The sequence below is a fragment of the Drouetiella sp. genome (assembly GCF_059504425.1).
In genome coordinates, this window is sequence record NZ_JCACIN010000110.1 from 1 (window position 1) to 57,671 (window position 57,671).

Sequence of the window (57,671 nt, forward strand, 5' to 3'; positions counted from 1 at the left end):
GGGCGTGGGCGTGAGGGAAACTGTGGGAGTCGGCGTGGGGCTGGCGATAGGCTGATTGGCATTGCGGAGCGCGCTAACGATCGCCCAGCTGGCGATTCCGGCAACGACTGCCACTCCCAGCGCCGTCAAGATAATAGCTAAAGGATTATCCCATCCAGAAGAGGGCGTAGAAATAGAGGGGGACGATCGCCGAGAAGCATTCGCTCGAACGGGCGCTTCAGCCGGGGCAGGACGACCGATCGCCATGGTCTGCATATGAGACACATCGGGTGCGGCGGGGGTAGGCACCTGGGAAACTTGAGCCTGAGTGATCACACCTGCCGGATTGACTGCTGGCTCTGTCGCGATTTGGAGGGCTTGAGCTAGGTCAGCAGCAGAGGCATAGCGATCGCTCGGACGATAGCTCAGCATCCGCTCTAGAACTTGGGCAAACCCCGGACTGAGTTTCGTCCAGCGCTGCCAAGTCCAGGTGAGGCTGCGATCGTCATACAGTGCTTGAGGTTCTTGTCCGGTCAGCAGCACCAGCGCTGTTACTGCCAGCGCGTACAGATCGCTGCTGGGATAGGCGCGCCCCGTCTGCATTTGTTCGCTGGGAGCATAGCCAAATTTACCTACGGTGGTTGGTTCGGCAACAGCATCAGGCGACTGAACGCGAGTCGCGATTTCTTTGACCACGCCGAAATCAATTAGCACAGGCAAATTATCGGACTGGCGTAGAATAATATTATCTGGCGCAATGTCGCGATGAATGATGCCTTTACTGTGAATGTGGTGCAAAATCGGCAGAATTTGACGGATGAACTGGAGTGCCTCTGGCTCCGAGAAAGTGCTGCCTTTGGCTTTGCGTTCGTTGAGCAACAGCCGAAACGTCTTGCCCTCAACGTAGTCTTGGACTAAAAAAAGTCGCTGATTATCTTCAAAAGTGGCTCGAAACTGCGGAATCTGCGGGTGTTGAATTTGGTAGAGAATGGCGGCTTCGCGTTGAAACAGCTCTTTTGCCTTCGTCAAAGCGTAGGCGCTGCCCTGAGGCGGAATAAATTCTTTGAGGGCACAGCGTTCGTTATAGCGCCCCTGATCTTCTGCCAGATAAGTGCGACCAAACCCTCCCTGTCCCAGAATACTGAGAACACGGTAGCCCTTCAAGATAGTTCCCAACGGAATTGATGGTTGCATGGCAGAATAATCGACTCTTTCAATCACAGAAACTACACCACAAAAGCTCTCTTAAGAAACTTCACGCTCAGCTCAGGAAATTTCTGAGCCTTCCAAGCCTGTGTTCGTGATTCAACCGAACATCTCATCATAGCAAGGAATAATCTGGGGAAATCACGGTTTTGTGGCAGAGTAAATTCCCTCTCAATCTATGCCGCGAATGCGAAACAGGAGGAATTGAGTCACCTGAGCAGGATTGAAATTATCGTCGCTCACGAGTATCAGGCTACGGCTGCCATCGGGCAAGCGCGACCCGATCGCCATGCCTTCCAAATTATCGAGCGGGATGCCTAAGTCTTGAAGGTTGAGCAGCGATCGTTTATAAATCGGCGCAATTCCAGAAATATCTCCTTTGAGCGTAGGAACGCCTGAGATGTCCGTCGCCACACCCGTAGCAATCTGAAAAAGCTGAGCATTAGACCCGGCAAGCACGCCAAACGATCGCTCCAGACTCAAAAAATGACCAGCTTGATCAAGCGTCAGGAGTTCAGTTAAGCCATTGACGGCGTTCTCGACAGGCTCCAAGAGATAGAGATGCTCGGCAAGCAGCGTCGTCTGATTCTCTCCTACCAGGTAATGCAGAAAGCGAACAGGCTGCGAAGAGTCCGACTCAGGCAAATCCTGCTGAAGGGCAGCCTCAGTTGCCGAAAACACCCGAAACGGTTCCAGCCGCCCCCCTGCCGAGCCGCTGGCGTTAAGAGTCAGAGCTTCAAAGCCTAGATTGTCCTGAATGCCGACAGGCTGACCCTCGATCGTGTCAGGCAAAAACTCTCTGGGAATGGGCAGACGGCTTTGCCACCGCCCGTCTAGATCAAACTCATCAATGAAAGGGGGAATCCCGTTGCGGCTAACCCCTTCGCTAGAGATCAATAGAGTCTGACGCGGCGAGAGAGCAATTCCCTCTGGATCGATCGTGCCAACAGCATAGGGGCGACCGTCTTCTGCTATTAAAGTCGTGGCTTTCTCGATCTCGACGGAGCTAAGGGCGATCGCCTCCCCCGCCGAACTAAAGCTGAGCTTCAGGGTATAAAACCGTGCAGGTGCCCGATCGCTGCGATCGTCTGAGATGGCGTAGAAGCGCTCACGTTGGCGATCGTAGGTCAGACCCGACAAACCACCGACCGGAGCATCCTCGAAGGTAAGCTTCGGCAGCCGATATTCGCCCAGGAAATCGAGAGAAAGATCGAGAAATAGCCGATCTTCTGCTTTGACCTGCGGAATGCTACAGGCGGTCAGAAAAATCAGGGGCGCTAGGAGGGCAATCAGCAGTCGAGAGAATTGAGGCACTACAGTATGGAGTCGCAAAGTTGGCAGGGTAAGCAATAAATATAGAGCGCTTCTGTCTATCTTCTATCGTGATCGGTTGGATAAGGTGCGATCGGGTGAATCAGAGGAAAATCGAGACAGCCCAAAGGAACAACTTCTGCCTGGAGGGTGATTAAGTAAATCAATTAAATCTAGTAGAAATAGAATATCAAATCACGTGGAACTGTATTCTATGAAACTGAATTCTTTTACAAAACGACTGTCAGCTATGGGACGTTGGGTTGCCATGGCGCTATTTTGCCTATCGACAATCACTTCCGCAGGCGCATTTTTGTCAGGTGGAATGGCGATCGCTGCTCCTAGCCTAATTGCGGCCTCAGACCTGGGCGACCAGGTTCAAGACAAAGCCAGACAGGACGCTGGACGAGCTAAGAACTTTATCCGAGACACGGCAGATAAGGTTGAGCAAACTGCGAAGAAGAATGCTAGCCGCGTAGAGGATGCCACAGATGGCGATGGCAGCTTTGTTGAGCGCAAAGCCAAGAGAGATGCAGCGCGGATTGAGCAGAGAGCAGAAGAAGATGCAGCGCGCACTCAGAAAGCAGTAGACAACACAAAGAACGCTGTTGAACGCACGGTTGACAACATCAAAGATGCTTTTAGCAACTAGATTGGTGGCATAAATTCTAAGCCCTGTTTGGCAGACTTCTGCCAAGCAGGGCTTAGAATTTTTATAGCAACCGTCAAGACGTTAGGACGGAGAAGTTTAGGGTGAGGCGCGAAGCTCCTCACCCTAAACTTTTTAAGCAAAATGGCGACAGCTATAAAGGTCAGAAAATTTAGTAGAAGAACTTGAACCTTTTCTTCTGCTTATAGTTTCGAGTTGGAGAAGCCGAAGAGAGGTTTCTGCGCCCTCGAAGTAAAGTCCAAATCGTTGAATTGACGATGCTATCGGGACGAAGGTGGTGCTCTCTCTGAAACGCCTTAATGGCAGCCCTGGTTTTTTCACCAAAGTATCCATCCCGCCGTACCTCATAGCCACAGACACGCAGCAGCCCCTGTAGCTCCATTACGTCTGAACCCACTAGCCCTGGCTGTAGCAGACGGCTTCCGGGCTGTATGCTCGATCGCAATGATGTCCAGGTTTCTGCACCTACAACGCCATCAATTCGTAAGCCGTGCCGCTTTTGATAGAGTTTTACAGCTCTCTCGGTTTTTGAGCCAAAGTCGCCATCTGGTCGTATTCCTGAGGCACCGTGGGCAGAGAGCAGTTCCTGAATTTCCACGACTGCCGCACCCTGATCCCAAGGGTAAACGGTTGGGCAATCGGCAGGGTTAGGGGGACTGGGAGAAGTGCGATCGCCTTCATTCATAGGTCGAGTTTTGCTTGGGTTACTAGGACTCTAGCTCTCTGATGTAAAGGGGTCAAGCTGCGATCGTTACCTCTAGACAATAGGGTTTCGTAACAGACTGTAACTGCTTCCGAACAAGAAGCTTAAGCCGTGTAAAACCCTATGATTCTCATGATACTTTGTGAGCAAAGCAGTTTAGGTAAGCAAGGCAGTCTAACCTAAAAGCCATCTAGCTTAGACCACTCAATCGCCTAGACAACTCAATCTAATTAGGAATTGTCTTATGGTTCATACCCCACCGTCTATTTCTCCTCGTCAGATGAACCTGTTACGCACCGTTACCGCCATGGCTTGGGCAGATGGCGATCTTGCGGCTGAAGAAGTTGAGATTATGCTCGATCGCTTCAGCAATATTTTTGCCAAAGATGCCGCTCAGCAACAGCATCTTCGTCAAGAGCTTCAAAACTACATGAAGCAAAACATCCCTCTTGAAGAAATCACCTCAAAGCTCCATAGCCCTGAGGAAAAAGAGATGGTGTTGCGGTTAGCGTATGAGGTGATTTCTTGTAGTGCCCGATCGCCCCAAGAGGACAATATCAATGCCGATGAAGCTGCGGCATATCAGCAGCTAGTCAGCCTTCTGGGTTTATCAACTGAGAAGGTACAGCAAATCGAATCTGAAGTGCAGTCTTCCTCTGAGGGAAGCCTAGTCGATCGCTTGGCTCAACACCTTGAGGGCTTTCCCCGCTAGATTCTTAGGGACTGCCTCCGGTATCCGGCTAGCGTGCCGCTGCATTCCCGCCCTTAACTTAATCGATTTATTTAGAGAGCAGCCGACCCTGTGCATCCGATCGCCCTTTCAACGCTCTCTCGTATAAGTTTGTTGCATGATTGCGGCTGTAAAAATTGAGATTTGGAAAGCGCGGAATTCATGCGCAAACTTAATCGCACTAGGTTCAACTTCTATAGTCTCAATAGATCCCTTTCAAGTCAGGTTTAGTGGCGATGTAGCCGTCACTAAGCCTAACTTGAAACCTCTGATTTGCAAGAGATCCAACCGCTGTGGAGAAAAATTAAGGGAAGAAATTGCTGTCAGACTTATCGAAGTCGAGTCGCCCATATCCCAAAAACTGACCGTAAGCCTTCTCTCCGGCGGGATATGCCGTCACCCCAAACAGATACACACCATCTGAAAGCGGATTGCGTCGGGGACGCAGCCCAATTGTGACCGTTTTTCCTGCCGATACGGGTGGATCGAAGAGCACCGAAACAGTCTGGCTATCTCGATCGAAGGTTGTAGCGCCTAGCGTGATTGCCTCAGAACGACTGCGAGGAGTCCCTATAAAAGCACGGGTTGCTTCCGTGTTGTAGCGGACTAGCTGATCGAAGCTTGAGCCGTCTTTCTGAGCGATCGTAATCCGTTGTAGAGGCTCACCTGCGTCTTCAGGTACCGTCAGCGTAAAGTAATAAGTGGCGCTTGATGCAGTGGTGCGTCGCTCAGTCGTCATGGCATTGACAAGCGTCGGCGGATGATCAAAATATACTTCTCCCCGCAACTCAACCGCCTGTCCTGCCTGCATCAGAAATGGAGTGAAGGCACCCATAGCTAAACCGACTGCAGCTAGAAGCGATCGAGACATAAACCGCATGGATGAAGCCCAAACTTAGGATACTCCTATGGTAACAAAGGGGTATGGCAGCGCGGGAGCACCTTTCGAGAGACACTGCTGAGCAGTGCCTCCCCAAGAAACAACATCTTGAGTAATCTCATCACTGAGTCTCAGTAGATCGTAAATGCTCGTTAATTCTCTAAAAAGTTAACTTTTTAGAGTTTTGGGTTGCGCGTAGCGCAACCCAAAACCCTGTTTGAGATCTACTGAGTCTAGTAGCTGATTTGAAGCGTCACAGAGGCTTGCACTTCCTGCTCACCGCCTACCACAGGGGTAGGGGCAGCGCTGTCCGCCATCGCCATCGTTCTCTGCTCTCTAGCAAAGATCGGCGTGGGTGGCGTTGCTCCATTCACCTGTACACTCACAATTTCCTTGCGCTGTAGCCCCAGAGCGCTCAACGCTGCCTCCGCCTGCTCTTGGGCATCTTGAGTTGCCTCACGAATTGCCTGCTTCTGAGCCGTGGAAACTGCGCTGTCTTCAGCCACAAAGCTGACGCTATCAATCCGCGTTGCCCCTGCCTTTACTGCATCATCCAGTAGGGTGCCTGCGCGATCGGTTGGCAGACGAAAGCTGACGGAATTGGTGGCGGTATAACCTCTCAGCTTTTGCTGTCCGTCGCTATAGTCATAGGCAGGGCTGAGGTAAATGCCCGTGGTCTGAAGCTTATCCACATTGCGCGATCGCAGTAGCTCCACCACGGCAGAGGAGCGTTGTGCCGCCTCCTGCTGGGCTTCTTCTGCGGTTTTGCCCTGCACCTCAACGCCAAGCTGCACCTGAGACAAGGTCGTAGGAATCGACTCTGTACCCATACCTGTCACCGTCAATGTTCTCAACATGCGCTCAGCCTCTGCAAACGCGGGATTCGTCATAGATAAACTCAATACGCCCATGAGGAGCGGTAGCATACACGCTTTTTTAATCGAAAAACCAGAACGAACAGTCAGTGATTTCATTAGAACACTTCTCACAAGAATCATGTTTCTAATGTGCCATTGCCGACTACAATGATGAGTCCAGTTACACTTTTAGTTACAACTAATTACCCTTCTTTAAATCTATCTGTTTGAGTTGAACTTCTTCCAAACAGATTTTGCTGCATACGGCTTGACCTACGCTTAACCCATGCCCCTCCCTCGCAAACAGTTTGGACAACATTGGCTCCGTAGCGATACGGCACTGGCGCAGATCGTGGGTGCGGCAAAGCTAGAAAAAAGCGATCGCCTCCTCGAAATTGGCCCCGGCACGGGTATTTTGACGCGCCAGCTTTTGACGCGCACGCAGTCGGTTGTGGCGGTGGAAATCGATCGCGATTTGTGTAAAAGTTTGGCGCAAAAGCTAGGCAAGACTCCCAATTTTTTGCTGCTAGAAGGCGATTTTCTGTCGCTAGATCTGCCTCCCATATTGGCAGGCTTTCCCAATTTCCAGCATCCCAATAAAGTAGTTGCAAACATTCCTTACAACATCACTGGCCCGATTCTAGAAAAGCTGTTAGGAACGATCGCCCAACCCAATCCCGCTCCCCTCGACAGCATCGTGCTGCTCTTGCAAAAAGAAGTTGCCGATCGCCTCTGTGCTAAGCCCAGCTCTAGAGCCTTTGGGGCGCTTACGGTGCGCGTGCAGTACCTTGCCGACTGTGAGCGGATCTGCACTGTTCCTGCTAGCGCATTCTATCCGCCTCCTAAAGTTGATTCAGCCGTGATTCGGATTCTGCCTCGATCGCCTCAGCCTTTGGCGAACAATCCGCGACAGCTCGACAAGCTGGTAAAACTGGGTTTTGCGACCAAGCGTAAGATGCTGCGAAATAACTTGCAGAGCGTTGTAGACCGCGATCGCCTGAATGAATTGCTCGAATCTCTCGATCTCAATCCACAATCTCGCGCTGAAGATCTTAGCGTTGCCCATTGGGTGGCATTGAGTAATAAGCTGGAGTAGGCTCAATCCAGCTATCAGCCATCCAGACTATCAGCCATGCGCGCCTATTCTTTGATTGCCCCCGCGAAAATCAATCTCTATCTGGAAATTATTGGCGATCGTCCTGACGGCTATCATGAGCTGGCGATGATCTTGCAGAGCGTGGCGTTGAGCGATCGCGTTGATCTGCGTGCCAATGGTACCGATCGCATTCGCGTGTTCTGCGATAACCCGCAGGTGCCCATAGACGAAAGCAATCTGGCTTATCGGGCGGCAGATCTGATGGCGCAGCAATTTCCTAAGCTCTTTGAAAAGCTGGGCGGCGTAGATATCATGCTCGAAAAAAAAATTCCCATGGGAGCCGGACTGGCGGGTGGCTCAGCCAATGCGGCCGCTGTGCTAGTCGGGCTAGATTTGATGTGGAATTTGGGGCTGACCCACTCAGAGCTTCAGGCATTGGCGGCTCGACTCGGCTCAGATATCCCCTTCTGTATTTCGGGTGGAACGGCGATCGCCACAGGCCGAGGCGAACAGCTTGCGCCCCTGCCCAGCCCTGATCATCTCCATGTCGTGTTAGCAAAATATCGCAGTATAGCTGTTGCAACACCCTGGGCATACAAAGCCTATCGGCAGCAGTTTGGCAGTTCCTACATTTCAGATCCAGCAGAGCAAACAGGGCGCAGACAGCAGATGCATTCGGGCGAAATGGTGGGGGCGATCGGTCAACGGGATAGCAAACGCATTGGGCAGTTGTTGCATAACGACCTAGAGAAAGTTGTCTTACCTGCCTATCCCAAGGTAGCTCAACTGCGGCAAGCGTTAGAGCAGATGGAAACTTTGGGTGTGATGATGTCCGGCTCTGGCTCAACGGTATTTGCTCTAGTGGAGACTCAAGCTCAGGCAAAACAAGTTTATCAGCGACTCTCCGCTGCAATTCCTGACAATGATCTGAGTATTTGGACAACGCATCTAACGGCAGGTGGAATTCAAGTATCGCCTTGAAATTGCACCTTTAGATGAAGGAATGCTATACTGGGAAAGGCATAGCTAAGTAGCCTTAACTCTTGCGGGTGTAGTTTAGTGGTAAAACTTTAGCCTTCCAAGCTAATAATGGGGGTTCGATTCCGCCCACCCGCTTAGTATTTGTACAGTATTATTTCTGCCAATTAGCGCCTTCAGCGTTTCTTTCACTTTGGTAAGAACCTTAGTGATTGTATCTATGGTGGCTTGTGTTAAGTGCGATCGGTCGTAGGCTTGGTTTAGGTCAAGATCAGTGCCTATACCTGTAATCACAAAGATCACAGGTATAGGTACTGACTAAAATGAGAAATTAGAGTTTTCGTTTTAATAGGACTTATGCATCCGCCCCTCAGAATTGGGGGACTCTGAACTCCGGCTCCCCCAGAATTGGGGATTTGGGGGGCGGATTTCGCTTCAATCTGCGTAAATCCTACTCAAGAAGAAGCCAGTAGGGCAGCCTTCCTGTAACAAGATATGCAAGAGCGCTTTGCTGCTAGCGATCGCCCCTAATTCCAGTTCAATCTTCAAGTTTTTGGGGCTGAGGACTTTAGTCTAAGTTCAACCTCCAGCGCCAGATGCCTGGACAAGCTGGCAGGTCGTGCAGACCCCAAAAAATTCTAGGGTGTGGTAGAAGATCTTAAACTCGTAAGATTGATTCAGTTGATGTTCGAGTTCATGAACAGGACATTGATCAATGGGTGTAGAAGCGCCACACTGAAGGCAGGTCAGGTGATGACGATCTTGTTGAACCGTGCTGTAGAGGGATTCGCCGTTGCCCAGCGTACGGACTTGTACCACGCCTTCAAGCTTCAGGGCTTCTAGCGATCGATATACCGTTGCCAACCCCATGTTTTCACTGCGGTTTCGCAGATCCATGTAGATATCTTGGGCAGAAATTGCCCGGTTTAAAGACTTGAGCAAGCTCAAAATCCGCTCTTGACTGCGAGTTCGCTGGGTTCTCATAAGAAATTTCGCTACGTCAACCTGATCCCATCTTACTTTTAACTCACACTTAACTAGAGAAGCTATGGCAAAGCAGGAAGACCCACTGACTGGAGAAGCGCTGATTAAGGAAGTCTGTCGGCGGATTCGGGTGGCTCGGAGCTATTGGGATGCTCACAACAATGCCGCCTGCCGGGGAGAACGCGATCGCGCCTTAGCGCTTTACAATACCCTGACGAAAGAACAAAAAGAGCAGATTCCAGAAGCCCTGCGAGTGTGGTTGCGCTACCGAAGCGAAAAATATTTTGGGGCAGATCGAACGCCACCTGGGTCGAATCGGAAACAGCCCAAGCAAAAACGGCTTAAGCAGAAATAGCGGCTCAGTTCATGAGCTTTCCTGTGAGAGATTTAATTGGCGATCGCCGAGTCTTACAGCAACTTAATAAGCAGTATTACCTAATGTAGAGCATTAAGTAATTGAGTTAGGACGAGTTATTTTTGAGAGCCTCGCGGAGCGAGGCTCTCAAAAAATAACTCATTGGATCTAAGCGCGTGGCGCTATATGATGTGCATCTTCCTATAGATTTTTAGGCTGCTTAGGTTGTCGGCTGATTGGGGCAGTCATTTAAGATGAATGCTGAGGAAAGAGTCACAGTGAAGATAGAAGCCTTCGCTACGGGCAGTAAAAAATTGATAGGCGATCGCTTGCGAACTTAGTCCAATTCTTCTTTAGATAGTTTTATGCACATCCATACTCTTGAACAATGGCAACACTCTCATAATTTTTCTGCCGATCAGAATCAGGCAGAAAAAAATACCAAAATAGTGCTTTTGCTCACAGCAGTGACAATGATTACTGAGATTGTAGCTGGTACAACCTTTGGTTCGCTGGCTCTGCTTGCTGACGGTTGGCATATGGCAACACATGTTGGAGCCTTTGGTATTGCAGTGTTTGCCTATCAATACGCCCGAAGACATGCAAACAACCCCAGATATACCTTTGGTACAGGTAAAGTCAGTGTGCTGGGGGGTTTTACTAGCGCGATTGTACTTGCAGTAGTGGCTCTTGCCATAGCAGTTGAGTCATCTGTCCGTCTTCTTGAGCCTCAATCTATCCAGTTCAATGAGGCAATCTATATTGCGGTTATTGGATTAATAGTAAATCTTGCCAGTGCTTTTTTGTTGCAAGAGCATCATGATCATTCCCATAACCATCACGGTCATTCCCATGACTATCCCCATCATGATCACAATCTCCGTGCTGCCTACATTCACGTTCTAGCAGATGCCTTAACTTCGGTTTTTGCAATAGTTGCCCTACTCGGAGGGAAGTTTTTAGGCTGGGTTTGGATGGATGCAGTAATGGGTTTAATTGGGGCCTTAGTGATTGCAAGATGGTCTTATGGACTGGTTCGTGAAACTGGTTCCATCTTGCTGGACGGAGCAGTTGATAAAGAAACAAAGCTGGCGATCGTAAATGCGGTTGAACAAGATGCTGACAATCGTGTTACCGATTTGCACGTTTGGAACCTTAGCGAAAATCATCTAGCAGCCACAGTTTCCCTTGTTACTCATTATCCTCAGAAGCCAGAATATTATAAAAGCTTACTTAATCACATTCCATTACTCTCTCATGTGCTTGTCGAAGTCCATCACTGCCATGATGAACCCTGCGTAGAGCTACACACAGCCTGACAGCTCAAATTGCTCTAGGCATAGCTGTGAACCTAGCAGTGAATGTGAGCGATCGCTGCATAAAAATCCGCTTGCACACTAACCGTTTAGAGGTAATCAGTTAATTCCAAGAGGTTATTTGTGACGGGTAAAGCGGGTCGCTACTCCTATTTAGCTGCCTTCGCTAAGAGCTGCGGACAGGAACGCCTCCTAGCCTAGGATGAATTCCGGTTCCCCGCTGAATATCCTTTAGGCAATTGAGACCACCTCAAACTACGATCGCTCCGTCTGAAATGCTTTGCACAAGGGCTATTTCCCTAGATCAAATTACGACATAACGCTTAATACCTTAGTTGAGAAGTTAAGGAGTGGGGGCGATCCTCTCAACCCGCAATGCTGATGAGGTGATTAGCCTCATGCATCGTCTCTTCAGTTTCTATGGAAACTTGCCTAATGTAAGAGGTTGATTTGGTACAAGGTTAAATCCTTGAGCAAAGCTTGTAGTAGCCGGGAGATTTTGGATTTTTAACTCTTGCTCTAGAATTTTTTGTGGCTTCTTCTTGCCACTGATATCACCGTAAACGGCAAATTTGCTTATGGATAAAGATAAGACCCAATCAGAGGGAGCGATAAAGGATAGATACTTTGTTTGGCTCTCTCCTGGCTTCAGTACAAATGGACGAGGCAAATCCTTTAAGCTAGGTTCAGTAAACGGTATTTCATACGACATACCTGCTAGTGGAATATGCTTAAAAAATTCTTCAAGTCCTTCCCCGTCCGAAATAGCATAAAAGATTGGCTCATTTTCGTATGCTGACTTTGATACTTTAAGATAGAGAGAATCGACAACTCCAATTTGAGCGCCAATGTTTGCGATTGTTATGGGTAGAATGAGGAAATCTTGTCTGTCTGCAACATAAAGATAGATGGCAAAGCGAGGTGCTACAGCAATAAATTTCGCTCCTCTCAAGCTATTCCAATAACCAGATATAAAGAGAGATATTGCAGATATAACTAATGAAATTGCATAAAAGAAATCTCGAATTTCTAATTTCATTGGTGAATTTAAGTCCACTGACAATCCTCGATAAAGACTAAGTCTTCTACTCAACAGTATAATTAGCTTCACCGTAGATAAAAATTAACCACTAGAACTACCCAATACATCATTTAGCTTCTCTAAGAGTTCAAGCGATAGTAAAGCCTCTAGGTTTACTAGCACACACCGAAGGGCTTAAGCGGTTTTGGATAGGGCAATTATGCACTATGAGCTAGCCCATCACGTCAAAATTGTGCCACCCATAAGACGCTGATACCGATACTCCAACTCCGATCGCAGTAGTGCCCAGCGCTCCAAAGTGGCATCGATGGCAATCAGCTTTTCTGCGGCTTCTCGTGCCACCTCCAGCACATCCTGATCGTTGACCAAACTCGCCAGCGCAAAGTCGGGTAAGCCCGATTGGCGGGTGCCCAGCACTTCACCAGGGCCGCGAAACCGCATATCCATTTCGGAGATAAAAAAGCCGTCCTGCGACTGCTCTAATACCTTTAGCCGCTGCTTCGCCGTTTCTGATTTTGAGCTACTCATGAGCAGACAAAAAGCCTGATCTCCGCCGCGTCCTACCCGCCCCCGCAACTGGTGGAGCTGCGATAGACCGAAGCGATCGGCGTGTTCGATCAGCATGACCGAAGCATTCGGAACATCAACCCCGACCTCCACGACTGTTGTAGACACCAAGATCTGAGTTTGGTTATCCCGAAACTGGCTAATGGACTCGTCCTTCTCTGCCGAACTCATGCGCCCATGCAGCAACCCCACCCTAAACTCCGGGAAAACGCCCTCTTGTAGGTGTTGAAATTCTTCGATCGCTGACTTCAGATCCAGCTTTTCCGATTCCTCCACCAGCGGCAGCACCACATACACTTGACGACCCTGAGCAATTTCTCGGCGAATCAGATCATAAGCATGAGCGCGATCGCCCCCCGACAGCACTGTCGTTTGAATCGGCTTGCGTCCCGGCGGCAGCTCGTCAATTTGACTCACCTCTAGATCGCCATGCATCGTTAGCGCTAGAGTGCGGGGAATGGGAGTCGCCGTCATCGTCAGCACATGGGGATAGTCGCCTTTCTGCTGGAGGCGGGCGCGCTGCTGCACCCCAAACCGATGCTGCTCATCAATCACCACCAGCCCCAGCTTTTGAAACTGCACCGGGTCTTCGATCAGCGCATGGGTGCCCACTAGCAGCGGCAGTTCGCCTGTTGCCAGCTGGGCGTGAATCTGCCGTCGCTTGGCAACCTTGGTAGAACCTGTCAGCAGCTCAACAGGCAGATGCAGCAGATTGAACCAACCCACCAATTTGCGGTAGTGCTGCTCAGACAGGACTTCAGTGGGAGCCATCAGCGCCGCCTGGAAGCCTGACTGAATTGCCGCCAGGATGGCAACGACCGCCACAACAGTTTTTCCTGACCCGACATCGCCTTGCACCAGCCGATTCATCGGGGTAGGAGTCTGGATGTCATTGAGGATATCGTTGATTACCCGCTGCTGGGCATTGGTCATCTTAAAGGGCAGCACCCGATAAAACTCTTCGATCAGTTCGCCTGTGGCAGCCAGCTTGGCGGTGGTTTGCTGCTGGCGCTGAGTCATGCGGCGTTTTAGCAAGCCGAGCTGTAGGTAAAAGAATTCATCGAATACCAGCCGTCGTCGGGCTGCCGCTAAAGCCTCAGCATGGGGAGGGAAATGGATGTGGGCGATCGCCTCCTGTAAGCCAATTAGCTCATACTTGGTGCGCAGACCATCCGGCAATGGCTCCTGAAGCTGCGACACGGCAGGCAACGCCTCCACTACTGCCTTGCGCACCACGTCAGCGCCTACCCCATCGGTAAGGGGATAAACAGGCACCACGCGACCGACCTGCATGGAGTCGATCGAGGCTCCCGAATGATCTAACACCTCAATTTGCGGATTGTCTAGCGTCATGCCAAACTTGCTCTGCTTGACTAAGCCCGATGCGGCGATCGTTGCACCCATGGGATACAGACGCTTTTGCTGCTCCTGCCAACCGCGATTTTGATACCGACTTCCAGCAAAAAAACGGCTCAGCTTCATCTGTCCGCTAGAGTCACGCACCACCAGCTCAAAAATGGTGAGTTTGGTATTACGCGGGCTGCTGTAGCAGGTGCATTTTTTCACTGTGACCACTAGCGTCACCGTCTCTCCTGGCTCCAGCTCCCGAATTTTTACCTGACGGGCGTAGTCAATATGGTCGCGCGGATAGTAGTACAGCACGTCGCGTACGGTATTTAGCCCTAGCTTTGCCAGCCGCTCGGCATTCTTCACCCCTACTCCTGGCAGATAGGTGACTGCCTGATCGAGCTTGACGGGCGCTCTGCTTTTTGGCTCCACCAAAGGCTTTGTCCGAGGAACTTTTTTCTGAGCCGCCTTAGCGACGGTAGTTGATGGTTGAACAGAAGAGTAGCGGATGCCGGATTGTTCAGCCGTTTCTGAATCCGGTGTCGATCGCTCCTCCAACTGCTTACGGGTCTGGTAAATAAAGCGGCGGGTTTCGGCAACCAAGTGCTGCCGTTGGGCAAAGCTGAGTTCTGTATAGCGCGTGAACTCCTGGGAAATTTCCTGCGATCGCTGTCGTTCATTCTGAGTCAGCTCTGTGGGCGGCTGTGCCAGACTAAAGCTGAGGAATTCGCTGAACCGATACTGGCTGCCCACCAAATCATTGAAGCCGCGATCGGCTTCGACAGAGAGGGCTTTTTGCAGGCGTAGCCAGTCCATAAGAAAGGAAGAGAAAGGGCAAGATCCAGCGCTAGCGATTAGTTAAATAATAGTTGGCGGGCAGATGAGTGGACGAGAGTTTCCTATCCACCCATCCACCCATCTACCCATCTACCCATAGGCATCAATCCGTCAGTTAATAATTGCCAAACCGCTAGTCTTCATACCAGCTCGATCGCCATGCGGATTCGGCTTGAGCGATCGCCTTTTCTTTTTGCCGCTTCTGATATTCTCGCCCCAGCTTGTTGAGCTGTGCTACCAGAGTACGGACTTTCGATCGCCATAGCGCAACGGTAGTGTCGCTAAACTCAATTTCTGACAGATGCAGACGAATAGTCGTGATTTGAGTCATTGCCGAGTCTTCTGAGTCGCTCTCGATCAGCAAACTAATCAGATTAGGTGAACCGACAGGCGTTTCAGAGATGACATCCGCCCTAGATGCAATTTCTAAGATGGGAGCCGGGAGTTGGCTAGGGAGAATTTTGCTTTGTTGCAGCAAACGGTTGGCAGCATGAGAGAGATTTTGCAGGTGCTCAACGATGTCTTGTTCTAGCTGCTCCTGCCAATCTGCCAGGGCTATGGGAGTAATGGGCTGAGTGGGCGATCGCTCTAATAGCTCATCTAAGCTGACCCGACGCACATCAGGTTTCGCCTCGCCAGGTTCAGCTTCATCAGGTTCAGCCTCGTCAAGTTCAGCCTCATCAGGTTCAGTCTCGTCAAGTTCAGCTGCGTCAAGTTCAGCTTCGTCAAGTTCAACGAGCAAGAATCCAGCCTCATCAGGCTCACTCTCTGACTCGTTGCTAAGCTCATAACTCAGTTTATGATCAGATTCATCTAACTCTAGAGCTGCCTGAAGCTGATTGGTAAGCTGGGCTTGAGTCCGCTTAGCCAGCTGCCGTAGCGATCGCTGAAGCTCTTGCCGCTGATGGAGTGAAAGCTGCAAAAACTGCTCTGGATAACCATGGGTGCAGATGTGGTAGCTTGCCAAGACGAGCTGCTGCCGCACGGTTTTGCCCAGAGCCGCTAGATAGGGCGTATAGGTATCGTGGAACTCTTGAGCGATCGTCCGTACCGCCTGATCGAGTTTGGCGATCTCTTGCTCAATTTGCTCAACGGGTCTAACCATTCGATCTAGGATATGGGTTTGCAAAAATTAGATAGGAAGTTAATTCAGATTCCAGGATAGCGAGTTCAGCCACAAAAGTTGATTAGCAGCAAAATTGGGATGGAAAATTGCCATAAAAAATGAGTAATGAGTAGGCGATCGAGCAATGCTCAGACCTTACGACCCATTACCCAGATATCCCAAAATTGCTTCAACGACTGAGCTAACTAACTAAGGAGCCATCAGCTATTTTTTGGACTTCTTAGATTTCTTATCAGACTTCTCAGCTTTGGCTTCCTCAGCAGGCGCCTCAACTTCTACAGGCGCTTCAGCTACGAGCGCTTCTGCCACAGGTGCTTCAGCTACAGCCGCTGCTTCCTTCACCGCAGTTTGAGCTGCCACTTCTGCTGCAAAATCTTCCTCTTGCTTCTCAATGCCTTCGCCCATAACAAAGCGGACAAAGCGTCGCACCTGGATGTTTTCACCCAAACTTGCTACCTTTTGCTTCACCAGTTCGGCAACCGTGATGCTCTGATCTTTGATGTATTGCTGATCGAGCAGAGACAGCTCCTTAAGGCGCTTATCAATCCGACCTTCCACAATCTTCTCGCGGATGTTGACGGGCTTATTGGACAAATCGTCTTTGCCCATCTCAATCTCTTTTTCCTTAATCACCACGTCTGGAGGAATGTCTTCGACTTTGACATATTCCACGTTGGGGCAGGCAGCAATCTGCATGGCAATATCTCTCACCAAGACCTGAAAAGCCTCGTTTCGGGCAACAAAGTCAGTCTGACAGTTGATTTCTACCAACACGCCAACCCGTCCACCCGTGTGAATGTAGCTGCCTACTAAGCCTTCGGCTGTCACTTTTCCGGCTTTCTTACCTGCCGAAGTGATGCCCTTTTGGCGTAGCCATTCCATTGCCTTTTCTACATCGCTGTCGGATTCTGCAAGGGCTTTCTTGCAGTCCATCATTCCTGCGCCAGTCTTATCGCGCAACTCCTTCACAAGCTTTGCCGATATTTCCGCCATTGCTTTAGTCCTGTGTCTCTAGGTTTGAGGTCTGAATCTTTGAGGTCTGAATCTAGGATATAGGGATATGGATCAACCGCGAGGGATGAAGCCCACAATTAGGCGTTTCACCCCTCACCAGACTCGATCGCCTTACTATTTGTCTGTCCCTTCTTCGTCAGGCGGGAAATCAGCTTCATCGAAGACATAATCTTCGTCTGCAACTTCATAATCGTCAAACTCTTCCTCGGCTTCTAGCTCACCATGACGACCTTCGTAGATCGCGTCTGCTAGCCGTCCGACAATCAGCTTGATCGATCGAATCGCATCATCGTTAGCTGGAATTGGAATATCTACGGTGTCAGGATCGCAGTTGGTATCTAACAGAGAAACGATCGGCACATTTAGCTTTTGGCATTCCTGCACGGCGTTGTATTCTCGACGCTGATCCACAATCACTACGATATCGGGCACTTTGCGCATCCCTTTGAGACCGCCCAGATACTTTTGCAGCTTTTCCAGCTCACGGCGCAGCACTGCCGCTTCTTTCTTGGGCAGCAAGTCCAGTGCACCTGTTTCTTGACGACGCTCTAGATCCTTGAGGCGATCGACGCGAGTTTTGATCGTCACCCAGTTGGTGAGCATTCCGCCCAACCAGCGCTGGTTGACATAGTAAGAGCCACAACGTAGCGCCTCTTGGGCAATGATGCCTGCCGCCTGCCGCTTTGTGCCGACAAACAGGACGCGCTTGCCCTGTTCGGAAGCCTTGCGCAGGTAGTTGTAGGCTGCATCCATGAGCTGGGCAGTCTGCACCAAGTCAATGATGTGAACCCCGTTCCGGGATGTGTAGATGTAGGGGGACATCTTGGGGTTCCATCGGCGGGTTTGGTGCCCAAAGTGAACACCAGACTCCAATAATTGAGCCAAAGTAACAACGGGCATGAATTTACTCCTTTTTCGGGTTTATCCTCCATCCAGGTGCATTTCTGGCAGAGCATATGCCTTGCTGAAACACCCGAAATCCTGAATGTGTGATTTTAGACAGCTTAACTAGGATAGCATGGCAGAAATTTTTCGTTAGAGGCAGGGGCTGAAAGTGTGTCTTAAGGAACTGGAAAAAGATTCAGCAAAAATGAGGACGATCGCCTCTATATAAATAAAACTTTACAAAATCTCATGAAAATTAAACTTAAACCACAATTCTAAAGAAAAAATTAAGACCGCTGTGAATCGGCCTAAGCCTTGCTACTCTGAACACATATATAAAGAGGTCAAGCTAATTAAAGACCTCGACTCATAAAAACTGTAAATATTTTGTGGAGCGTCAATTCTCATTTTTGAGGGTTGGCGCTTTACTATTTGGTGTCTAAACTTGCTATTCTCAAGCAGCTCTTTTCAAGCGTACCCATGGCTCAAACGATCGTCATCAAAATTGGTACTTCTAGCCTGACCCAACCCGAAACGGGGTTTTTGGCGCTGGCGACGATCGCTCAGCTTGTAGAAACCCTTAGCCAGCTTCGCCAGCAGGGGCATCAGGTCATTCTAGTTTCCTCTGGAGCCGTGGGCGTAGGCTGCGCAAGGCTGGGTCTTACCGAGCGTCCGCGCACGATTTCGATGAAGCAGGCGGTGGCGGCAGTGGGGCAGGGGCGGCTGATGCGAGTCTATGACGATCTGTTTAGCGTGTTAGGTCAGCCGATCGCCCAGGTGTTGCTGACCCGCAGCGATCTGGTACAGCGCAGCCGCTATGTCAATGCCTACCGCACGTTTCGGCAATTGCTGAAGCTGGGGGTAATTCCGATTGTGAATGAAAACGACACGCTGGCGATCGAAGAACTGAAGTTTGGCGATAACGATACGCTGTCGGCAATGGTTGCTAGCTTGGTGGAGGCGGACTGGCTGTTTTTGCTAACCGATGTCGATCGCCTCTACTCCGCCGATCCGCGCCATAATCCAGATGCTCAGCCGATCTTAACGGTAGATAGCATCGATCATCTGGAGGCAGAAGTAGGCGATCGGGGCAGCACCTGGGGCACGGGCGGCATGGTGACAAAAATTGCGGCTGCCCGGATTGCGACTACGGCTGGAATTCGCACAGTGATTACGGAAGGGCGATCGCCCCAAAACATTGAGAAAATTTTGCAGGGCGAATCTTTAGGCACGCAGTTTGAGCCGCAGCCGCGCCCGTTCAATGCCCGCAAGCGCTGGATTGCCCATGGTTTAGTTCCGGCAGGCAAGCTTTACCTTGATCCGGGAGCCGTCAAAGCACTCTGTCAATCGGGCAGATCGCTGCTTGCCGCCGGAATTAAGGAAATCGAAGGCGAGTTTCAAACCCAAGATGCAGTGCAGCTCTGCGATCTGGCGGGTCAGGAGATCGCCCGTGGCATCGTTAACTACGGCAGTGGAGAACTGCAACAGATCTTGGGGCATCACTCAGATGAGATTTTCAAGATTTTAGGATACGCAGGCGAAGAAACGGTAGTTCACCGTGACAATTTAGTGCTGAGTTGCTAAAGGCTCTCAATAGTCTCGCCCTTTGATCTGCGCCAATTCTTCTGCGGCTAATACCTCATCCTCCGAGTAATAGCCTGAAGCTTTTTTAGCTTCGATCTCCACTTGTGCATCGGCAGGAACCAGCTCTGGCGGAATGGCGATCCGCTGCACCACCTCAATTCCGGCATGGGTGATGGCGTTGTATTTCATGTTGCTCATGGAGACAAGGCGATCGATCCGCGTAATTCCTAGCCAGTGCAGCATGTCCGGCATCAGCTCTTGAAAGCGCATGTCCTGAACTCCGGCAACGCACTCGGTACGGGTAAAATAGGCATCGGCGCGATCGCCTCCCTCCTGACGTTTGCGGGCGTTGTAGACCAAGAACTTTGTCACTTCACCCAAAGCCCGACCCTCTTTGCGACAATAGACAATCACGCCTGCGCCACCTTCTTGTGCTGTCTGAATACAAACCTCGATACCGTGAACGAGATAAGGACGACAGGTGCAGATATCAGAGCCGAATACATCCGAGCCATTGCATTCGTCATGCACCCGTACCGCCAAAGGTTTCGTGGGATCGACGATCGCTTTCTCATCGCCAATAATATAAATGGTTGAACCGCCGATCGGTGGCAGGAACACATGAAGATCGGGTCGCGTCACCAGTTCGGGGAACATACCGCCTGTTTGCTGAAACAGAACGCGCCGCAAATCTGTTTCCTCGATGTTTAACCGTTTAGCAATGCCAGGAAGATACCAAACGGGATCGATCGCCGCCTTCGTCACCAACAAATTGCCATCTGACTTCAGCAGCTTGCCGTCCACCGTGATGCGACCTTGGGCGACAGCCTCTTTTAGCTCTGGGAGGTTGATGTGGGCTTTGGTGATGGCGATGGTCGGCAGAATGTCGTATCCCTCTGACTCATAGTCTGTGAAAACATTGCCAGCAAAAGCCCCAAACGGATCGAGTGAGACAATTTTATCCGGATCGCTCCAGCTTGGGTAAGGCCCAATCTGCACAGGGGGCGATGTATTGGTGAGATCGGCTTTGTGGGTGGGATCAAGATCGCCGCTTGCTACCGCCAGGGCACGATAGACACCATACGATCCGGCATGGGTGCCTATGACGTTCCGATGTTGCAGATTGCGGATTGAGCCAATGATGGGGCCGCGATCGCTCGGATTTTCTGCACCCCAATGGATAGGAACGGCTTTGCCCCGATGCTGATGGGAAGTGAGGATAATATGCTTGGGTTTAGCTGCTTTAGAATTGCCCTGAGTTGAATTTTCTGAGGCTAAATTTTCTGAGGCTAAATTTTCTGGGATTAAATTGCCTGTAGCCAAATTGCCTTGAGTCAAATTGCTTTCAATCAAGTTATCTTCAGTCATGGTTCAGTAGTTACACCCGTAAAGCGATGGAGCGATCGACTTCGTGAGCCGACTATAGGCTTTCATGAGTCTCAATATTCTCATTAGTCTAAGCTTCTTCAGTCGGTTCTGGTTAGCCTCTACCAGCTCAACTGCAAGCCTTGATCAATTAAATACTGCTGGAGGTTTGGCATAAGCTTTTTTGAAATAATATCTGCGGCAGACATTTCTTCGGGTGCCTTGGTTATCAGCCATCCAGAAGTTGCCCCTGCTGCGGCTCCAATGCCCCACTCGCTGTAGTGAGTTCGCGTCACAGCGTTAACAATATGGCTGACGGCAATGCTTTTTCCCCCAATTAATAGATTTCTGACTCCCTGAGGAATCAGGCTTTCCAAAGGAATCTGTAAGGGTCGAATCTCATACTCTGAAGCATGGGCGCTAGTGGCTTCCCCAGAGGGCTGCCAGTTGCGGTAGCGACAGCCGTGCATATCAACGTCATAGTGGGCAAGGGCGATCGCTGTTTCACTAAAGTCTCGTCCACCGGGTAAATCGAGCCGCAGATCCGCCTCGCGGAGCATGAAAGCAGGCTGACCGTAGGCTTGCCGTCCCATAATCCGCCGTCCTTCTCGAATGTAGGGAGTCATGCTGAGTCCTGAAGCAGTGCCCATTGGCGTGTCTGCACCCGAAAGATAGGTCAGCGGCAAATCAGCTTCCTCTAAGTCAGCTTGCTGTAGCAGCCAGCGGGCAAACAGCAGCGCGTGTTCTTCGGCGTGTTTGAGGGCAATGACTGACAATCCGCCCAGCCAGTTGTGCTGCTGTCCGGCAGCTTTCACGTTTTTGGAATTCAGAATCAGCGGATGGGTCATCAAATTCCAATCATTGCCCTGTGTCCAGTTGATCGCCGTCATATCGCCCATATCAGGCATTGACCAAAAAGGATCATTTCGAGTGGTGCTAACGATGCGACGATAGTTGAATAAGCTTCGCCCTGCAAACATTGGCGTTCCATCAAGCGAATAAGCCTGTAAATGCTCATGCAGCGGGAACTCCGGCTCGAACTGTGCCAGTGCCGCCAGACTTTTGCCGCGATCGTCATGTAGTGCCAGTACGAAGGGGAAGGTAAACGCCTGAGTGCAGTCGGGGTTATCTCGCTCAGCGGCGTGGGCTTCGCCCGATGTTGTTTTGGCTTCTGATCCCAACCGATGCGGAATGCTTGCCCAGCCGACTAGCTCTCCGGTGTCAGTGGCATCAATCACCATTAGCCGCTTGCCGGGTGGTGCTTCTAGCCGCAGGGGAAATTTCTCAAACTCAGCGTCAGCAGACCAGGAATACCAGCTTGCAATTTCTTGGGAGAGTCTGCCTTTGGATTGAACAGCTTCGGGCTGAGTAGAAGGATGATGCACACGACGCACGGCGTAGATGGCGGTAATTTCTTGCCCTGTGGTATCAAACTCAGCGCCTTTGAAAGCGATCGCCGTTCCCCATCGACTTCCTGAGGCTTTAGCTTTGGCAGACTGTAACAACGCTTCTGCCGCATTCGCTCCTGCCTCTGGAGGAAAACATAGCCGTCCCACCCAGCAGCTATTCAGCTCGGCAACCTGAGTCTCAGGCGATAGATTTGCCCAAGCAGGTAGCTGCACTTTCTGAGACTGAATCAGCTGTTTGAAATCGCTCCAGCTTTGAGAAAACCGCTGTTCTGCGATCATGGTGTGCGATTCATCTAGAGCAGAAACCCCTTGAGAACTAATCTGTCCCCCCAGCCAAGGAGTTAGCTCAATTAGGCAAGTAATAGCGCCAGACTGCATGGCGTGAAATGCCGCCGCCACGCCGCCCAGAGAGCCACCCACCACCACCACCTCACAGTTCCATACCTCTTGGGCAGGAGGCAACGGATCGAGCTGAGGTCTGCCGTTGGAGATAAGCTGAACTGCGTCTGGCGATCGCCCAGCCCCAAAAGATTCTACCTGGGTGGTTTCTACTGGGGCGGTTTGCACCTGAAAGCCAGCCAGCAGAGCGGTAAAGCCCCCAGATGCAAAGCAAAGACTAACGATCGCCAGCAGCAAAAATCGCACCCCCCAACGGATTCCCCGTTGAGGCAAAAACAAGCGTCGTTTCATACCCAGCACACCACAAATCGAGCGGAACTTAGTTAGCGCAACTCAGTTTTAACTCAACTTGGTTCTACAGCAACTCAGTTTTGACTTGACCCAGTCCTGTAGTTTTTATAGCCATCGCCAGTTTGCTTAAGACATTTTGGGTGGGGCGCGAAGCGTCCCACCCAAAATGTCCCCGTCCTAACCGCCTCGGCGGTTGCCATACTTCATCACCCTAGTCGCGTTCAGAATCGCCAATAGCGCCACACCCACATCGGCAAATACAGCTTCCCATAGGGTGGCAACCCCCAGAATGCCCAGAATAATAAATGCTGCCTTGACCACGAGGGCAAGAGTAATATTTTGCCAGACGATCGCGTGAGTTCTGCGAGCAATCTGAATTGCCTCAGCAACCTTGGAGGGATCATCGGTCATCAGCACCACGTCAGCCGTTTCGATCGCCGCATCTGATCCTAGCCCTCCCATCGCTATACCCACATCGGCTCTGGCAATCACTGGAGCGTCATTAATGCCGTCTCCCACAAAGGCAACCTTGCCCTTTTTGCCAACCGTTTGCAGCAGCTTTTCCACGGCAGCAACCTTATCTTCTGGCAATAGCTCTGCCTCAAACGCATCAACTTCTAGCCTATGCGCCACCCGTTGCGCCACTGCCTGCGAATCTCCTGTCAGCATCACGACTTTCTCCACGCCCAGCGCTTTGAGCGATCGGATCGCCTCCATTGCACCGGGCTTTGGCTCATCCGCAATCAGAATATAGCCCCCATAGCGGCGATCGATCGCCAGATGCACCACGGTGCCTTCTACGTCACAGGTGTTGTGGTCAATTTTTTCTCGGTGCATGAGGCGATCGTTTCCTGCCAGCACCTCACGGTTTTCTACCTTTGCCTGAATGCCGTGCGCCGTAATTTCGGCGTAGTCTGTAACCCTTGACTCATCCATAGGCTTGCCGTATGCCGCTCGAATCGATTGGGCGATCGGGTGGTTGGAGTTGGCTTCGGCAATTGCCGCCCAGCGCAGCAGTTCATCAGGGGTAAACCCGTTGTGGGGGACTATTTCACAGACTTTGAATATGCCCTGGGTGAGGGTACCTGTTTTATCAAAGGCGATCGCTTTGACTGCCGCCAAGCTGTCCAGGAAAGTAGAGCCTTTCACTAAAATGCCGCGTTTTGCAGCGCCGCCAATGCCGCCAAAATAACCCAAGGGAATACTGATCACCAGTCCACAAGGGCAAGAAATTACCAGCAGCACCAAGGCGCGATAGACCCAGTCAGCAGGACTTGCACCTGGAATGAATATCGGCGGCAGTAGCGCCACGGCTAGAGACAAAATGACAACGATCGGCGTGTAGCGTTGGGCAAAGCGGGTGATAAATTTCTGGGTTTCAGCTTTCTTGCTGCTGGCGTTTTGCACCAGATCGAGAATCCGGGCGATCGACGATTCACCAAAAAGTTTTGTCACCCTCAGGGTGAGAACACCAGACTGATTAATCATGCCTGCCAGCACAGTTTCTCCAACGCGAACGGTGCGCGGCACAGATTCACCTGTAAGCGCTGAAGTATCAACCTGAGAATTCCCCTCCAGAATTTCTCCATCTAGCGGAACTTTCTCACCAGGTTTGACGAGGATCAGGTCGCCGATTTTCACTGCTTCAGGAGAGACAACCTGGATGCCATCTGCCGTTTTAAGATTGGCAGAGTCAGGGCGAACTTCTAGAAGCGCTGAAATAGAGCGTCGGGAATTGCTGACTGCCGCATTCTGAAACGTTTCACCAACTTTAAAGAACAGCATGACTCCCACTGCCTCCGGGAGCTGGTGAATGGCGATCGCCCCTAAAGTAGCAATGCTCATCAAAAAGTTCTCGTCAAACACCTGCCCTTTGAGAATATTGCGACCTGCGATCGTCAGTACGCCCCAGCCACTCAGCAGGTAAGCCGAGATAAAAACCGCATATTCAGCGATCGAGAAGGGGGTATTGTGCAGAGATTTTTCAAAAAAAGAACCCAGAATGAAAAGCGTTGCGACAACGCCAATCAATAGCCCTTCTCTCTTTAAGCTAAATTCACCGTCACCGTGGCTATGCCCATGTTCTTCGTGATTGTGATCATGTTCACCCTCACAGCCGTCATGCGGATGGGCGTGACTGTGAGGCTGCTCAGAGGTGTGCAGGGTCAGCTTTGGGGTAACGATTGTATAGCCCAACGCAATCAGGCAGTTGTCGATCGCCGCTTCGTCAATTTGTTGTGGATCGTAAGATACGGTCAGATGTCCAGTCGCAACATCAGCAGCAGCCTCAGCAATCCCCGTCAACTTTTGTAGAGCAGCCTCAATTTTCATCTCGCAGCTTGGGCAGTCCATGCCGCCGACCTGCATTCGTCGTGTTATGAAGGACGGGGAGTTGACCATAGCAGCTTCAAAAGATGATTCAAAGAGAATTTCAGCACCTTAACATCATATTGGAAATATGTGAATATATGTTCATATATGAGTAATTTTTACCGTAGTAAGGCTGGCAGTTCTCATTAGGGATTTTTATGTCGGGGAATTCGCGCTCTGCGGACGCAAACTCCCCCCAACAAAGCCTGAAAAAAGCTCGCCGCAGGCGAGCTTTTTTCAGGCTTTGTTGGGGTATTTGGGTAAGGACTACCCAGGCTTTGTTTCAAAATGAGAGCAGTTGCAGTGAGGCTTATTGCTTTGACAAAGTTTCTGAAAAGCCATCTCAATGTAGATTTCTCAAAAAGTAAACAGTAATAAGCAATTTTTTGAATGAAAAGTCTTCCGATTTGGCGATTTATGTGACTCGATCGAATAGACAACCCCCGCATTCTGAGACGCAGATGGCAGAATAGGGGAATAGTCATACAGTTGCGTAGCCGTTCTATGTCAGGTTCAGATCACCCTTAAACCGACGAGAACCCTGATTGAATGCAGTTTCGAGATCTAGATGCAAGCTAGATGAGCTACATTAATAAATATTAAGAAACTGAAAGACTTCGCATCAGAAATTTAGGAGGAAAGACCTCGGTGAATAACAAACGGTGGAGAAATGCAGGGCTGTACGCTCTTTTAGTGGTCGTTGTCATTTTCTTGGCAACGGCACTACTCGATCGTCAGCCGACTAATGCAACCTCATGGCGCTATAGCCAGTTTGTCAGTCAGGTACAGAGCGGTCAGGTAGAAAAGGTTAGCATCAGCGCCGATCGCACCCGTGCGACTGCCAAAACTAGCAGTGGTGAAACGGTGCTAGTCAACCTGCCCAATGATCCAGAAATGCTGAACATTCTGCAAAAGAATGGCGTAGATATTTCTGTTTCTCCACAGGCAGAGGAAAATATCTGGGCGCGAGTTCTGAGTACGCTGCTAATTCCGTTCCTGCTGCTGGTGGTGCTGTTTTTTGTGCTGCGTCGCGCTCAGGGTGGTCCTGGCAGTCAGGCAATGAATTTCGGCAAGTCTAAGGCACGGGTACAGATGGAGCCGCAGACCCAGGTAACTTTTGGGGATGTTGCTGGCATTGAGCAAGCCAAGCTTGAGCTAGCTGAAGTTGTAGACTTTTTGAAGAATGCCGATCGCTTCACTGCCGTCGGAGCCAAAATTCCCAAAGGCGTTCTGCTAGTTGGTCCTCCGGGTACAGGTAAAACCCTGTTGGCAAAAGCTGTTGCTGGTGAAGCGGGCGTGCCCTTCTTCTCTATCTCTGGCTCTGAATTTGTGGAAATGTTTGTGGGCGTGGGCGCATCCCGCGTTCGCGACCTGTTTGAACAAGCCAAAGCCAACGCACCCTGTATCGTCTTTATCGATGAAATTGATGCGGTCGGTCGCCAGCGTGGTGCAGGTCTGGGCGGCGGTAATGATGAGCGCGAACAAACCCTCAACCAGCTCTTGACCGAAATGGACGGCTTCGAGGGCAACACAGGCATTATCATCATTGCGGCAACCAACCGTCCTGATGTCTTGGATGCGGCGCTGCTGCGACCCGGTCGTTTCGATCGCCAGGTGGTGGTCGATCGCCCCGACTTTGCTGGACGACTGGAGATCCTCAACGTTCACGCCCGTGGCAAAACGCTGTCGCAGGACGTAGACCTAGAGAAAATTGCCCGACGCACTCCTGGGTTTACGGGAGCTGACCTGGCAAACTTGCTGAACGAGGCGGCAATTTTGGCGGCTCGTCGTAACCTGACCGAAATCTCAATGGACGAAGTCAATGATGCGATCGATCGCGTCCTTGCTGGGCCAGAGAAGAAAGATCGCGTCATGAGCGAGAAGCGCAAGACTCTGGTGGCTTACCACGAGGCAGGTCACGCGCTGGTAGGTGCGCTGATGCCTGATTATGATCCAGTGCAAAAGATCAGCATCATCCCACGCGGTCGTGCTGGGGGGTTGACCTGGTTTACGCCAAGCGAAGATCGCATGGACTCTGGGCTGTATTCCCGCTCATATCTGCAAAACCAAATGGCGGTCGCTCTGGGCGGTCGTTTGGCAGAAGAGATCATCTTTGGGGAAGAAGAAGTCACAACGGGTGCTTCCAATGACCTTCAGCAGGTGGCGCGCGTTGCCCGTCAGATGGTGACTCGATTTGGCATGAGCGATCGCCTTGGCCCTGTAGCTTTGGGTCGTGCCCAAGGCGGCATGTTCTTGGGACGCGATATCATGGCAGAACGCGATTTCTCCGAAGAAACGGCGGCAGCGATCGATGACGAAGTTCGTAATCTGGTAGAACAGGCTTACCGCCGTGCCAAGTCGGTACTGCTAGAAAACCACGCTATTCTCGACAAGTTGGCAGCTATGCTAATTGAGCGCGAAACTGTGGACGCTGAAGAGCTTCAAGATCTGTTGGCAACCAACAGCGTCAAGATTGCGTCGATCGCTTAGGCTCTGCTTCAGGTGAATTTGGGTGGGGAGGAGGTGCGATCGATTGCGCCTCCTCCCCATTTTTATGGCTATTAGGATTTTTCTATAGCTATCAAGCGCTAGCTGTCAGCAGAACGATTCGCCATGACACCCCCCATTGTTAGCCCTTCAGCTTCGATCATTCATTCACCGGATTCCTGGCTGTCTGCCGTCCGATCGCAGCGGGTAATTGCCGTGATCCGTTCTCCTAATCTAGAGTTAGGCGTTCAGATGGCGCAGTCTATGGCGGCAGCAGGACTGAGATTAATCGAGATTACCTGGGATAGCGATCGCCCCGTTGAGCTAATCACCACACTCCGGGCAATCCTACCCCACTGCTGGATTGGAGCAGGGACACTGCTAACTCTGACAGACTTGCAGACGGCGATCGCGGCAGGGGCGCAATTTTTGTTCAGCCCTCACCTCAACTTAGCCCTCGTTGAAGCTGCGGTGAGCCAATATGTTCCCATCGTTCCCGGTGCCCTCACCCCCAGCGAAATTGTGGCGGCATGGCAGAGTGGCGCGACCTGCGTCAAGGTATTTCCGGTACAGTCTATGGGCGGTGCCGACTATATTCGCCATTTACGATCGCCGCTAGGACAAATTCCTTTGATTCCCACCGGGGGCGTGACGCTAGCAAACGCGCCAGAATTTTTGCAGGCTGGAGCGATCGCAGTAGGCTTATCCAGTCAGCTGTTTCCTAGAGAGGCGATCGTCACTGGCAAATGGGCAGAGATTACTAGCCGAGCAGCAGGACTTCTGCAATCCCTTCAAGCAGATCCTCTGGCGTAAGCGTCCAGTTTTGCAAAATGCGGTTAGGACGGGGACATTTTTGGTGGGGCGTGAAGCGCCCCACCAAAAATATCCTAAGCAAACTTAGTAGATCGCAAAGCTTACACTTGATCCCCCCAACCCCTTTAAAGAGGAGGCTTCAGAACTCAAAGTCCCCCTTGTTAAAGGGGATTTAGAGGGATCAGATACTTCAGAAATCGGTGGGTGCTTCAGAAAAAAGGGCTGCACATCGCATTATTTGTCAGCTGTGTGCCGACTGTCTTTGCGGGGCGGTTGCTGAAAGGCGGCAACGAGAAGGCAAAAAATGCCGATATTGATAAAAACATCCGCCAAATTAAACACCGCAAAGCGAATTATCCGAAGATCCAGAAAATCAACGACCTGCCCGGCTGTAAAGCGATCGATGCCATTTCCCAATGCCCCTGCCAAAACGCAGCCATAGCCCACCTGTTCCAACCGGTTCATGCGAGTGCGCCAAGCTAACAAAATCAGTCCTGCGCTAACAATTAGTGACAGCCAGCGCAGCCATTCACCCCTTTCGCTAAATAGGCTAAAAGCCGCCCCTTTATTGACCACATAGGTAAAATGGAAGACCCCTGGAATCAGCGCTAGCGTCTCCCCAATCTGAAAATTTTGAACGATCGCAAACTTGCTGAGCTGATCCAAGACCAGCCCTACTGCGGCAGTAACCCAAAATAAGCGATTTTTCAAATTCATAGGTTATGGGGCGATCGGGTCACGCTCTTTCCAAAAACATTTTTAGCAGCCATTACTAATAAAACATTAAACGGCGCAAACCGAAGGCAAGCACTGCCACCGCACACACGATCGCCATCTGCCCAGCAAGCGGATTGAGAGAATAGGTGACGATCGCCTGAAGCACAGAGACTTGCCCCGCCCAGTGAAAATAATCTGCTGTCAGCAAATAGCCAATGCCCACTAGATGAATAGTGAGTAGCCCACCCAAACAGCTCAAGGCTAAGTGTTCTAGCCGCACGGGCAGCCAAAAAGCCAGCAATCCACAGATCCATGCCCCTGGAATAAACCCCAACAAATAGCCAAAGCTTGGACGATGTACGTAGTCTAAGCCGCCGCCGTGGGTGAACACGTTGAACCAGGAAGTTAACCCTAGCAGCAGGTAGGCAACCTGGGAGATCACTGCCGCGTTTTTGCCGCCTAGGCATCCCACCAGCAGCACAGCCCCAATCTGGCAACTCACACCCAAAGAATAGGCGGGTGCTTGCCCCCAAAGGCTAAAGGGACTGGCGATAAAAGCTTCAAGCAGGGTGCCACCAATGGTCAGAATCAAGCCAACGATCGCCCAGAGCAGTTGGGTGGGAGCAGTCACATTCAATTTAGGGGTGAGGGGTGAGAGAGCCGAGAACAGAAAAGGCTGCAAGTGCTTCAATTTTTCTGGCTCCTGTCGTCTGACCCCAAATTATAGCCGCAGTGAGTAACCTCGGTGCGGAACCTCAGCGCGTCACTGTCAATTCTTGAGTTTGACGACGGGGAATGTCGTAGGTGAGAAAGTCGTGCGCCATTAAGGTATTGGGGAAAATGGCTTGGGCTTCTTTAAGCAAATCCTCCAGAGCGATCGCATTTCCTGGCGCATAGCGCGGACTAAAGTGAGTCATGATCAGCCGTCTGGCTTGCGCTCCCAGAGCCGTCTGAGCCGCCATCGTTGAGGTAGAATGCAGCCGCTGATAGGCAAGTTCAGCATCTTGGTGGGCAAAGGTGGCTTCGTGAATCAGCACATCGGCATCTTGTGCCAGCTCAACGGCGTTATCGCAGTAAATTGTGTCTGTGCAGTAGACAAACTTGCGCCCAATTTGGGTTTCGCCACACAGCTCACTGCCGTTGATCACCCGCCCGTCTGGCAAAGTCACCGCTTCGCCACGCTTGAGCTTGCCATACAGCGGCCCAGACGGAATGCCCAGCGCGGCAGCGCGTCCCACATCAAACCGTCCTGGCTTATCTTTTTCGGCAATCCGGTAGCCAAAGGCAGGTACGCGATGGGTTAGCGGGGCACAGCTCACCACAAACTCGTCATCTTCAAACACAATTCCTGGCTGCACGGTATGAACTTTCACCGGGTAGTGAAAATGCGTTTGGGAGTATCGCCCACAGGCTCTCAGGTATTCATCCAGCTTGGGTGGCCCGTAGATGTCAATGCGGCTAGGATTTCCAGCCAGTCCGCAACTTGCCAGCAAGCCCATCAGCCCGTACACATGATCGCCATGCATGTGGGTGACAAAGATGCGGGTGATCTGGCTGCTTTTGAGTTCGCTGCGAAGAATTTGGTGCTGTGTGCCTTCGCCGCAATCAAACAGCCAAACTTCTGAACGCTGTGGCAACCTCACCGCAACGCTGGAAACATTGCGCGATCGCGTTGGCACGCCAGAGCTGGTTCCTAGAAACGTAATCTGCAAGGTTGAACCTGACTTTCTAAAATAATGTGTTCAGAATGCGCTCAGATATCCATCAAGCCTATGGTGACACATCTACAAGTAATTCAGCAGCTGAATTACTTTAGGAGATTCAGTGTAGACGATTGCTCCCCTAGAGCCGACTAGAATAAGAGCAATGGAGTGGAGCTACCCATGACAACGCTGCTGATCCAAACTAACAACATTCCCTTAACGGTCAACTTTCCGGCGATCGTGCAGATGACTTCTGAGCAGTTCTTGGAATTTTGTCAGGTCAACCGTGACCTCCGCATCGAGCGCACTGCTGATGGAGACGTGATTATCATGCCACCGACCTTTTCTGATACAGGAAACCGCAATATTAAAGTTTCTCAACAGCTTGCCAATTGGTCTGACAAAGACGGTACAGGCGAAGCTTTCGACTCCAGCACAGGCTTCCTGTTACCCAACGGTGCTACCCGATCGCCTGATGCTGCCTGGATTAAGCTCGATCGTTGGAATGCCCTGACGGATGAGCAAAAAGCCTCCTTTGCTCCCATTTGCCCCGATTTTGTGGTTGATTTGCGATCGGCTAGCGATCCCCTCAGCCGTCTGCAAGCCAAAATGCAGGAGTATATCGACAACGGCGCGGTCTTGGGTTGGCTGATCGATTGCCAGAACCAGCAGGTTTATGTTTACCGTCCCCATCAGGCGATCGCTACTCTAGATCAACCTACCTCCCTCAGCGGCGATCCAGAATTACCGGGCTTTGTGCTGCAAATGGCAAAGATTTGGTAGAACCTATTTAACCCTTATCGCAAAAACTTTATGCAGCCCACCGTTAGCCTCCTGCGCGTCGAATCCTACGATCGCCCCCTTCTGCAAGCCGCTCTAGACAACCTGCTGGCTCCCTTGGGCGGCATGGCGGCATTTGTCAAACCGGGCGATCGAGTTTTGCTGAAGCCCAATCTGCTGACCGGGGCACGTCCCACCAAGGAATGCACTACCAATTTTGCGCTGGTCTACTGTGTTGCTCAGAAGGTAATTGAGGCGGGCGGCAAGCCTTTCTTAGGGGACAGCCCTGCTTTTGGCAGCGCCAAGGGCGTGGCTTTGGCCAACGGCTATCAGCCGATTTGGGAGGAGTTAGGCGTTCCGATAGTTGAGATGAAGGGACAGCGCTATCAGGTGGCGGGCGAAGAGTTTAATCATCTGCTGCTCTCGAAAGAAGCCATGGAAGCCGATGTGGTGATTAACTTGCCCAAGGTGAAGTCCCACATGCAGTTGACGCTGACGCTGGGCGTAAAGAATTTATTTGGCTGCGTTCCCGGCAAGATGAAGGCTTGGTGGCACATGGAGGCGGGTAAAGACCGCGATCGCTTTGGCGACATGCTGGTGGAAACGGCTCGAACGATCGCTCCTAACCTGACAATCCTAGATGGCATTGTTGGACATGAGGGCAATGGCCCTAGCGGTGGCGAACCTCGGCTGCTGGGAGTGTTGGGAGCTTCAGCCAATGTCTTTGCCCTCGATCGCGCCCTAGTCAACATTCTGCAAGTCGATCCAGCTCAGGTACCGACGATCGCCGCTTCTCAGCGGCTCGGACTTTGCCCAGAGCTGAGCGATATTACTTTCCCACTCCTGACTCCTGACGAGTTGCAGCTAGAAGGCTGGAAGCTACCTGATCAAATGATGCCGATCGACTTTGGCGCACCTCGGGTGATTAAATCCACCTTCAAGCATCTGTATGTGCGGTTTATCAAAGAGCCGCTGGGAGCCTACGCCAGACAGTAGGTTGATTTACAGCCTTAGTGGCTCCTCCGAAAATACTTGGTTCAGCTTTTCTTAAGTTATTAAGCTCACTGCATTAAACTTTCCCACCAACTAAGTAAAGGATGATTTCTATGAGGCATATATCTTCCTTTAGTTCGTATAGATCTAAGTACAGTGTGTAATTCAGCTAAAGTAAGATTTCTGCCTTCTGACCAACTCTTAATTATTTCTAAAGTAGATAAAACCTGTAAATGAGGCGCTTCTTTTTGAGAAAATGAAGCCGCTTTTTTATCGTCGGTAGCAATTGCCCATCCTCGATGAATCGCAATGGCGCAAGTTGCAGACTCGCCATCATCGCCTAGTTCAAAAGCATAGTTTACAAACGTCTCTTCCTCTGATTCTGACTCGAAATCCACTACTGAAAGTAAACCCTGTGTAATGGCTGTCTCAAACTGAACTGCGCCTTCGTTTTCCTCATCTTTGAGGCGTTGAAGAGTGATTAGTTCTTTCTCTCTCACGACTTCAGTAACTACAACTTGAGCAGGAATAGACTTCAAAATTGCAATGAAATGCCCCGAAGCACAGAAGTTCAGGACGCAACAAGCGTCAAGAACAACATGGGAGTGTCTAATTTGCATAACTGATCTCCCTGCTTTTCTACGCTTGACGCAAATCTAAATGAGCAGTTTCCTCCATAATTCCGCTTGAATGTTCACGCAATGCTTCTGCAATGCGTCGAGCTTCTAAACGGTCAACGCCAAGGAAATTTGCAAATCGCCCTTCAGTGATGAGTCCCTGATCTAAAGCCTCAATAGCAAGGTGTTGATAGTGAACAGGAACTATGTCAGTACGCTGTTGAATTTCTTCTAGTCCTAGCTCTTGCTGGACTTTCCTTACTTTCAATCCTCGATCACGCAACCTCTCCAAAGTGCCAGAGGGCACAAGCCCCATGTCTTCTAAGCGATAACCAAGAGCTTCTATGGATACTCCATAATAGTGAGCAAGAGTAAACAAATTAGTTGGAGTAAACTTGCCATGAGTACGATACATATCATTGAATCGCCTGAGCAGACCACTTGAGGGCATCAAGAAATACTTTGGAAACGCCTCAGCTAAACGCTCACTTTCCGGGATTCTTTGGTATTGCCCCTCGAAGTCAACTACAGGCTTTCGTCGATGGGCAAGGAAATGAAGATATCCATGCGCCATTGACCAGCGCCGTCGTTCTTCATAGTGGTCTAAGTTAATTGCCATGCAGCCACCAAGCTGCTCATCATAGCTATAAAGTTCTGAGTACTTGGCTGGCATTTTCAGATAGAAAATTCGGATGCCTACACTTTGTTCCAAGATATCTCGCAGGAGTGGAATCGGACCATCGCCCAGTCCAAGCCTTTGACGTTCAGCGATCGCAATACTTTCTGCGGCAGCCTCTATCGGCATACTTGTTACGTCATACTCCTGAGGATAGTTTCGAGGAAGCGGAGCATCCACAATCTTCTCAAGTTCTAGATAATTTTGACATAATTCCTCTAAGCGCTGAATAATTGGGTTAATTCGCACTTCCTCTTGTTCACTACGCTGATAAGTAGCGCGAAACTGAACGGTGAAAGGTTCAATAACAGGGCTAGGGCGAACAAAGTCACTAATAGCTCGCCCATAAGCACGAGCCAGTTTAATCAACTCATTTGGCTTCAGGCGACGTTCTCCTTTCTCAATCGCAACGATGGTAGTCCGTACAACATCGATCACCTTCGCTGCATCCGCCTGAGTCATCCCGCACTTCTTACGCGCCTGTTGCAGCAGTGCCCCTAGATGACGCAGATCAATATTGTCCAGAATATTGTTAGCCATAGCATTTCCCCTTCAGGCTTACTGAGTAGCAACCAGACAATCATCAGATGTTTGCTGATTGCTTATTTGATTCAAGAGATTTACTGAGATGTGAGGTTCTACAGCATTCCACTCAGTAACATAAGCTTGATAAAGGCGAATCAAATGTTTCCTCATATCAGCAGGCTGTAGAGTTTCTGCTATAGCCCTTCGATCCACAATGTCGTCCAGATCTGGAAATCTTCGGGTTAAAGATTCCCATTGAAGATTCAGGTCGTGTGAGGCATTTAATAAATCCCTGAGAGTGGAAACTTGTGCCAGCATATGTTGCAGATACAAACTAGTGTCTCCTGCTGGCTTCCTGCCATGAGGAACGATGTAACGAGTTTTGTCTTCCATTCGTGAGGCAGCAAGTGCCTGCTTTCTCAAAATACAGGATGAACAATATCCGCACTGAATGGGTTGCTGTCGATGTGGACTATCGCATGACATCGTTAGCGGTGGCAGGTCATTTCTTCCATCTTCAGCTAATGGTTTGCACATTTCAGCTTTAGTCACGAAGAGAAAGGGGTTTTGTACTTTGAATTCTTCTCCTAAAAGTTCTGAAATAATATCACCGACTTTTAGCAAGGTTAATGGATGAACTGAGCGAGAATGATCAAGCCCTATAGCAGACTTACGATATGGAAGATTGATTGCACCAATACCATTTTCGTACAAGTAAAGAATTCGTTGCCCCATTAAATACGCACAGGCTGCACCTAATAACATAAATACAATGCCTCGTGCACGCGAAATTTTGTTCTTTTGATGCAAGCTGCTATCAGAGAACCGTATTGGGATTTGACAAAGATTTAAGCGATTAGGACAGGAATGCTGAAGAGCCTTAAACACCTGTTTTTGCCGATCAAAGTTATTATCATTACTGCCTGTCCCAAACAACATGAATGATGCTTCACAATTTGTTTTGAGACGGGTATAGAGACCAGCAAGTGCATCAAGACCACCACTCCATAGTATTACCTCACTCACATAAGGCTCTGTCGATGAAATAAGAGGTTGTTGCTCAATGATGCGTTCTGAATCAGATCTCTTATGAAAATTGAATAACCAGCGACTTCCAGTAGCCCATTCAAGCAAACTGGAAAGTTTATCTTGGAAGGATGTAGCATTCAGTAATTCTGGATGACGTACTGGAAGAACTACGCAAAGACGAGTCTGTTCTTGTCGCAAGTTTTGGAAAGTAAGACGATCGGCGGCATGAATAGCAACAGCAAGATCAATCAGATCAGCAATGATCGATGGAAACTCTTGTTGCAGCCGATATCTAAACCCACTGTCATCTATAGCGATGCCTACGGTGCTTTTCTTAGCTCTGGAATGATCAATACAGCAAACATTCCCATTGCTATTCATTACAGGATCAAAAAGCAAGGTGTAATCACTATTATGTGTGTCATATTTTTTCATGATATTTATCCTGCTAAGAGATCTTCATCTAGATCTATTGCCTTTCGCGAAGAACGCCTAGGCAAAGACAATTTAGCGACACTTTGTTTATTAATCGCATCTTCAGCAAATTTACTGATACCAATTTTTATATGTGGTTCTATTTCCTTAATACGCTCTGAAAGAGTTGCTTGATCAATGCCAGCATAATGTTCGGAGGTTAGTGGAACACGCTCCTTAAACTCAGATGCATAAACCCCATTCATATAGCGGTTTACAATAACGACTGAAGCATCACTAATATTTATTTCTTGAGCATGACCGTATCTAAGATCATGAAGAACACTTTTGCCTGCATCCAAGGCAAGTCCTTTAAGATCTGGTCGCCCGTCAAACTGCTGTCGTAATATATCAAACTCCAGACTCAAAGCAGCATAGTTTCCTGATTCAAGCTCATCGTTTGTAGTAATAGCTTGAGCAAGAATATCTGCCATCCCTTGACAAAGCCTGAGAGGAAGATCACCTTTTTGGATCAGATCTTTTTTAAGGGACTCCAGCACCACTCGAGCGCATTCATCGCTAGTTGCTTTCCCCTCACAAAGCCATTTGTATGGCTTGTGGTAAAGCCTTCTGAGTCTGTTATGAAAAATATCTCCATCGGGCATAGCAGCACCTCCGTCGGTCGGAGTTGGTTTCTACTATTAAGGTAGCTCTCGCTCCTGACATTGTCAATATTTAATACTGTTTTGTCAAAAAAATGTCAGACTTAGGGTGCAGGTATAAGCTTAGACCGTTTTTTGTGAGGATATTGCAGGCTTGAGGATCGCTTTCCTAAGAAGTTCGCATACTCTCACTGCTTGAACAGACGTATGACAACGTCCATGCACCCCCCCGGCGAAAGGTTGTCTGTCAGGCGTTTGAGGTGATCTGTGGCGGGTAATGGGCATCGATCTACAGAAAATCACGATCGCGGCATATGCCGAAGTTCCCAAGCCTTCAGCAGGATCAAATACTCGTAGAAGGCTTGTAGGGTACACCAGGCAAAACCCGCCCGCCCGTCCCGCCAGCCACCTAGCAGAATGTACATGTAGAAGAAGCGAATTAAGGGTCGGAAGGGCAGCCGTAAGGATAAATCCTTTAAAGCTCTGCGGCGATCGATCTCTGTTTTGCCCAAAAACAGGTCATGCCAATCGATTTTGCCCTGCTCCATTTGGCGGAGGGTTTCGATCGCCTCATCCGTCGAGTAGCGATTATGCTTGTCAATCCAGCGGCTTAGCCCCTTGCCGCAGGTATAGTGCGGATAGGATTCTTTCAGCAAGCCAGTTTCGCCCTCGCAAACTTCCCGCTCGGTGTGTCCGTAGTCAGTAAACCAAACTTTGCCATGTCGCAACAGCCGCAACTGATAGCGCGGATATTGGGTGCTGCGGCGAATCCACTGACCCAAAAACATGACCCGCTCTGCCACGTAATAGCCGACGTATTTGGGGGTTTCAACAGCAGCCACACACTCCTGAAACAGCGCTGGGGTCATACGCTCATCGGCTTCCAGAATATACACCCACGGATGCTTGGGCGGAATCGATTCCAGCATCCAGGTGCGCTGCTTGCCGTGACTTTCAAACTTGTGCTGCATCACCCGCACCGGATAGCGACTGGCAATTTCGAGGGTGCGATCGCTACTGCACGAATCCACCACCACCACATCATCTGACAGCATTGCCGACTCAATGCAATCCGCAATGTCTAATTCTTCGTTGTACGTCAGGATGTAGATCGAGAACATGGTGGGGCTTGAGTTATGGCAACCGCCAAGGCGGTTAGGACGGGGACATTTAGGGTGGGGCGCGAAGCGCCCCACCCTAAATGTCCTAAGCAAACTAGCGACAGCTATAAAAAAGCTTGAGCTTCCAAAAGAGTGCCCTCCGCAGGGGAAGGGCTAACTCAAGAGGTAAAACTTTTAGCTGGCTGAATCTTAAGCTTCTCGGTTCAGGCTTCTTCTCTAAGGCTACGCAACCCCATCCAGCCCATGACCATGTAGCCGATCGCCAATAGCAAACTGCTAACGCTAACCCGTAGACCTGATTTCAGGCTGTCTGTCCGTAAGGTATCCTCTACTTTTTGCTTCTGAGTCCGGATTTCGGTTGCCGCCTTGTTGCGCAGCTCGGTTTCTCGCTGGCTGAGGAAAGGATCAATACCTTGAGGGTCTGCTTTGAATCTACGCACTAAAGCCGCCTGCTCTTGAGTAAGCTGACCGCTCTGTTCTAACTGCGTCAACTGCTCGTTGGTTGCTCCAGTGAGCTGCGTAATTTGACTGCGCTGCGACTCAACTTCAGTTTGAAGGCGTGTATTCAGCTGCGCCTCGGCATCCGTAGTTTGCTTGGTGATTTGGGCAATGCCATTCGCATATTCCAGCCGCACATTGTTCAAATGCAGCGGAAACAGCAGCAGAAAAAACAGCCCCATGAGGCTGGCAAAAGCAAACACATAGAACCGAGGGCTTTGCCAGAACGTTTTGCCGATCGCCCGATCTCCGCTGATACTGTCAATCCAGAACCCGACCAACAGCAGCACCAGCCCGACCAACGGCACGACCCCGCGATCGACCACTTGCGTCACAAAATTAATTTGCCACGATCGCTCTGAAAATTGGTAGGGCATCGACAAAATCACGGTGTCCAATAGCGCAGCTAGAACAACGATGATGCCCACCACTTTCAGGGTGCGGGAGGCGAGCAGTGAAATTGAGGAGCTGCTAAGAGCATTCTTCGGATTCATGGGTAGTGTCAATATCTGATGGATGAATCTAAGGACTTATTAAACAGGATGAGGGTAGGTTGAACCAGAGAAGCGATCGCAGTCTGCCGAATGCAGCAAATCGCTCCTGCTTCTAATTCAGTCTCTCGTTATAGCATTGATCGAATCATGCAAACTTTTGGAAGACTTGAATCAGAGTTCCCCAGCAGAGGCAAAGACATAACAGGAGCGCTCAGGCATATAGCACCGTAATTGAGTTAGAACAAGTTATTTTCGAGAGCTGCGCGGAACACGACTCTCAGAAAATAACTCATTGGGTTTAAGCGCGTAGCGTTATACCTAAATGGGATGATAGTTTTGGGAGCAGGTGAATTTCTATGCCGCTGAGGAAAGTCTTGTCATGAACAAAATTCTTGAAATCTTGCCCGATAAAGCTGCACTAATTGCCCGATCGCTGCAAATCATCTTGGAAAAGATTCCGACTGCAATTGCCGAACGAGGAATTTTCACGATCGCCCTTTCAGGTGGAGGTACGCCAAAGCCATTGTATGAAGCGATCGCGGCTGAAAATCTGCCCTGGGATAAAATTCATGTGTTTTGGGGCGACGAGCGCTATGTGCCCCCTACTCACCCGGACAGCAATGAGGGCATGGCGCGGCAGGCGTGGCTAAGCAAAGTGCCCATCCCAGCAGAGAATATTCACCCAATGCCCACAGATGCAGATGATCCGGCGATCGCTGCTCAGCAGCATGAGCAGCAGCTCCAAGACTTTTTTCAGGTCAAGTCCGGAGAAATTCCTGTTCTGGATGTGGTGTTATTAGGAATGGGAGATGATGCCCATACTGCGTCTTTGTTCCCCCACACGCAGGCATTGCAGGTGTGCGATCGCCTCGTCACTATGGGCAGCAAAGACGGTCAGCCCCGCATTACCTTCACCATTCCTTTGATTAATCAGGCGCGGTGCGTCATGTTTATTGTTGCCGGAGTCAGCAAACAGCCCGCACTAGCGCAGGTTTTTGCCGCCAGTGCCGATAGTAATCTGTATCCTTCTCGATTAATTCAGCCCTTCGGAGAGCTGTGGTGGCTCTTGGATGAAGATGCAGGACGCAATCTAAAAGATAGACTCCCTTAATCTGCAATCCCTTAATCTGCAATTGGACAAATCTGTAGAGCCGTACCTCAGATTACAATTTAATTTTTTGAAAGGTATGCCACCTTTGCCTTTCAAAAAATTAAATAGCATATTTGAAATATGCTCTTACCAAAACATAGGCTTCAATCTCATGTCCCCTACGCTGTATGTCGCTCTGTATCACTCTTATTCAAACTCACTAAGATTTAGACTCACTAAGATGCAAACTAACAAGATGCAAACTAATAAATTTATGGTGAGCCAGGGAAGTGCTGCATGATTGTTTGTCCCAATTGCAATCACCAAAATCCGGATGCTGCGGTGCAGTGTGAGGCTTGCTATACTCCGCTACCTGCAATGGTTTTGTGTCCGGGTTGCGGCGCTTCGGTACAGGCAGATGCTAGCTTTTGTGGTCAGTGTGGATTTAATTTACAGGCTCAAGGCGGCACAGCCGCTGAGTCACAGTCAGCTACTCTCTCTCCTGACCTAGAATCTCCTGACTCAAAATCTCCTGACTTAGAATCTCCTAATTTAACGCCCCCTGATTTTAGTATTCCTGACCTAGCACCCCTTGAGCCGCTACCCTCACTAGAGCCTTTGGTAGAAATTCAGCCTTCGCCTCTGCCCGAAGGCGTTGCGCCCATCCTATCTCAGCCGTTTGAGAACCCGCCTGCCCCTTTTGCTGCACCTGTTGCCCCAGCCCCGACTCCTAGCCCTGCTGTCATGCCGCAGACTTTTGCTCAGCCTCCCATTGTGGCTCCGACCTACAGCACCCAACTGCAAACTCAGATGGCTCGGCTGCTACATGTCCAGACCAACACACCTGTAGAGCTGCCTACCACGTTAGCGGTCATTCATATTGGCAAGCCAAACGATCGCATTCCACCCGATGTTGATGTGTCTGGATTTCCCAACTCCGAGATCGTCTCTCGCATCCATGCCGATATTCGCGTCGAGGGCGACCTTTACTACATTGAAGATGTGGGCAGTTCCAACGGGACTTATATCAACAATGCGCCTTTGCCCAGCGGCAACCGCCATCGGCTTAGACCGGGCGATCGCATCGCGCTAGGTAAAGGAGATAAGATGACGTTTTTGTTTCAAATTGCTTAACTCCAGCCGCAGCTTCAGCTAGGGTAGGGAGTGCCTATCTTTGGGCAATATTTAGGAATAAGTGTTCAGGAGCGATCGCCTTGCCCAAACCCATCACCCAGGCTCAGCCGCCTCTCGAATTCATTCCGCCTGCTTTTAATCCAGCGGTCTACCGTTTTTTGAAACTTGTGCTGCCTCTGTGGACACGCTGGCGGTTGAAAATAGTCGATGTCCAGGTGAATCATCTGGATACCCTTATTCACTGCTATCAGCGGTTTCAAGCAGGCGAGCTGCGGTTTATGGTGGCGTTTCGGCATCCCAGCACTAACGATCCCTTTTGCCTGTTTAACCTGCTCGATCGGCAACTCCCTAAAATGGCGCGACAGCAGGGAATTGCGCTAAAACTGCCCGTCTACGCTCACTTTATGTACGATCGCGGCATTCCCCTCTGGGCAGGCAAGACGGTGGGCTGGCTGCTGCGACACTTGGGATGTACTTCTATTCGACGTGGCAAGCTAGACCTGATGGGACTGCGATCGGCACGGGAAATCTATGCAGAGGGTCGATTCCCCATCGCGGCGGCTCCAGAAGGTGCAACCAATGGGCACAACGAGATTGTTAGCCCATTAGAGCCAGGAATTGCCCAACTTAGCTTTTGGTGTGTCGAGGATTTGCGCAAAGCAGACCGCAATGAGGAAGTGTGGATCGTGCCGATCGGGGTGCAATACCGCTATGTTTCTCCACCCTGGGAGGCGATCGAGCAGTTGTTGAGCACGCTAGAAGCTGATTGCGGTTTACCGCCTTACGATGCCGCTAGCCTCAATCCGACGCTGAACATTGTGGAGCAGGGTGCATCTCTGTCCGCTATTTTGTCAAATCCCCAAGAGCTTTTGCTCTACAAGCGGCTGCTACGGCTTAGCGAACACTTGCTCACCTCGATGGAGCAGTTTTATAGCAAGTTTTATCATCAAAATTTGAGACCCTCGACACTGCCAGAGAATCCTACGGATGCAGCCTCTGACGATCGCATTTCCCCTGCCAATCATCTGATTGGCATCCGGCTACAAACTTTGCTGAATGGGGCGTTGTCGGTTTCAGAAGACTATTTTGGCGTTCCTGGAAAGGGTAATTTTGCCGATCGCTGTCGTCGGCTAGAGCAGGCAAGCTGGGACTGGATCTATCGAGAAGATCTCAAAGAGCTAGAGGATTTATCCCCGGTCGATCGCGGCTTAGCCGATCGGATTGCTGAAGAATCGGCTCAGCGCCTATGGCATATGCGGCTAGTGGAGAGTTTCGTTAGCGTCACCGGACACTATATTCTCGAAAAACCCACGGCCGATCGCTTCGCTGAAACGCTGCTGCTCCTCTATGACACCGTTAATAAAATTAAAGGTAGATTCTATGCGCCCCGACCACGTCTGGGGCAGCAGCGGGCAGAGCTGACCGTTGGTGAACCCATTGCTGTGAGCGATCGCTGGGCAGACTACAAAACTAGCCGGCGATCGGCAGTGGCGACGTTGACCCAGGATTTGCAGGTAGCACTGGAAAAATTAATCCTGTAGAGCCATGAATTCGGCTCTGCTCACTATAAGATGCAGATCCGCACCAAAATTCAGATCCGCACCCCCGATCGCCCTGCTCATGACCTTTACTAAACCTCGTTTTTTGAGTCTCCGCAACCTTTCTCAGTATCCCCGTCTCTCTATTCAGATGATGGCGGTGGGCACTGCAATCACGCTGCTGTTTGTTTTGGCGGCTCTGTTTGCGCCCTTGCTGCAATCTTGGGGCTGGCTGCAAAATCCGCTAGAAGGTCTGGCAAACCCCATTCATGAAGCTCCGTCGGCTGCCCATTGGTTTGGCACCAGTCGGCAGGGCTACGACGTATTCTCACGAACGCTGTTTGGCACTCAGGCGGCATTGCAGGTCGTGGTGCTGGCGACATTGCTGAGCTTGGTGATTGGTGTGCCGTTGGGCATGGTCAGCGGCTACTTGGGCGGCAGACTCGATCGCGCCCTTCTGTTCCTAATGGACACGATCTACACGCTGCCGGGGCTATTACTCTCGGTGACTCTAGCGTTTGTGGTTGGGCGAGGAGTGGGTAACGCAGCGATCGCTCTCAGCATTGCCTATGTGCCGCAGTACTATCGGGTGGTGCGCAATCATACGGTCAGCATTAAAACAGAGCTGTTTATCGAGGCAGCGCGATCGATGGGGGCATCCACCTGGCGGGTGCTTTCCCGATATCTTTTCTTCAATGTGATTCAAAGCGTCCCGGTCTTGTTTACTCTCAATGCTGCCGATGCTGTGCTCATTCTTGGCGGTCTGGGCTTCCTGGGCTTGGGCTTGCCGGAACAAACGCCTGAATGGGGGACAGACCTGCGTCAGGCGCTAGATGCCTTGTCTACCGGAATCTGGTGGACGGCTCTCTTTCCAGGGCTGGCGCTGACGATGCTAGTGGTGGGGCTATCGCTGATGGGAGAAGGCTTGAATGAGTTGATTAACCCGCTGTCTCGGCAGGATTAGTAAGGGGATGGGTGGATGAGTAGATGAGGGGATGAGTAGATGAGTGGATGAGTACGCTCACATCTACCCACCGACCCATCTACCCACCGACCCACCGACCCACCGACCCATCCCCCCACTACCCTCACACCCAAATCATCAAATTAAAATGGTCACTTTTCAAGAAGAAGTCATTGGCATTGACTTGGGTGGCACTGCCATCAAGATGGGAAAGTTCGATGCTCAGGGAACCTGTCTTAAATCGCTCATCCTCCCTACACCCCAGCCAGCCTATCCTCAAGCTGTGCTGGAGGTCATGGTGAAAGCGATCGCCCAGCTTGATCCTAATCATCAGACTGTCGCGATCGGGGTGGGCACTCCTGGCCCTGCCGATGCTGCTGGGCGTATTGCCAGAATTGCCATTAACCTAGAGGGCTGGCGAGATATTCCCTTAGCAGACTGGCTAGAAGCCGAGACAGGTAAGCCAACGATCGTGGCGAACGATGCCAATTGTGCCGGGCTGGGTGAGTATTGGCTGGGGGCGGGCAAGCCATTTCGCAACGTGATAATGCTGACCTTGGGGACGGGAGTGGGCGGTGCGGTGATTCTGGACGGCAAGCTGTTTGTTGGCCATGATGGCACGGCGGGCGAACTGGGGCTGATTACGCTCAATCCAGAAGGTGAGCACTGTAACAGCGGCAACAGAGGATCGCTAGAGCAATATGTGTCCGTGCGCGCCATTCGCCGACGGAGTGGATGGGAGCCACATGAGTTGGGAGAAAAAGCTAGAGCTGGAGAGGAAGAAGCGATCGCTTTTTGGCAAAGCTATGGACGCGATTTGGGCATCGGGATTGCCAGTCTTCTCTATGTTCTTGCCCCCGAAGCGGTCATTATTGGCGGTGGCGTCAGCGCCAGCGCAGAGTTCTTTTTCCCTAGCCTGCAAGCCGAAGTTGAGCAGCGCGTTTTACCTAGCTCTCGATCCGGATTACAGATTCGGCTGGCTGAATTGGGCAATCAGGCGGGAGTTGTCGGAGCGGCAAAATTAGCATGGCAACGGCGATCGGCATGACACTAGCACTGGCGCCCACTGCCCAAAGAGCTGGAATCACCGGGCGTTTCCCACTCCAGGAACTGTCACAAAACTGAGAACCTCAGTAAATCTGGGCGCTATGATACAAAATATAGGGCAAAGCGTCAAGCTTCACGTATTTTTTGTTCTGCTGAAACCCGTATTTATTGCAGCCAGTCAACATCTTTTTTGGTGTAGAGGGTGTTGACCGACAAAGTTTAAGAATTTAGCATTTTATGTGCGCTTGAGCGATCGCTCGGCGTTGAGGAGGAAGGATGAAACGAGCGAACTGGTTAATTTTATCAAGCGTTTTGGCGGCTTTTGCGATCGCTCCTATTGCCTACGGCGGTCCTATTCAAACCCCCTTGGCAAGTGCCGTTACGGTGACGGGTAGCTCAGGTGGCGCTCAGTCTAGCCAATGTGGATTTATTTCTGACACGCCTAGCCAGGTGGTGGTGGTGAGTCAGCCTACTCCTTTACGATTCAAAGTCGTCCAAGGTGCTGGACAGCCTACCCTACGGATTAGCGGCCCTGTAAACCAATGCGCTATGGCAGAAGGTTCGTCAGGCGGCACGATCGAGATTCCTGGAGTTTGGCAGCCCGGAACTTACTCTGTGTTTGTAGGCGATCGCGCCCAGGGTAGCTATCCTTACACACTGTCTATTAGCCCAGAATAGGTTGGAAGAGCACCGATAGAGCAACCGTTAAGGCGGTTAGGAAGGGGACATTTAGGGTGGGGCGCGAAGCGCCCCACCCTAAATGTCTTAAGCAAACTGGCGACAGCCATATGGTCAAATTGAGAAATGGTGGGAGCTGATTATAAGTGCCTTTCTTAGCGCTAACTCACTTCCTCACAAATTTGCTGGAATGCCGCAACCGGATCGAGTGCTGACGTAATCGGTCGCCCAATCACCAAATAATTGGCTCCGGCTTTGAAGGCGGCAGAAGGAGTAAGCGATCGCCCCTGATCTCCTTTTTCTGACCAACTCGGACGGACGCCGGGACAAACCAACAAAAAATCTTTGCCGCAGGTGTCTCGAAGTTGAGCTGCCTCCTGGGGAGAGCAAACGGCTCCCGCCAAGCCGCTTTCCTGCGCCAATAGCGCCATTTGCAGCGCATAGTCGTTGAGTTCTAGGGGAATCTTTAGCTCAAAAGCCAGCGATCGCGAGGTGAGGCTGGTCAATAGCGTGATGGCGATTAGGTTGGGGGTGGGCAAATTGGCAGCGATCGCGCCTTCCTCGGCGGCAGTCTGGGAAGCTTTGAGCGCCACCTGTCCGGCGGCAGCATGGACGGTTAGCAAGTCAACGCCATAGCCAGCGGCAGCGCGACAGGCTCCTGCCATCGTGTTAGGAATGTCGTGAAACTTTAGATCAAGAAAGATGCGTTTCTGGCGTTCTTCGAGAACCTTGAGAATGCCGGAACCAGTGCTGACGAACAGCTCTAGCCCGACTTTCCAAAACGTCACCTCTGGGAGGCGATCGAGCAGGGCAACTGCCTCGGCTTCAGTTGGGACATCCAGGGGGACGATGATGCGATCGGACAGAGCCATATTTTCAACAAACCTAATTTCTTACAACAAAACCTAATACCAATTTAAGACCCAAACAGGGCAGATGATTTTCGAGAGCCGCGCGGAGCGCGGCTCTCGAAAATCATCTGTCGCCTCATCAATCTAAATTGGTATGGTTTCTTACAGAGTATTGATATTTATGTGATGGTTTTTGTTGAGTGGGCGAAGCCCACTCAACAAAAACCATCACATTTTGAGGACTACCGTTTACTGCACCAATCGAGCAAATTTGTTTTTGCCGACTTGAAGCACTTTACCTTGTAGATCAGCCGCGCTCTCGAAAGTCAGATCGACGTTTTGAATGCGATCGCCCTCCAGCCGCACCGCGCCGCCCTGAATTTGTCGCCGTGCCTCAGAGCTACTATTGCAGAGCTTGGCGGCGCTAAGCAGGTAAAACAGCTTCACCGGAAACTGAATGCCTTCCAGAGAAAATTCTGGTACGGCATCTGATGAGACGGTGTTGCCTTGAATGAGGATGAGAGCGGCTTTTTGGGCAGCTTCTGCCGCTTCTCCACCGTGATATTGGCTCGTGATTTCTAGGGCAAGGAGCTTTTGGCGATCGCGCGGATTTTCGGGCATTTGATCCAGAGGCAAGTCGGTCAGCAGCTCGAAGTAGGACTTGATCAGGCTATCTGGGGTCTTCTCCAGCTTTGAGTACATGGTCAGCGCGTCTTCCTGAAGCCCAATGTAGTTGCCTAGCGACTTCGACATTTTTTGAGTGCCGTCTGTGCCCAGCAGCAGCGGCAGCACCAGCCCAAACTGCGGACGTTGCCCAAAATGCCGCTGAAGATCGCGTCCTACCGCCAGGTTAAATTTCTGATCGGTGCCGCCTAGCTCCACGTCCGCTTCCAGGGCAACTGAATCGTAGCCCTGCATCAGTGGATAGAAGAATTCATGGAGGTAAATTGGGGTTTCTTTCTTGTAGCGATCGGCAAAGTTTTCTTTTGCCAACATTTGCCCCACCGTCATGGTTGCCAGCAGCTCCAAAATTTTGCTTAGGTCTATGCCCGACAGCCATTCTGAGTTGTAGCGGATTTCTAGCCGTCCGGGAGTATCAAAGTCGAGAATTGGGCGAACCTGATCGACATAGGTTTGGGCATTTTGCATGACCTGCTCGGCGGTGAGCTGCTTGCGCACTTCAGACTTGTCGGTGGGGTCGCCAATCCGGGCGGTAAAGTCGCCAATCAGCAAAATTGCCTGATGTCCCGCATCTTGAAAGGCTCTCAGCTTACGGATCACCAGGCTATGCCCCAGATGAATCTCGGTACCTGTAGGGTCAATGCCAAACTTGATGCGGAGAGGGCGATCGCTTTTGAGAATCCTTTGCTCCAGATTTTCGTCAGGACTTTCAGAATCGGGCTGGTTGGGAAAAATTTCGCTAATGCCCCGATGCAGCCAGGTAAAAGAGGGCGATGCGCTTTTAGAAAGCTGAGTATTTAAAGATTGTGCCTGAGGTGATTGATCAGCAGCCATACTTGGCAAATATCCACTTAAATTCGCTAAACTCACTGCATTGACTGAGCAATATGCCCATGCTCTTTGCAGACGGACTACTACTATAATTGCAGGAACGTAAGAGAATTGCAGGAACTCAGAGAATTGTAGGAATACAAGAGAATTGCAGACTACCAGAGCCTGAATTCTCCAATCTACTCTGCAGCTAGGCTTAACTGAGCCAGTATTTAGCCGGACTTCAACCCATAGCCAGACTAAGGAACAAAACCGCTGTGTCGTCTAACCCTGCCAGCCCTAAATCGGCGAAAGCCCACCTCACTCGTAAGCCGGGAGAGGATCAATCTCCGGTTTTACACTACTTGCAGGGCGTTGCTCAGGTGACTGCGGGTACAATCCTGGGAATTACGATGCTGACTAGCTCTATCGTTGCAGGAGGCCTAGTCGGTTTGGCGATTAGCTTTCGCAATTTGCCGGACGTGCGTGTCCTGCGTACCTATGTGCCTTCAGAAACTAGCTATATCTATGACGTTAACGGCAAGCTGTTGGACAGTCTGCATGACGAAGCCAACCGCGAGGTGGTGGATCTCAACGACATTTCCCCTAACCTGAAGCGGGCGGTACTGGCGATCGAAGACAGCTATTTTTACTCCCATCACGGCATTAATCCAGTCGGCGTAGTACGAGCATTTGTAGCCAACTTTTCCGAAAGGCAGACGGTAGAAGGCGGCTCGACTGTAACGATGCAGTTGGTCAAAAATCTTTTCCTCAACCCCAAACGCACTATCAACCGCAAGGTTGCTGAGGCAGTGCTGTCGCTACGGCTAGAGCAGGTATTTAAGAAAGACCAGATTCTAGAGATGTATCTCAATCAGGTTTACTGGGGCCACAATACCTACGGCGCAGAAACCGCCGCCATGAGCTACTTTAACAAGCACGCCTCAGAGATTACCCTGGGCGAGTCGGCAATGATGGCGGGGCTGATCCAGGCTCCTGAAAGCTACAGTCCGTTTGTCAACTATCAGGTGGCAAAAAGGCGACAGGCGATCGTCTTAGATCGGATGCGGAAGCTCAACTGGATCACGGCAGATGAGGAAGCTGCCGCCAAAGCTCAGCCGATTCAGCTAGGGCAGATCACTTCTTTTCAGGGCAGTCAGGCTCCCTACATTACGGATGCGGTAATCCAGGAATTGAGCGACAAGTTTGGCAGAGATGCCGTGCTAAAGGGCGGAATGCGCGTTCAGACGACGATTGATATCGACTTGCAGCGCAAAGCCGAAGAGTCTGCCCGTGAGGGATTAGGCTCTGTTCAAGGGCAGGGGCTGTTTGCCGACCAGATTTCTTTGGTTGCGGTCGATCCGCGCACCCACTTTGTTAAAGCGATGGTGGGCGGCGTAGACTACAAGCAAAGCCAGTTTAACCGGGCGACCCAAGCGTTGCGCCAGCCCGGATCGGCGTTCAAACCGTTCGTGTACTATGCAGCCTTTGCAACAGGTCGGTTTGATCCAGACAGCACGATTTCCGATACGCCTGTTAGCTATCCTGATGGCGACGGCTACTACACGCCGCAAAACTATGACAACAGCTTCTATGGCGTGATGTCCATCCGGCAGGCGTTGGCACAGTCGCGCAATATTCCGGCAATTCGGTTGGGGCAAGAGGTGGGCATTAACCGCGTCATTGAGGTGTCTCGGACACTGGGCATTAAGAGTCCGATGGAGCCTGTGACCTCGCTGCCTTTGGGTTCTGTCGATCTCACGCCTCTAGAAATGGCAAGCGCCTACGCCACTTTTGCCAGCGGTGGCTGGCAGTCTCCCACGACAACGATCGTCCAGGTGGTTGACAGCAAAGGAAATGTGCTGCTAGACAACACGCCGCATCCGCAGCTTGTGCTTGACCCTTGGGCTGTGGCATCTGTAAATGAAACCCTCCAGGGAGTCATTAATAGCGGTACGGCAAGGGCAGCGCAGATCGATCGCCCTGCGGCAGGTAAAACTGGAACGACTTCCTCTGAACGAGATATCTGGTTTGCGGGCTATGTGCCCCAGCTTTCAGTATCCGTTTGGGTGGGCAACGATGACTACAGCCCCATTGGCATAGGGGCAACGGGCGGCAACTATGTGGCTCCCATCTGGCGCAACTTTATGTACAAAGCCTTGGACGGTGTACCCGTCGAGAACTTTAAGCCCCGCTCAGATTTTCCTCACCCTTAGAGGATATTTGAAACGTGGTCGGCTGTGATTTTAGGCACCTGTTAATCCCTACTACCCCCCTTAAAAAGGGAGAAATGAATTCAAAGTCCCCTTTTTTCTGGCGCAGAGGCGCGATAGCGCGGGGATTGAGGCGGATCTGAAACGTTTCGCTACCCATAGTTAGACCCTTTAAACATCCTCTTGGACTTTGCCTCAATCGGGAGAGAACTGGCAGTCAAGATAATGATTTGTGGTTGTAGAGGTTTTCCTCCTACAACCACAAATCATTACCTTTTGAGGACTACCGTTTGGAGGTGCATTGATCTCCTCCTAAAACATCTATCTAAGCTGACGTAGAGGCAGGCGTTTTCTCTAGAACTAACTTCGATCGCTTCACCAGTTCGGGTACTGGAACGGGATAGTCACCCGTGAAACAGGCCGAACAGAAAGTGTTGGTGTCTTCACGCGTGGCGTTTAACATTCCGTCCCATTTTAGATAGGCGAGAGAGTCCAGACCCAGCTGCACCTGAATTTCGGCGATCGACTTGGTGGCTGCAATCAGCTGATCTTGAGTATCAGTATCTATGCCGTAGAAGCAGGGATGGGTAACGGGGGGTGAGGAAATCCGCATATGGACTTCGATCGCTCCGGCTTCACGCAGTGCCTTCACCAGCTTGCGGCTCGTGGTTCCCCGCACGATCGAGTCATCCACAATCACGATTCGCTTGCCTTTCAGCACATCTCTCAGGGGATTGAGCTTCATGCGAATGCCTGCTTCCCGCATCGCCTGAGTTGGCTGAATGAAGGTGCGCCCCACATAGCGGTTTTTGATCAGCCCCTCCGCGTAGGGAATGCCCGACTGCTGTGAGAAGCCGATCGCTGCCGGAATACCGGAATCGGGGACACCCATGACCAGATCGACCTCGCCCGGTGGCGGTGACTCCAATGCGAGCTGCCGCCCCAGGCGTAACCGATAGCTGTAGAGGCTTTCCTCATTCATTACGCTATCTGGGCGGGCAAAGTAAATCATTTCCAGGATGCACAGCTTGCGCTCTGCTTTGGGTGCCCACTGGAAGGAGGCTAACCCTTGCTCAGTGATCCACACCAGCTCACCGGGTTCTACATCCCGTAAATACTCTGCCCCAATAATATCGAGGGCGCAGGTTTCTGAGGCGACTACGTAGCGATCGGGCAGCGATTCCTCCAGCAGACAGCGATCGAGCGTACAGCGATCGGGCACTTCTTCGCCACCTTTGAGCACACCAATGACCAGTGGACGAATGCCATTAGGGTCACGAACGCCCATAAGACCATTAGGAGTAGCGATCGCCAAACTAAAGGCTCCCTGGCAGCGTTTGAAGGCGCTAATTGCTCCCTCTAGCCAGCCCTTGCCGCCGTTAATTTCTTGGGCAATGGCGATGGCGATCATTTCAGAATCGGTCGTGGTGACAAACTGCACATCCGTATTTTGCAGCAACTCAGCTCGGAGGTTGGGCGTGTTTACCAGGTTGCCGTTGTGCGCTAGCGCCAGCTTGCCTAGCCGCGTTTCTACCAGGGCAGGTTGAGCGTTGACGACACGGCTCGATCCAGTAGTGGAGTAGCGCGTGTGACCCACCGCCAAATCGCCCTGCATCTCTCCAAACATTTGCTCATTGAACACTTGAGAGACAAGACCCATACCCTTATGCAGATGCACGGTGTCTCCATCAAAAACGGCAATTCCGGCAGATTCTTGTCCTCGATGCTGCAAGGCGTACAGCCCAAAGTAGGTGAGCTTGGCAACATCTGCTTCGGGTGAATAGATGCCAAATACGCCACAGGCTTCCTCTGGCTTATCGGATCTTTCTGGCTGGTCAAAAGGCTCGACAGAATCTGTAGACCAAGAGTCGGCAGACCGAGAGTCGGCAGATGAAGAATGGGCAGAGTTTGGCATCATGGATCGGCTGTGCTTTATGGGGGTGCGATGAGTAGATGAGCGGCAGACAGAAACCTTTGGGCGATCGAAAATTCTTTAATTAATTGTTTCTTAACAATCCTATTCCATAACAGTAGCGTACTCATTTCTTTTCCGACTAGATATCTGGTTCACTAGGTGTTGGGAAATCCGCCTAGAGGCGACGTTCGATTGCCTTTGACCAGCGATCGTCCATCTCTTTCAGACTCATGTTGATTAACGTCAGGTTATCTGTGGTAATCGCTAAACGGTCGTCTCCAACCCGTCCGAGCTTTTGCCAGGTGTTAGAGAGGTGATTATCTAAATAAGATTCCCAGGTTTCTATCTGCTCTACTGATACAGAAACCAGAATTCGAGCGCCGCCTTCTGCAAACAGCAGATGATCCCATCGGCTAGGGGCTTGAGGCATTTGAGGTAACTGAATCTCTGCACCAAGCTGACCGCTAATACAGCATTCCGCCAAGGCGATCGCCAATCCGCCCTCGGCGCAGTCGTGAGCCGACCGAATCCAGCCCTGCCGAATGCCGTAACGGCAGGCTGCCTGCACCTGACGCTCTTGGTCAAAATCAGCGATCGGGGGATGTCCGGCGATCGTTTGGTGCATGACCGCGAGATATTCCGAGCCGCCTAGAGTCGTGCTTTGCGCCCAGTCGCCTAACAGGTAGATGACATCACCGGGCGATCGCCAGCCCTGTCCACAAATTTGGGTAATGTCTTCCACTAGGCCCACCATGCCGATCACTGGAGTCGGGTAGATAGATTGCGGCTTGCCCTCCGAATCCAGGGTTTCGTTGTATAGCGAGACATTGCCCCCTGTCACAGGCGTAGCCAGCTCTCGACAGGCTTCGGCAATGCCGCGACAGGCTTCGGCAAGCTGCCAATAGCCGATCGCCTTTTCGGGGCTGCCAAAGTTGAGGTTATCTGTCACGGCAAGCGGCTCTGCGCCAACACAGCTCAGATTTCGCGCCGCCTCAGCCACCGCCATTTTTGCCCCTTCGTAGGGATGCAGATAAACGTATCGAGCGTTGCAGTCTACCGTTGCCGCCACGCCTTTGGTAGAGGTAATTTGTCCTGTCTCTTGTCCGAGCTGAGGACGGAGGCGAATGACAGCAGCATCCGCTCCACCGGGCAGCGAAACCGTGTTGTTTTGCACTTGGTGATCGTACTGGCGATAGATCCAGCGTTTGGAGGCGATCGTCGGGCTATCCAGCAGAGTCAGCAAAACCTCGCTCCAGCTCTGGGATTTACCGCTCACTTCAATGCCTTCAGCCGTGCAATTTGGCAGAGCCGATTCGCTCCATTCCCAAGCTTTACGGGCGTAGTCAGGCGGCTCTTGCAGCAGCTCTCGGTGATAAATTGGCGTATTGTCTGCCAGCGCCGTCGCCGGAATTTCGGCAGCAATCTCGCCTTTGAAGAGAATTCGGACGATCGCTTCCTCAATCACACTTCCGGCAACCACGGCATGCAGTCCCCACCGCTCAAAAATCTCGATCAGCTCCAGCTCTCTGCCTTTGTGCGCCACAAACAGCATCCGCTCCTGGGACTCCGAGAGCAGATATTCATAGGGCACCATGCCTGTTTCTCGCACCGGAATTTTGTCCAAATCCAGCTCAATACCGACCTCACCTTTTGCCGCCATTTCTGAGGTGGAGCAGGTGATTCCAGCAGCTCCCATATCCTGCGCAGCCACTACGGCTCCGGTTTTGAATGCCTCCAGACAGGCTTCGATCAGGGATTTTTCGAGAAACGGATCACCCACCTGTACCGCAGGGCGATCGTCTAGGGAAGCATCGCTGAGTTCGGCACTGGCAAAGCTGGCTCCGCCCATGCCGTCCCGTCCCGTTGTTGAGCCAACGTAGAGTACCGGATTGCCAATGCCCACCGCTCCTGACTTGACGATTTCTGGCGTTTCCATCAAGCCTAGCGCCATGGCATTCACCAGCGGATTGCCGGAATAGGAGGGGTCAAAATAGACTTCGCCGCCTACGGTGGGTACGCCCACACAGTTGCCGTAGTGAGAAATTCCTGCAACTACGCCATTCAAGAGCCGCCGGGTGCGGGCATCCTCCAGCGACCCAAACCGCAGCGAGTTGAGAATGGCGATCGGGCGTGCTCCCATCGTGAAAATATCCCGCAGGATGCCTCCCACTCCCGTTGCCGCGCCCTGAAACGGCTCCACTGCCGAGGGGTGATTGTGTGACTCAATCTTGAAGGCAAGCTGCAAACCATCGCCCATATCTACCACTCCGGCATTCTCGCCGGGACCTACGAGAATGCGATCGCCCGTCGTCGGAAACTGCTTCAGCAAGGGACGCGAGTTCTTGTAGCAGCAATGTTCTGACCACATCACGCCAAACATACCCAGCTCGGCTTTGTTGGGATGGCGACCCAGACGACGGAAAATTTCTTCGTACTCGTCAGGCTTAATGCCTTCGGACGCAATTTCTTCGGGAGAAAAGGGAGCTTCAGAAAGAGCAGACATGGGTGCAGCGACAAAAAGGTTTGGCGTAATCACGACAAGCTCAATTCTATCGGTTTAGGCTGACTTGGCTAGAGCGATGATCTGCCCATGAGTCCCCTCTTCAAAATTCTGGCATTTGGAAGGGGCGCTCAGCGCCCCTTCCAAAAAAATTCATACATCAAACCAGCAACGCCAAAGTTCTCTGGTAGATTTAGAGGCATTCGGATCATTGGCTCCAGCTCACCTGGATGTTTCCATATGGATGTTTCCATTATTGGTGCCAGCGGCGACTGTGGTAGAGAGATTGTCACGCAGCTTCTGATTTCACGTGCCATTGCGCCCTCCGAGCGGCTGCAATTGGTGGGGCGATCGGGCGGGCGCAGTGCCCAAGTTTTGGCAGGTATTTGCAGCGATCTATCCGATGCCTATGCCGAAATGGCTCCTGAACTCGACGTGGCATTGCACCCTGAAGAGATTGTCGCCGACGTCATTGTCATGACCGCAGGAGCAACGATCGGCGGCACCGTCACCCGCCGCACCGAACTCGCCAAAGCGAATTTGGAAGTTTTTGAGCTGTATGCAAAAGCGATCGCCCAATACGGTCACGGGCATGAGGTGGTGATTATCGTCACGAACCCGGTTGAACTTGCCGTCGAGGTGTTTAGTCGCCATCTGGGCAGACAGCGCGTGGTGGGTATTGGGGCTTATTCGGATTCTCTGCGCTTTCGGAGAGAAATTGCTAACGATCTGGGAATTCGTCGTCAGCTCATTAAGGGCTTTGTGGTAGGAGAGCATGGCGACAATATGGTGCCTTTGTGGAGCAGCGTTCAGGTGCAGGGCATGGATACTGAAGAGCTAGCTGCGACCCTAAAACGACTGCGGCGAGGCTGTTCCGTCCTTAATTTCCCAGAGGATCTGAAGCGCGAAAGGCAGATAATTTTTGACTACCTGAGCCAAGGGCAGGTGGCAGCAGCGTATCAACATGTCGATCGCCTCTCTCCGGCTCTGCGGGTGGTGCTAAGACCCTACGTTACCCATATGTCTGGCGCAAAAACCATTTCTGCGACTGCCAACGTCACGGTGGATCTGGTGAAAACGCTGCTGGACGGTCGAGAAGTGGTTATTTCAGCTCAGGTACAGTTGAGCGGCGAATTTTACGGCATCCACACGCCCTTGGGAGTGCCGATCGTGCTGACACCTATGGGCTGGACGCAGGTTGTGCCCATTCAGCTCTGGGAAGAAGAGGTGCAAATGCTGAAGCTGATGGCGGCAGAGATGAGCCAGCGTCTGAAGGAGGATTTGGCATGAGTGAGCAGCGCTGGGTGTTTGTTGTCAAGGCGCTGGATCAGCCGGGAACCCTGACCGCTGCGGCTTTTGTCTTCTCCAACCGAGGCATTTCCCTAGAGGCGATCTTGGGCAGCGGCATTGCCTCCACTGCGATCGAAGAAGGTCGGCTAATCCTCAGCTTTCGCGCTACTGAACGCAAGCAAGAAATGCTGCTCCGGGCGCTAGAGCGCCTGTCGAGCGTGTTGCAGGTCACGAGCTACCTGTATGACGACCCGAAGCTGCGAACGATCGCCATTGCCAAGGTTTCTAGCCTACAGGATATTTCGTTTGACCCAGAGGAAGTCCAGGTGGAAACGATCGCCACTTCCCCCGATAGTTTGCGTCTGCTGCTGACTGGCAGCACGTTGGCAGTAGAGCAGGTCATTCAAACGCTACGGCAGGAGGCAGTGTTACAAGATCTCGTGACCGCTACGATCGCTCTGTAATTGTTTGTGTGTAATGGATCTCTTGCAGACTAAAGTTTCGGGATTAGGTTTGGTGGAGCTGTGCCTCACCAAACCTAATTGGCAAGAGGTGTGATTATTTGTGTGCAATTATTTGCGCGCAATTATTTATGCGTAATTATTCTGAATGACTCGTGCAACTATTTGTGATTTGTTTACAGCGCTTCAAAAAGGTTTCTTATGCGAATTTAAGATTTTTCACATCTTTCCCTAACCCGCCAATCGCCTCCTATCTTGGAAGGTGGCAACTTAGCCGGAGTCCCTGTCTTGACTATGGGCATATTCCTCAACCTTCTGCGATCGCTTCTCATCACTAGCATCCTCAGTTTTTTAGCGCCACTTTTATTTATCGGTACGATCCTATCTAGCCTGCTGGTTTTTAAGCATATTCCTCACTTAGAATCTATTAGCCAGATGGGGCTAAGTCAGCTTTTGAATTTTCTCACCGTATTCGGTACGGGCAGCGCCGTGCGAGGCTTGCTAATCATTAGCGGCGTTAGCAGTGTCGTCAGTATTTTGTTTGATACCTATACTTTTTATCGCTATCAGATTCTCCGCGACAGCTAGAGTGTTGCGCAGGGATACAATATGACATTTGATAGCCGACAACCTAGGTTATTTCTACGGTGAACAGATGGGTGATGTTCTAGACCTGTTGTTAATTTTTTTGAAAGGGGCGCTCCGCGCCCCTTTCAAAAAAATTAACAACACATTTGAAACCCTATCGAACAGATGTATAGTACGTGAGAGAGTATTGGGGGCTGCGCTAGGGCTTTAAGGTGGTAGAAGGATGGGTGCAGGTCATAAAGATTGCTTACGTAGAGATTGTTTATAGCGAGATCGTTTACGCGGCGACTACCCGTTCAGCGAATCGGTTTGTTGGATTAAAAGACTGGTGGATCACGATCGCCCTATTTCTATTGGCGATCGCGCTGGTTCGAATGTGGCGCAATCAGCGAAAATGCCAAAATGCCAATTTACAAAACCGGGCTGAAATTGCTCGACTAGAGCGTCTATCTCTAGAAAATCAGCAGCGACTCAACCGCATGATGGCATCTTTGCCCAGCTCTGTAGGGCAGGATGCTCTGTTTAATCGGATTCGGCAGGCGCTGGCGACCTCCTATGCCCGCACCCAAAATCGGTTGACTTCTCTGGAGGCGATCGATCTGGACTCGCTGCGGATTGATATTTCTCAGCTTCAGGCAGATTACGGCACTCTTCAAGAATCCTTGCAGGTGGTGTTTCAAGAATTGGATCGGTTGCAGATGTTGGAGCAATACATCGTCTATCTGCAATCCTACCAAGTGCCGCAAATTCAGCCCCCGGTTGAGGAACAGCCTTATATTTCTGAGCAGCCCTATCTTCCAGAACAGCTCTACATTTCAGAACAGCCTTCTTTAGAACAGCAGATTGAGGATTTGCGCATCCAGCTTGCCAACCTGCCTACGAATGAAGTCACGGATCTGAAAATCCGGCTGGATGCCCTTGAACGGACGCTAACTGATTTTGAAATTCAGCTAGCCTATCTCAATCAGCGCTTGAATGAGCCGATCGCCAAACCTTCCAGCACTTCAGATGAGATGCGGGTACTACAGGTTTTGAAGCAAAAAATTCAGGAACCAGAAGCTATTCTGCATCCCGATCAAAG

49 protein-coding genes and 1 tRNA gene (1 of these 50 running past the window's edge) are annotated in these 57,671 nt (G+C 51.0%); 23 read left to right on the plus strand and 27 right to left on the minus strand.

Annotated elements, in window-relative coordinates:
• Both AC5JMP_RS24280 and AC5JMP_RS24285 read right to left on the minus strand, forming a co-directional pair.
• Positions 1-1,173, minus strand: a 1,173-nt coding sequence (locus AC5JMP_RS24280; RefSeq protein ID WP_495854078.1) for a protein kinase domain-containing protein, incomplete at its 3' end; no start/stop codon positions are given.
• A gap of 183 nt (positions 1,174-1,356) precedes the next feature.
• Positions 1,357-2,499, minus strand: coding sequence for an esterase-like activity of phytase family protein (locus AC5JMP_RS24285; protein WP_495854079.1), 1,143 nt, complete (start codon positions 2,497-2,499; stop codon positions 1,357-1,359).
• A gap of 211 nt (positions 2,500-2,710) precedes the next feature.
• Between AC5JMP_RS24285 and AC5JMP_RS24290 the strand changes: the two genes are divergently transcribed.
• Entirely contained in the window at positions 2,711-3,148 is a 438-nt protein-coding gene (locus tag AC5JMP_RS24290) for a hypothetical protein (RefSeq protein ID WP_495854080.1), read from the plus strand.
• Positions 3,149-3,317: 169 nt separating this feature from the next.
• Here the strand turns inward: AC5JMP_RS24290 and AC5JMP_RS24295 are convergent, their stop codons facing one another.
• Positions 3,318-3,851, minus strand: a complete 534-nt coding sequence (locus AC5JMP_RS24295) for a peptidoglycan-binding domain-containing protein (RefSeq protein WP_495854081.1) — start codon at positions 3,849-3,851, stop codon at positions 3,318-3,320.
• A 262-nt stretch (positions 3,852-4,113) separates the two neighbouring features.
• Here AC5JMP_RS24295 and AC5JMP_RS24300 point away from each other — a divergent pair, with 262 nt between their 5' ends.
• Positions 4,114-4,581: a tellurite resistance TerB family protein gene (locus AC5JMP_RS24300; protein ID WP_495854082.1), complete on the plus strand. Its 468-nt coding sequence runs from the start codon at positions 4,114-4,116 to the stop codon at positions 4,579-4,581.
• A 322-nt stretch (positions 4,582-4,903) separates the two neighbouring features.
• On the opposite strand, the gene AC5JMP_RS24305 is transcribed toward AC5JMP_RS24300, so the two are convergent.
• Both AC5JMP_RS24305 and AC5JMP_RS24310 read right to left on the minus strand, forming a co-directional pair.
• Positions 4,904-5,479, minus strand: coding sequence for a DUF2808 domain-containing protein (locus tag AC5JMP_RS24305; RefSeq protein WP_495854083.1), 576 nt, complete (start codon positions 5,477-5,479; stop codon positions 4,904-4,906).
• Between the two features lie 233 nt (positions 5,480-5,712).
• Positions 5,713-6,453 (minus strand): SIMPL domain-containing protein, encoded by a 741-nt coding sequence (locus AC5JMP_RS24310; RefSeq protein WP_495854084.1) that lies wholly within the window; start codon positions 6,451-6,453, stop codon positions 5,713-5,715.
• Between the two features lie 169 nt (positions 6,454-6,622).
• Here AC5JMP_RS24310 and rsmA point away from each other — a divergent pair, with 169 nt between their 5' ends.
• From rsmA to AC5JMP_RS24325, 3 genes are all read left to right on the plus strand, one after another.
• Positions 6,623-7,432, plus strand: coding sequence for a 16S rRNA (adenine(1518)-N(6)/adenine(1519)-N(6))-dimethyltransferase RsmA (gene rsmA, locus AC5JMP_RS24315; protein ID WP_495854085.1), 810 nt, complete (start codon positions 6,623-6,625; stop codon positions 7,430-7,432).
• 36 nt (positions 7,433-7,468) lie between these two features.
• The gene (gene ispE, locus AC5JMP_RS24320; RefSeq protein WP_495854086.1) at positions 7,469-8,413 is read left to right on the plus strand and encodes a 4-(cytidine 5'-diphospho)-2-C-methyl-D-erythritol kinase; all 945 of its coding nucleotides are present in this window, start codon (positions 7,469-7,471) and stop codon (positions 8,411-8,413) included.
• Positions 8,414-8,477: 64 nt separating this feature from the next.
• A tRNA-Gly gene (locus AC5JMP_RS24325) sits at positions 8,478-8,548 on the plus strand.
• A gap of 441 nt (positions 8,549-8,989) precedes the next feature.
• Here AC5JMP_RS24325 and AC5JMP_RS24330 read toward each other — a convergent pair.
• Positions 8,990-9,394 (minus strand): Fur family transcriptional regulator, encoded by a 405-nt coding sequence (locus AC5JMP_RS24330; RefSeq protein ID WP_495854087.1) that lies wholly within the window; start codon positions 9,392-9,394, stop codon positions 8,990-8,992.
• Positions 9,395-9,458: 64 nt separating this feature from the next.
• On the opposite strand from AC5JMP_RS24330, the gene AC5JMP_RS24335 reads away from it, so the two are divergent.
• Together AC5JMP_RS24335 and dmeF are read left to right on the plus strand one after the other, a co-directional pair.
• Positions 9,459-9,749 carry a Precorrin-3B methylase gene (locus AC5JMP_RS24335; protein ID WP_495854088.1) on the plus strand — a complete coding sequence of 97 codons (291 nt, stop codon included), beginning with the start codon at positions 9,459-9,461 and terminating at the stop codon, positions 9,747-9,749.
• Between the two features lie 365 nt (positions 9,750-10,114).
• On the plus strand, positions 10,115-11,068 hold the full coding sequence (gene dmeF, locus AC5JMP_RS24340; protein ID WP_495854089.1) for a CDF family Co(II)/Ni(II) efflux transporter DmeF: 954 nt from the start codon (positions 10,115-10,117) through the stop codon (positions 11,066-11,068).
• Between the two features lie 415 nt (positions 11,069-11,483).
• On the opposite strand, the gene AC5JMP_RS24345 is transcribed toward dmeF, so the two are convergent.
• From AC5JMP_RS24345 to rpsB, 5 genes are all read right to left on the minus strand, one after another.
• Entirely contained in the window at positions 11,484-12,122 is a 639-nt protein-coding gene (locus AC5JMP_RS24345; RefSeq protein ID WP_495854090.1) for a hypothetical protein, read from the minus strand.
• Positions 12,123-12,326: 204 nt separating this feature from the next.
• Complete coding sequence (gene recG / locus AC5JMP_RS24350; RefSeq protein WP_495854091.1) at positions 12,327-14,837, minus strand: ATP-dependent DNA helicase RecG; 2,511 nt, start codon at positions 14,835-14,837, stop codon at positions 12,327-12,329.
• 154 nt (positions 14,838-14,991) lie between these two features.
• Complete coding sequence (locus AC5JMP_RS24355) at positions 14,992-15,963, minus strand: hypothetical protein (protein WP_495854092.1); 972 nt, start codon at positions 15,961-15,963, stop codon at positions 14,992-14,994.
• Positions 15,964-16,188: 225 nt separating this feature from the next.
• Entirely contained in the window at positions 16,189-16,977 is a 789-nt protein-coding gene (gene tsf, locus AC5JMP_RS24360; RefSeq protein WP_495854093.1) for a translation elongation factor Ts, read from the minus strand.
• Between the two features lie 135 nt (positions 16,978-17,112).
• Entirely contained in the window at positions 17,113-17,898 is a 786-nt protein-coding gene (gene rpsB / locus AC5JMP_RS24365; protein ID WP_495854094.1) for a 30S ribosomal protein S2, read from the minus strand.
• Between the two features lie 465 nt (positions 17,899-18,363).
• Here rpsB and proB point away from each other — a divergent pair, with 465 nt between their 5' ends.
• Positions 18,364-19,467: a glutamate 5-kinase gene (gene proB, locus AC5JMP_RS24370; protein ID WP_495854184.1), complete on the plus strand. Its 1,104-nt coding sequence runs from the start codon at positions 18,364-18,366 to the stop codon at positions 19,465-19,467.
• A 6-nt stretch (positions 19,468-19,473) separates the two neighbouring features.
• Here the strand turns inward: proB and AC5JMP_RS24375 are convergent, their stop codons facing one another.
• From AC5JMP_RS24375 to AC5JMP_RS24385, 3 genes are all read right to left on the minus strand, one after another.
• A complete protein-coding gene (locus AC5JMP_RS24375) occupies positions 19,474-20,835 on the minus strand; it encodes a GTP cyclohydrolase II (RefSeq protein WP_495854095.1) in 1,362 nt (453 codons plus the stop codon).
• 119 nt (positions 20,836-20,954) lie between these two features.
• Positions 20,955-22,931 carry an FAD-dependent oxidoreductase gene (locus tag AC5JMP_RS24380; protein WP_495854096.1) on the minus strand — a complete coding sequence of 659 codons (1,977 nt, stop codon included), beginning with the start codon at positions 22,929-22,931 and terminating at the stop codon, positions 20,955-20,957.
• Between the two features lie 177 nt (positions 22,932-23,108).
• A complete protein-coding gene (locus AC5JMP_RS24385; RefSeq protein WP_495854097.1) occupies positions 23,109-25,331 on the minus strand; it encodes a heavy metal translocating P-type ATPase in 2,223 nt (740 codons plus the stop codon).
• Between the two features lie 618 nt (positions 25,332-25,949).
• Between AC5JMP_RS24385 and ftsH3 the strand changes: the two genes are divergently transcribed.
• Together ftsH3 and AC5JMP_RS24395 are read left to right on the plus strand one after the other, a co-directional pair.
• The gene (gene ftsH3, locus AC5JMP_RS24390; RefSeq protein ID WP_495854098.1) at positions 25,950-27,791 is read left to right on the plus strand and encodes an ATP-dependent zinc metalloprotease FtsH3; all 1,842 of its coding nucleotides are present in this window, start codon (positions 25,950-25,952) and stop codon (positions 27,789-27,791) included.
• Between the two features lie 123 nt (positions 27,792-27,914).
• Positions 27,915-28,601 carry a bifunctional 4-hydroxy-2-oxoglutarate aldolase/2-dehydro-3-deoxy-phosphogluconate aldolase gene (locus AC5JMP_RS24395; protein ID WP_495854099.1) on the plus strand — a complete coding sequence of 229 codons (687 nt, stop codon included), beginning with the start codon at positions 27,915-27,917 and terminating at the stop codon, positions 28,599-28,601.
• Between the two features lie 234 nt (positions 28,602-28,835).
• Here the strand turns inward: AC5JMP_RS24395 and lspA are convergent, their stop codons facing one another.
• From lspA to AC5JMP_RS24410, 3 genes are all read right to left on the minus strand, one after another.
• A complete protein-coding gene (lspA, locus tag AC5JMP_RS24400) occupies positions 28,836-29,318 on the minus strand; it encodes a signal peptidase II (protein ID WP_495854100.1) in 483 nt (160 codons plus the stop codon).
• Positions 29,319-29,373: 55 nt separating this feature from the next.
• Positions 29,374-29,949 (minus strand): biotin transporter BioY, encoded by a 576-nt coding sequence (locus AC5JMP_RS24405; protein WP_495854101.1) that lies wholly within the window; start codon positions 29,947-29,949, stop codon positions 29,374-29,376.
• A gap of 124 nt (positions 29,950-30,073) precedes the next feature.
• Complete coding sequence (locus AC5JMP_RS24410; protein ID WP_495854102.1) at positions 30,074-31,030, minus strand: ribonuclease Z; 957 nt, start codon at positions 31,028-31,030, stop codon at positions 30,074-30,076.
• A gap of 171 nt (positions 31,031-31,201) precedes the next feature.
• Between AC5JMP_RS24410 and AC5JMP_RS24415 the strand changes: the two genes are divergently transcribed.
• Both AC5JMP_RS24415 and AC5JMP_RS24420 read left to right on the plus strand, forming a co-directional pair.
• Positions 31,202-31,804, plus strand: coding sequence for a Uma2 family endonuclease (locus AC5JMP_RS24415; RefSeq protein WP_495854103.1), 603 nt, complete (start codon positions 31,202-31,204; stop codon positions 31,802-31,804).
• A 30-nt stretch (positions 31,805-31,834) separates the two neighbouring features.
• Positions 31,835-32,797: an Npun_F2552 family protein gene (locus AC5JMP_RS24420; RefSeq protein ID WP_495854104.1), complete on the plus strand. Its 963-nt coding sequence runs from the start codon at positions 31,835-31,837 to the stop codon at positions 32,795-32,797.
• 65 nt (positions 32,798-32,862) lie between these two features.
• Here AC5JMP_RS24420 and AC5JMP_RS24425 read toward each other — a convergent pair whose 3' ends face one another.
• The 6 genes from AC5JMP_RS24425 to hpsJ-B all read right to left on the minus strand — a co-directional run bounded on the left by AC5JMP_RS24425 (position 32,863) and on the right by hpsJ-B (position 38,830).
• Positions 32,863-33,414: a hypothetical protein gene (locus AC5JMP_RS24425; protein WP_495854105.1), complete on the minus strand. Its 552-nt coding sequence runs from the start codon at positions 33,412-33,414 to the stop codon at positions 32,863-32,865.
• 19 nt (positions 33,415-33,433) lie between these two features.
• A complete protein-coding gene (locus AC5JMP_RS24430) occupies positions 33,434-34,627 on the minus strand; it encodes an ImmA/IrrE family metallo-endopeptidase (RefSeq protein WP_495854106.1) in 1,194 nt (397 codons plus the stop codon).
• Between the two features lie 18 nt (positions 34,628-34,645).
• Positions 34,646-36,076 (minus strand): 7-cyano-7-deazaguanine synthase, encoded by a 1,431-nt coding sequence (locus tag AC5JMP_RS24435; protein WP_495854107.1) that lies wholly within the window; start codon positions 36,074-36,076, stop codon positions 34,646-34,648.
• Positions 36,077-36,081: 5 nt separating this feature from the next.
• Entirely contained in the window at positions 36,082-36,720 is a 639-nt protein-coding gene (locus tag AC5JMP_RS24440; protein ID WP_495854108.1) for a hypothetical protein, read from the minus strand.
• A 296-nt stretch (positions 36,721-37,016) separates the two neighbouring features.
• Complete coding sequence (locus AC5JMP_RS24445; protein ID WP_495854109.1) at positions 37,017-37,838, minus strand: glycosyltransferase family 2 protein; 822 nt, start codon at positions 37,836-37,838, stop codon at positions 37,017-37,019.
• 203 nt (positions 37,839-38,041) lie between these two features.
• Positions 38,042-38,830, minus strand: a complete 789-nt coding sequence (gene hpsJ-B, locus AC5JMP_RS24450; protein WP_495854110.1) for a hormogonium polysaccharide biosynthesis protein HpsJ — start codon at positions 38,828-38,830, stop codon at positions 38,042-38,044.
• A gap of 379 nt (positions 38,831-39,209) precedes the next feature.
• Here hpsJ-B and pgl point away from each other — a divergent pair, with 379 nt between their 5' ends.
• The 6 genes from pgl (at position 39,210) to AC5JMP_RS24480 (ending at position 45,281) form a co-directional block, all read left to right on the plus strand.
• Positions 39,210-39,941, plus strand: a complete 732-nt coding sequence (pgl, locus tag AC5JMP_RS24455) for a 6-phosphogluconolactonase (protein WP_495854111.1) — start codon at positions 39,210-39,212, stop codon at positions 39,939-39,941.
• A gap of 276 nt (positions 39,942-40,217) precedes the next feature.
• Positions 40,218-41,054, plus strand: coding sequence for a double zinc ribbon and FHA domain-containing protein (locus AC5JMP_RS24460; protein WP_495854112.1), 837 nt, complete (start codon positions 40,218-40,220; stop codon positions 41,052-41,054).
• Between the two features lie 80 nt (positions 41,055-41,134).
• Positions 41,135-42,595, plus strand: a complete 1,461-nt coding sequence (locus AC5JMP_RS24465) for a lysophospholipid acyltransferase family protein (RefSeq protein WP_495854113.1) — start codon at positions 41,135-41,137, stop codon at positions 42,593-42,595.
• A 79-nt stretch (positions 42,596-42,674) separates the two neighbouring features.
• A complete protein-coding gene (locus AC5JMP_RS24470; RefSeq protein WP_495854114.1) occupies positions 42,675-43,556 on the plus strand; it encodes an ABC transporter permease in 882 nt (293 codons plus the stop codon).
• A 148-nt stretch (positions 43,557-43,704) separates the two neighbouring features.
• Complete coding sequence (locus AC5JMP_RS24475) at positions 43,705-44,604, plus strand: ROK family protein (protein ID WP_495854115.1); 900 nt, start codon at positions 43,705-43,707, stop codon at positions 44,602-44,604.
• A gap of 275 nt (positions 44,605-44,879) precedes the next feature.
• The gene (locus AC5JMP_RS24480) at positions 44,880-45,281 is read left to right on the plus strand and encodes a hypothetical protein (RefSeq protein ID WP_495854116.1); all 402 of its coding nucleotides are present in this window, start codon (positions 44,880-44,882) and stop codon (positions 45,279-45,281) included.
• 161 nt (positions 45,282-45,442) lie between these two features.
• On the opposite strand, the gene pyrF is transcribed toward AC5JMP_RS24480, so the two are convergent.
• Positions 45,443-46,153, minus strand: a complete 711-nt coding sequence (pyrF, locus tag AC5JMP_RS24485) for an orotidine-5'-phosphate decarboxylase (RefSeq protein ID WP_495854117.1) — start codon at positions 46,151-46,153, stop codon at positions 45,443-45,445.
• Positions 46,154-46,381: 228 nt separating this feature from the next.
• Positions 46,382-47,647 carry a tyrosine--tRNA ligase gene (gene tyrS / locus AC5JMP_RS24490; RefSeq protein ID WP_495854118.1) on the minus strand — a complete coding sequence of 422 codons (1,266 nt, stop codon included), beginning with the start codon at positions 47,645-47,647 and terminating at the stop codon, positions 46,382-46,384.
• Between the two features lie 254 nt (positions 47,648-47,901).
• On the opposite strand from tyrS, the gene AC5JMP_RS24495 reads away from it, so the two are divergent.
• Positions 47,902-49,839: a transglycosylase domain-containing protein gene (locus tag AC5JMP_RS24495; RefSeq protein ID WP_495854119.1), complete on the plus strand. Its 1,938-nt coding sequence runs from the start codon at positions 47,902-47,904 to the stop codon at positions 49,837-49,839.
• Positions 49,840-50,161: 322 nt separating this feature from the next.
• Here AC5JMP_RS24495 and purF read toward each other — a convergent pair whose 3' ends face one another.
• Together purF and purL are read right to left on the minus strand one after the other, a co-directional pair.
• Positions 50,162-51,754, minus strand: a complete 1,593-nt coding sequence (gene purF / locus AC5JMP_RS24500; protein ID WP_495854120.1) for an amidophosphoribosyltransferase — start codon at positions 51,752-51,754, stop codon at positions 50,162-50,164.
• Between the two features lie 172 nt (positions 51,755-51,926).
• Positions 51,927-54,254 carry a phosphoribosylformylglycinamidine synthase subunit PurL gene (purL, locus tag AC5JMP_RS24505; protein ID WP_495854121.1) on the minus strand — a complete coding sequence of 776 codons (2,328 nt, stop codon included), beginning with the start codon at positions 54,252-54,254 and terminating at the stop codon, positions 51,927-51,929.
• A 237-nt stretch (positions 54,255-54,491) separates the two neighbouring features.
• Between purL and AC5JMP_RS24510 the strand changes: the two genes are divergently transcribed.
• From AC5JMP_RS24510 to AC5JMP_RS24525, 4 genes are all read left to right on the plus strand, one after another.
• Entirely contained in the window at positions 54,492-55,541 is a 1,050-nt protein-coding gene (locus AC5JMP_RS24510) for a malate dehydrogenase (RefSeq protein ID WP_495854122.1), read from the plus strand.
• Positions 55,538-56,005: a hypothetical protein gene (locus AC5JMP_RS24515; RefSeq protein WP_495854123.1), complete on the plus strand. Its 468-nt coding sequence runs from the start codon at positions 55,538-55,540 to the stop codon at positions 56,003-56,005. Before AC5JMP_RS24510 ends, AC5JMP_RS24515 begins: the two co-directional genes overlap by 4 nt.
• A gap of 291 nt (positions 56,006-56,296) precedes the next feature.
• Positions 56,297-56,590, plus strand: a complete 294-nt coding sequence (locus AC5JMP_RS24520) for a hypothetical protein (RefSeq protein WP_495854124.1) — start codon at positions 56,297-56,299, stop codon at positions 56,588-56,590.
• Positions 56,591-56,802: 212 nt separating this feature from the next.
• Positions 56,803-57,671, plus strand: the 5' portion of a protein-coding gene (locus AC5JMP_RS24525; RefSeq protein WP_495854125.1) for a hypothetical protein. The gene runs 301 nt beyond the window's last position; 869 of the gene's 1,170 nt are visible here — the first part of the coding sequence; the start codon lies at positions 56,803-56,805; the stop codon falls past the right edge of the window.

Bases quoted from the DNA above. Each gene is read 5' to 3' on its own strand.
- AC5JMP_RS24290 (WP_495854080.1), top strand. From the start codon at position 2,711: ATGAAACTGAATTCTTTTACAAAACGACTGTCAGCTATGGGACGTTGG.
- AC5JMP_RS24295 (WP_495854081.1), bottom strand. From the start codon at position 3,851: ATGAATGAAGGCGATCGCACTTCTCCCAGTCCCCCTAACCCTGCCGAT.
- AC5JMP_RS24300 (WP_495854082.1), top strand. From the start codon at position 4,114: ATGGTTCATACCCCACCGTCTATTTCTCCTCGTCAGATGAACCTGTTA.
- AC5JMP_RS24305 (WP_495854083.1), bottom strand. From the start codon at position 5,479: ATGCGGTTTATGTCTCGATCGCTTCTAGCTGCAGTCGGTTTAGCTATG.
- AC5JMP_RS24310 (WP_495854084.1), bottom strand. From the start codon at position 6,453: ATGAAATCACTGACTGTTCGTTCTGGTTTTTCGATTAAAAAAGCGTGT.
- rsmA (WP_495854085.1), top strand. From the start codon at position 6,623: ATGCCCCTCCCTCGCAAACAGTTTGGACAACATTGGCTCCGTAGCGAT.
- ispE (WP_495854086.1), top strand. From the start codon at position 7,469: ATGCGCGCCTATTCTTTGATTGCCCCCGCGAAAATCAATCTCTATCTG.
- AC5JMP_RS24330 (WP_495854087.1), bottom strand. From the start codon at position 9,394: ATGAGAACCCAGCGAACTCGCAGTCAAGAGCGGATTTTGAGCTTGCTC.
- AC5JMP_RS24335 (WP_495854088.1), top strand. From the start codon at position 9,459: ATGGCAAAGCAGGAAGACCCACTGACTGGAGAAGCGCTGATTAAGGAA.
- dmeF (WP_495854089.1), top strand. From the start codon at position 10,115: ATGCACATCCATACTCTTGAACAATGGCAACACTCTCATAATTTTTCT.
- recG (WP_495854091.1), bottom strand. From the start codon at position 14,837: ATGGACTGGCTACGCCTGCAAAAAGCCCTCTCTGTCGAAGCCGATCGC.
- AC5JMP_RS24355 (WP_495854092.1), bottom strand. From the start codon at position 15,963: ATGGTTAGACCCGTTGAGCAAATTGAGCAAGAGATCGCCAAACTCGAT.
- tsf (WP_495854093.1), bottom strand. From the start codon at position 16,977: ATGGCGGAAATATCGGCAAAGCTTGTGAAGGAGTTGCGCGATAAGACT.
- rpsB (WP_495854094.1), bottom strand. From the start codon at position 17,898: ATGCCCGTTGTTACTTTGGCTCAATTATTGGAGTCTGGTGTTCACTTT.
- proB (WP_495854184.1), top strand. From the start codon at position 18,364: ATGGCTCAAACGATCGTCATCAAAATTGGTACTTCTAGCCTGACCCAA.
- AC5JMP_RS24375 (WP_495854095.1), bottom strand. From the start codon at position 20,835: ATGACTGAAGATAACTTGATTGAAAGCAATTTGACTCAAGGCAATTTG.
- AC5JMP_RS24380 (WP_495854096.1), bottom strand. From the start codon at position 22,931: ATGAAACGACGCTTGTTTTTGCCTCAACGGGGAATCCGTTGGGGGGTG.
- AC5JMP_RS24385 (WP_495854097.1), bottom strand. From the start codon at position 25,331: ATGGTCAACTCCCCGTCCTTCATAACACGACGAATGCAGGTCGGCGGC.
- AC5JMP_RS24395 (WP_495854099.1), top strand. From the start codon at position 27,915: ATGACACCCCCCATTGTTAGCCCTTCAGCTTCGATCATTCATTCACCG.
- lspA (WP_495854100.1), bottom strand. From the start codon at position 29,318: ATGAATTTGAAAAATCGCTTATTTTGGGTTACTGCCGCAGTAGGGCTG.
- AC5JMP_RS24415 (WP_495854103.1), top strand. From the start codon at position 31,202: ATGACAACGCTGCTGATCCAAACTAACAACATTCCCTTAACGGTCAAC.
- AC5JMP_RS24420 (WP_495854104.1), top strand. From the start codon at position 31,835: ATGCAGCCCACCGTTAGCCTCCTGCGCGTCGAATCCTACGATCGCCCC.
- AC5JMP_RS24425 (WP_495854105.1), bottom strand. From the start codon at position 33,414: ATGCAAATTAGACACTCCCATGTTGTTCTTGACGCTTGTTGCGTCCTG.
- AC5JMP_RS24430 (WP_495854106.1), bottom strand. From the start codon at position 34,627: ATGGCTAACAATATTCTGGACAATATTGATCTGCGTCATCTAGGGGCA.
- AC5JMP_RS24435 (WP_495854107.1), bottom strand. From the start codon at position 36,076: ATGAAAAAATATGACACACATAATAGTGATTACACCTTGCTTTTTGAT.
- AC5JMP_RS24440 (WP_495854108.1), bottom strand. From the start codon at position 36,720: ATGCCCGATGGAGATATTTTTCATAACAGACTCAGAAGGCTTTACCAC.
- AC5JMP_RS24445 (WP_495854109.1), bottom strand. From the start codon at position 37,838: ATGTTCTCGATCTACATCCTGACGTACAACGAAGAATTAGACATTGCG.
- hpsJ-B (WP_495854110.1), bottom strand. From the start codon at position 38,830: ATGAATCCGAAGAATGCTCTTAGCAGCTCCTCAATTTCACTGCTCGCC.
- pgl (WP_495854111.1), top strand. From the start codon at position 39,210: ATGAACAAAATTCTTGAAATCTTGCCCGATAAAGCTGCACTAATTGCC.
- AC5JMP_RS24460 (WP_495854112.1), top strand. From the start codon at position 40,218: ATGATTGTTTGTCCCAATTGCAATCACCAAAATCCGGATGCTGCGGTG.
- AC5JMP_RS24470 (WP_495854114.1), top strand. From the start codon at position 42,675: ATGACCTTTACTAAACCTCGTTTTTTGAGTCTCCGCAACCTTTCTCAG.
- AC5JMP_RS24475 (WP_495854115.1), top strand. From the start codon at position 43,705: ATGGTCACTTTTCAAGAAGAAGTCATTGGCATTGACTTGGGTGGCACT.
- AC5JMP_RS24480 (WP_495854116.1), top strand. From the start codon at position 44,880: ATGAAACGAGCGAACTGGTTAATTTTATCAAGCGTTTTGGCGGCTTTT.
- pyrF (WP_495854117.1), bottom strand. From the start codon at position 46,153: ATGGCTCTGTCCGATCGCATCATCGTCCCCCTGGATGTCCCAACTGAA.
- tyrS (WP_495854118.1), bottom strand. From the start codon at position 47,647: ATGGCTGCTGATCAATCACCTCAGGCACAATCTTTAAATACTCAGCTT.
- purF (WP_495854120.1), bottom strand. From the start codon at position 51,754: ATGATGCCAAACTCTGCCCATTCTTCATCTGCCGACTCTCGGTCTGCC.
- purL (WP_495854121.1), bottom strand. From the start codon at position 54,254: ATGTCTGCTCTTTCTGAAGCTCCCTTTTCTCCCGAAGAAATTGCGTCC.
- AC5JMP_RS24510 (WP_495854122.1), top strand. From the start codon at position 54,492: ATGGATGTTTCCATTATTGGTGCCAGCGGCGACTGTGGTAGAGAGATT.
- AC5JMP_RS24515 (WP_495854123.1), top strand. From the start codon at position 55,538: ATGAGTGAGCAGCGCTGGGTGTTTGTTGTCAAGGCGCTGGATCAGCCG.
- AC5JMP_RS24520 (WP_495854124.1), top strand. From the start codon at position 56,297: ATGGGCATATTCCTCAACCTTCTGCGATCGCTTCTCATCACTAGCATC.